Source organism: Kitasatospora sp. NPDC004614 (assembly GCF_042873675.1).
Classification (GTDB): Bacteria; Actinomycetota; Actinomycetes; order Streptomycetales; family Streptomycetaceae; genus Kitasatospora.
On sequence record NZ_JBIALR010000005.1, the window covers coordinates 111,958 to 167,361 of the forward strand.

General features: G+C 71.3%; 55 protein-coding genes and 1 pseudogene (2 of these 56 cut by a window edge). 32 read left to right on the forward strand and 24 right to left on the reverse strand.

What is annotated here, in order from left to right; translation table 11 throughout:
• On the reverse strand, nt 1-491 hold the start of the coding sequence (locus tag ACFYST_RS14360) for an enoyl-[acyl-carrier-protein] reductase FabV (RefSeq protein WP_387862154.1). 856 nt of this gene lie to the left of the window's left edge; the window shows 491 of its 1,347 coding nt (coding positions 1-491); the start codon lies at nt 489-491; its stop codon lies off the left edge, out of view.
• 143 nt (nt 492-634) lie between these two features.
• On the reverse strand, nt 635-1,075 hold the full coding sequence (locus ACFYST_RS14365; protein WP_387862156.1) for a DUF2000 family protein: 441 nt from the start codon (nt 1,073-1,075) through the stop codon (nt 635-637).
• A 49-nt stretch (nt 1,076-1,124) separates the two neighbouring features.
• Here ACFYST_RS14365 and ACFYST_RS14370 point away from each other — a divergent pair, with 49 nt between their 5' ends.
• From ACFYST_RS14370 to ACFYST_RS14380, 3 genes are all read left to right on the forward strand, one after another.
• A complete protein-coding gene (locus ACFYST_RS14370; protein ID WP_387862159.1) occupies nt 1,125-1,928 on the forward strand; it encodes an AraC family transcriptional regulator in 804 nt (267 codons plus the stop codon).
• A 189-nt stretch (nt 1,929-2,117) separates the two neighbouring features.
• Nucleotides 2,118-2,768: an HAD-IA family hydrolase gene (locus ACFYST_RS14375; RefSeq protein WP_387862161.1), complete on the forward strand. Its 651-nt coding sequence runs from the start codon at nt 2,118-2,120 to the stop codon at nt 2,766-2,768.
• Nucleotides 2,769-3,780: 1,012 nt separating this feature from the next.
• Nucleotides 3,781-4,167 carry a hypothetical protein gene (locus tag ACFYST_RS14380; protein WP_387862163.1) on the forward strand — a complete coding sequence of 129 codons (387 nt, stop codon included), beginning with the start codon at nt 3,781-3,783 and terminating at the stop codon, nt 4,165-4,167.
• A 52-nt stretch (nt 4,168-4,219) separates the two neighbouring features.
• Here the strand turns inward: ACFYST_RS14380 and ACFYST_RS14385 are convergent, their stop codons facing one another.
• Complete coding sequence (locus ACFYST_RS14385; RefSeq protein WP_387647873.1) at nt 4,220-4,669, reverse strand: MarR family winged helix-turn-helix transcriptional regulator; 450 nt, start codon at nt 4,667-4,669, stop codon at nt 4,220-4,222.
• A 113-nt stretch (nt 4,670-4,782) separates the two neighbouring features.
• On the opposite strand from ACFYST_RS14385, the gene ACFYST_RS14390 reads away from it, so the two are divergent.
• The gene (locus ACFYST_RS14390) at nt 4,783-5,631 is read left to right on the forward strand and encodes an alpha/beta fold hydrolase (RefSeq protein ID WP_387862166.1); all 849 of its coding nucleotides are present in this window, start codon (nt 4,783-4,785) and stop codon (nt 5,629-5,631) included.
• A 3-nt stretch (nt 5,632-5,634) separates the two neighbouring features.
• Here the strand turns inward: ACFYST_RS14390 and ACFYST_RS14395 are convergent, their stop codons facing one another.
• Nucleotides 5,635-5,994 (reverse strand): 5-carboxymethyl-2-hydroxymuconate Delta-isomerase, encoded by a 360-nt coding sequence (locus tag ACFYST_RS14395; RefSeq protein WP_387647868.1) that lies wholly within the window; start codon nt 5,992-5,994, stop codon nt 5,635-5,637.
• A 119-nt stretch (nt 5,995-6,113) separates the two neighbouring features.
• Nucleotides 6,114-6,482 carry an ArsR/SmtB family transcription factor gene (locus tag ACFYST_RS14400; RefSeq protein ID WP_380483123.1) on the reverse strand — a complete coding sequence of 123 codons (369 nt, stop codon included), beginning with the start codon at nt 6,480-6,482 and terminating at the stop codon, nt 6,114-6,116.
• A 91-nt stretch (nt 6,483-6,573) separates the two neighbouring features.
• Here ACFYST_RS14400 and ACFYST_RS14405 point away from each other — a divergent pair, with 91 nt between their 5' ends.
• The 3 genes from ACFYST_RS14405 (at nt 6,574) to ACFYST_RS14415 (ending at nt 11,227) form a co-directional block, all read left to right on the forward strand.
• Nucleotides 6,574-8,538, forward strand: coding sequence for a heavy metal translocating P-type ATPase (locus ACFYST_RS14405; RefSeq protein WP_387862169.1), 1,965 nt, complete (start codon nt 6,574-6,576; stop codon nt 8,536-8,538).
• Nucleotides 8,535-8,927 (forward strand): (2Fe-2S) ferredoxin domain-containing protein, encoded by a 393-nt coding sequence (locus tag ACFYST_RS14410; RefSeq protein WP_387647861.1) that lies wholly within the window; start codon nt 8,535-8,537, stop codon nt 8,925-8,927. Before ACFYST_RS14405 ends, ACFYST_RS14410 begins: the two co-directional genes overlap by 4 nt.
• Before the next feature lie 230 nt (nt 8,928-9,157).
• The gene (locus ACFYST_RS14415; RefSeq protein WP_387647859.1) at nt 9,158-11,227 is read left to right on the forward strand and encodes a SpoIIE family protein phosphatase; all 2,070 of its coding nucleotides are present in this window, start codon (nt 9,158-9,160) and stop codon (nt 11,225-11,227) included.
• Here ACFYST_RS14415 and ACFYST_RS14420 read toward each other — a convergent pair.
• The 5 genes from ACFYST_RS14420 to ACFYST_RS14440 form a co-directional block, all read right to left on the reverse strand.
• Entirely contained in the window at nt 11,205-11,630 is a 426-nt protein-coding gene (locus ACFYST_RS14420; RefSeq protein WP_387647857.1) for an SRPBCC family protein, read from the reverse strand. The two genes, ACFYST_RS14415 and ACFYST_RS14420, sit on opposite strands and share 23 nt — an antisense overlap.
• A gap of 122 nt (nt 11,631-11,752) precedes the next feature.
• Nucleotides 11,753-12,139, reverse strand: a complete 387-nt coding sequence (locus tag ACFYST_RS14425; RefSeq protein WP_387862172.1) for a tetratricopeptide repeat protein — start codon at nt 12,137-12,139, stop codon at nt 11,753-11,755.
• 95 nt (nt 12,140-12,234) lie between these two features.
• A complete protein-coding gene (locus ACFYST_RS14430) occupies nt 12,235-13,662 on the reverse strand; it encodes a hypothetical protein (protein ID WP_387862175.1) in 1,428 nt (475 codons plus the stop codon).
• Between the two features lie 206 nt (nt 13,663-13,868).
• Nucleotides 13,869-14,324: a Zn-ribbon domain-containing OB-fold protein gene (locus tag ACFYST_RS14435; protein WP_387647849.1), complete on the reverse strand. Its 456-nt coding sequence runs from the start codon at nt 14,322-14,324 to the stop codon at nt 13,869-13,871.
• Between the two features lie 196 nt (nt 14,325-14,520).
• Nucleotides 14,521-15,237 carry a TetR family transcriptional regulator gene (locus ACFYST_RS14440; RefSeq protein WP_387862177.1) on the reverse strand — a complete coding sequence of 239 codons (717 nt, stop codon included), beginning with the start codon at nt 15,235-15,237 and terminating at the stop codon, nt 14,521-14,523.
• A 99-nt stretch (nt 15,238-15,336) separates the two neighbouring features.
• On the opposite strand from ACFYST_RS14440, the gene ACFYST_RS14445 reads away from it, so the two are divergent.
• Together ACFYST_RS14445 and ACFYST_RS14450 are read left to right on the forward strand one after the other, a co-directional pair.
• The gene (locus tag ACFYST_RS14445) at nt 15,337-16,488 is read left to right on the forward strand and encodes an acyl-CoA dehydrogenase family protein (RefSeq protein WP_387862180.1); all 1,152 of its coding nucleotides are present in this window, start codon (nt 15,337-15,339) and stop codon (nt 16,486-16,488) included.
• A gap of 554 nt (nt 16,489-17,042) precedes the next feature.
• A complete protein-coding gene (locus ACFYST_RS14450) occupies nt 17,043-23,303 on the forward strand; it encodes an LPXTG cell wall anchor domain-containing protein (RefSeq protein WP_387862182.1) in 6,261 nt (2,086 codons plus the stop codon).
• A gap of 281 nt (nt 23,304-23,584) precedes the next feature.
• Here ACFYST_RS14450 and ACFYST_RS14455 read toward each other — a convergent pair whose 3' ends face one another.
• Nucleotides 23,585-24,766, reverse strand: a complete 1,182-nt coding sequence (locus tag ACFYST_RS14455; protein ID WP_387862185.1) for an MFS transporter — start codon at nt 24,764-24,766, stop codon at nt 23,585-23,587.
• 190 nt (nt 24,767-24,956) lie between these two features.
• Between ACFYST_RS14455 and ACFYST_RS14460 the strand changes: the two genes are divergently transcribed.
• The 4 genes from ACFYST_RS14460 to efeU all read left to right on the forward strand — a co-directional run bounded on the left by ACFYST_RS14460 (nt 24,957) and on the right by efeU (nt 29,016).
• Nucleotides 24,957-25,280, forward strand: coding sequence for an ArsR/SmtB family transcription factor (locus ACFYST_RS14460; protein ID WP_387862187.1), 324 nt, complete (start codon nt 24,957-24,959; stop codon nt 25,278-25,280).
• A gap of 268 nt (nt 25,281-25,548) precedes the next feature.
• Nucleotides 25,549-26,700 (forward strand): iron uptake system protein EfeO, encoded by a 1,152-nt coding sequence (gene efeO / locus ACFYST_RS14465; protein WP_387862596.1) that lies wholly within the window; start codon nt 25,549-25,551, stop codon nt 26,698-26,700.
• Nucleotides 26,701-26,830: 130 nt separating this feature from the next.
• Nucleotides 26,831-28,123, forward strand: a complete 1,293-nt coding sequence (gene efeB / locus ACFYST_RS14470; RefSeq protein ID WP_387862190.1) for an iron uptake transporter deferrochelatase/peroxidase subunit — start codon at nt 26,831-26,833, stop codon at nt 28,121-28,123.
• A gap of 44 nt (nt 28,124-28,167) precedes the next feature.
• Nucleotides 28,168-29,016 (forward strand): iron uptake transporter permease EfeU, encoded by an 849-nt coding sequence (efeU, locus tag ACFYST_RS14475; RefSeq protein ID WP_387862193.1) that lies wholly within the window; start codon nt 28,168-28,170, stop codon nt 29,014-29,016.
• A 327-nt stretch (nt 29,017-29,343) separates the two neighbouring features.
• On the opposite strand, the gene ACFYST_RS14480 is transcribed toward efeU, so the two are convergent.
• Together ACFYST_RS14480 and ACFYST_RS14485 are read right to left on the reverse strand one after the other, a co-directional pair.
• Nucleotides 29,344-29,604, reverse strand: a complete 261-nt coding sequence (locus ACFYST_RS14480) for a hypothetical protein (RefSeq protein WP_387862196.1) — start codon at nt 29,602-29,604, stop codon at nt 29,344-29,346.
• Nucleotides 29,605-29,617: 13 nt separating this feature from the next.
• The gene (locus ACFYST_RS14485; protein ID WP_387647822.1) at nt 29,618-30,202 is read right to left on the reverse strand and encodes a TetR/AcrR family transcriptional regulator; all 585 of its coding nucleotides are present in this window, start codon (nt 30,200-30,202) and stop codon (nt 29,618-29,620) included.
• Nucleotides 30,203-30,308: 106 nt separating this feature from the next.
• On the opposite strand from ACFYST_RS14485, the gene ACFYST_RS14490 reads away from it, so the two are divergent.
• Nucleotides 30,309-32,486: an MMPL family transporter gene (locus ACFYST_RS14490; protein WP_387862198.1), complete on the forward strand. Its 2,178-nt coding sequence runs from the start codon at nt 30,309-30,311 to the stop codon at nt 32,484-32,486.
• A 69-nt stretch (nt 32,487-32,555) separates the two neighbouring features.
• Here ACFYST_RS14490 and ACFYST_RS14495 read toward each other — a convergent pair whose 3' ends face one another.
• The 3 genes from ACFYST_RS14495 to ACFYST_RS14505 all read right to left on the reverse strand — a co-directional run bounded on the left by ACFYST_RS14495 (nt 32,556) and on the right by ACFYST_RS14505 (nt 34,462).
• Entirely contained in the window at nt 32,556-33,020 is a 465-nt protein-coding gene (locus ACFYST_RS14495; protein WP_387862201.1) for a hypothetical protein, read from the reverse strand.
• 283 nt (nt 33,021-33,303) lie between these two features.
• A complete protein-coding gene (locus tag ACFYST_RS14500) occupies nt 33,304-33,858 on the reverse strand; it encodes a dihydrofolate reductase family protein (protein WP_387862204.1) in 555 nt (184 codons plus the stop codon).
• Nucleotides 33,859-33,892: 34 nt separating this feature from the next.
• Nucleotides 33,893-34,462, reverse strand: a complete 570-nt coding sequence (locus tag ACFYST_RS14505) for a dihydrofolate reductase family protein (RefSeq protein WP_387862206.1) — start codon at nt 34,460-34,462, stop codon at nt 33,893-33,895.
• A gap of 168 nt (nt 34,463-34,630) precedes the next feature.
• Here ACFYST_RS14505 and ACFYST_RS14510 point away from each other — a divergent pair, with 168 nt between their 5' ends.
• The gene (locus ACFYST_RS14510; protein WP_387862209.1) at nt 34,631-34,918 is read left to right on the forward strand and encodes a hypothetical protein; all 288 of its coding nucleotides are present in this window, start codon (nt 34,631-34,633) and stop codon (nt 34,916-34,918) included.
• A 7-nt stretch (nt 34,919-34,925) separates the two neighbouring features.
• Here ACFYST_RS14510 and ACFYST_RS14515 read toward each other — a convergent pair whose 3' ends face one another.
• Nucleotides 34,926-35,906: a sigma-70 family RNA polymerase sigma factor gene (locus ACFYST_RS14515; protein ID WP_387648233.1), complete on the reverse strand. Its 981-nt coding sequence runs from the start codon at nt 35,904-35,906 to the stop codon at nt 34,926-34,928.
• Nucleotides 35,907-35,976: 70 nt separating this feature from the next.
• Here ACFYST_RS14515 and ACFYST_RS14520 point away from each other — a divergent pair, with 70 nt between their 5' ends.
• From ACFYST_RS14520 to ACFYST_RS14540, 5 genes are all read left to right on the forward strand, one after another.
• On the forward strand, nt 35,977-36,117 hold the full coding sequence (locus tag ACFYST_RS14520; protein ID WP_387862211.1) for a hypothetical protein: 141 nt from the start codon (nt 35,977-35,979) through the stop codon (nt 36,115-36,117).
• A gap of 131 nt (nt 36,118-36,248) precedes the next feature.
• The gene (locus ACFYST_RS14525; RefSeq protein ID WP_387862214.1) at nt 36,249-37,481 is read left to right on the forward strand and encodes a cytochrome P450; all 1,233 of its coding nucleotides are present in this window, start codon (nt 36,249-36,251) and stop codon (nt 37,479-37,481) included.
• A gap of 134 nt (nt 37,482-37,615) precedes the next feature.
• The gene (locus ACFYST_RS14530; RefSeq protein WP_387647800.1) at nt 37,616-37,774 is read left to right on the forward strand and encodes a hypothetical protein; all 159 of its coding nucleotides are present in this window, start codon (nt 37,616-37,618) and stop codon (nt 37,772-37,774) included.
• A 142-nt stretch (nt 37,775-37,916) separates the two neighbouring features.
• On the forward strand, nt 37,917-39,692 hold the full coding sequence (locus ACFYST_RS14535; RefSeq protein ID WP_387862216.1) for an MFS transporter: 1,776 nt from the start codon (nt 37,917-37,919) through the stop codon (nt 39,690-39,692).
• Nucleotides 39,689-40,174, forward strand: a complete 486-nt coding sequence (locus ACFYST_RS14540; RefSeq protein WP_387647796.1) for a MarR family winged helix-turn-helix transcriptional regulator — start codon at nt 39,689-39,691, stop codon at nt 40,172-40,174. Before ACFYST_RS14535 ends, ACFYST_RS14540 begins: the two co-directional genes overlap by 4 nt.
• A gap of 72 nt (nt 40,175-40,246) precedes the next feature.
• Here the strand turns inward: ACFYST_RS14540 and ACFYST_RS14545 are convergent, their stop codons facing one another.
• Nucleotides 40,247-40,792, reverse strand: coding sequence for a hypothetical protein (locus tag ACFYST_RS14545; protein ID WP_387862219.1), 546 nt, complete (start codon nt 40,790-40,792; stop codon nt 40,247-40,249).
• Between the two features lie 127 nt (nt 40,793-40,919).
• Between ACFYST_RS14545 and ACFYST_RS14550 the strand changes: the two genes are divergently transcribed.
• Nucleotides 40,920-41,903 (forward strand): phosphotransferase family protein, encoded by a 984-nt coding sequence (locus tag ACFYST_RS14550; protein ID WP_387862221.1) that lies wholly within the window; start codon nt 40,920-40,922, stop codon nt 41,901-41,903.
• Nucleotides 41,904-42,202: 299 nt separating this feature from the next.
• On the opposite strand, the gene ACFYST_RS14555 is transcribed toward ACFYST_RS14550, so the two are convergent.
• Nucleotides 42,203-42,646, reverse strand: coding sequence for a hypothetical protein (locus ACFYST_RS14555; protein WP_387862222.1), 444 nt, complete (start codon nt 42,644-42,646; stop codon nt 42,203-42,205).
• 203 nt (nt 42,647-42,849) lie between these two features.
• On the opposite strand from ACFYST_RS14555, the gene ACFYST_RS14560 reads away from it, so the two are divergent.
• Both ACFYST_RS14560 and ACFYST_RS14565 read left to right on the forward strand, forming a co-directional pair.
• Nucleotides 42,850-43,332 carry a hypothetical protein gene (locus tag ACFYST_RS14560; protein WP_387648248.1) on the forward strand — a complete coding sequence of 161 codons (483 nt, stop codon included), beginning with the start codon at nt 42,850-42,852 and terminating at the stop codon, nt 43,330-43,332.
• A 285-nt stretch (nt 43,333-43,617) separates the two neighbouring features.
• Nucleotides 43,618-43,776, forward strand: coding sequence for a hypothetical protein (locus ACFYST_RS14565; RefSeq protein ID WP_387862225.1), 159 nt, complete (start codon nt 43,618-43,620; stop codon nt 43,774-43,776).
• A 39-nt stretch (nt 43,777-43,815) separates the two neighbouring features.
• On the opposite strand, the gene ACFYST_RS14570 is transcribed toward ACFYST_RS14565, so the two are convergent.
• The gene (locus tag ACFYST_RS14570) at nt 43,816-44,310 is read right to left on the reverse strand and encodes a ricin-type beta-trefoil lectin domain protein (protein WP_387647782.1); all 495 of its coding nucleotides are present in this window, start codon (nt 44,308-44,310) and stop codon (nt 43,816-43,818) included.
• Between the two features lie 162 nt (nt 44,311-44,472).
• Between ACFYST_RS14570 and ACFYST_RS14575 the strand changes: the two genes are divergently transcribed.
• Entirely contained in the window at nt 44,473-44,667 is a 195-nt protein-coding gene (locus ACFYST_RS14575) for a DUF1737 domain-containing protein (RefSeq protein WP_387647780.1), read from the forward strand.
• 10 nt (nt 44,668-44,677) lie between these two features.
• Here ACFYST_RS14575 and ACFYST_RS14580 read toward each other — a convergent pair whose 3' ends face one another.
• The 3 genes from ACFYST_RS14580 to ACFYST_RS14590 all read right to left on the reverse strand — a co-directional run bounded on the left by ACFYST_RS14580 (nt 44,678) and on the right by ACFYST_RS14590 (nt 48,360).
• Nucleotides 44,678-46,024, reverse strand: coding sequence for a serine hydrolase domain-containing protein (locus ACFYST_RS14580; protein ID WP_387862228.1), 1,347 nt, complete (start codon nt 46,022-46,024; stop codon nt 44,678-44,680).
• 114 nt (nt 46,025-46,138) lie between these two features.
• Nucleotides 46,139-47,284, reverse strand: a complete 1,146-nt coding sequence (locus ACFYST_RS14585; RefSeq protein WP_387862230.1) for a helix-turn-helix domain-containing protein — start codon at nt 47,282-47,284, stop codon at nt 46,139-46,141.
• Between the two features lie 446 nt (nt 47,285-47,730).
• Nucleotides 47,731-48,360, reverse strand: coding sequence for a hypothetical protein (locus ACFYST_RS14590; RefSeq protein ID WP_387862232.1), 630 nt, complete (start codon nt 48,358-48,360; stop codon nt 47,731-47,733).
• Here ACFYST_RS14590 and ACFYST_RS14595 point away from each other — a divergent pair.
• Both ACFYST_RS14595 and ACFYST_RS14600 read left to right on the forward strand, forming a co-directional pair.
• Nucleotides 48,290-48,529: pseudogene (locus ACFYST_RS14595) on the forward strand (ArsR/SmtB family transcription factor); the annotation flags it as partial. The gene ACFYST_RS14590 and the pseudogene ACFYST_RS14595 sit on opposite strands and share 71 nt — an antisense overlap.
• Before the next feature lie 325 nt (nt 48,530-48,854).
• Complete coding sequence (locus ACFYST_RS14600) at nt 48,855-50,261, forward strand: family 2B encapsulin nanocompartment shell protein (RefSeq protein ID WP_387647772.1); 1,407 nt, start codon at nt 48,855-48,857, stop codon at nt 50,259-50,261.
• Nucleotides 50,262-50,554: 293 nt separating this feature from the next.
• Here the strand turns inward: ACFYST_RS14600 and ACFYST_RS14605 are convergent, their stop codons facing one another.
• On the reverse strand, nt 50,555-50,965 hold the full coding sequence (locus ACFYST_RS14605) for a hypothetical protein (RefSeq protein WP_387862234.1): 411 nt from the start codon (nt 50,963-50,965) through the stop codon (nt 50,555-50,557).
• A 108-nt stretch (nt 50,966-51,073) separates the two neighbouring features.
• On the opposite strand from ACFYST_RS14605, the gene ACFYST_RS14610 reads away from it, so the two are divergent.
• The 6 genes from ACFYST_RS14610 to ACFYST_RS14635 form a co-directional block, all read left to right on the forward strand.
• Entirely contained in the window at nt 51,074-51,367 is a 294-nt protein-coding gene (locus ACFYST_RS14610) for a hypothetical protein (protein ID WP_387862236.1), read from the forward strand.
• A gap of 64 nt (nt 51,368-51,431) precedes the next feature.
• On the forward strand, nt 51,432-52,196 hold the full coding sequence (locus ACFYST_RS14615) for a hypothetical protein (protein WP_387862238.1): 765 nt from the start codon (nt 51,432-51,434) through the stop codon (nt 52,194-52,196).
• 365 nt (nt 52,197-52,561) lie between these two features.
• Complete coding sequence (locus ACFYST_RS14620; RefSeq protein WP_387647761.1) at nt 52,562-53,107, forward strand: hypothetical protein; 546 nt, start codon at nt 52,562-52,564, stop codon at nt 53,105-53,107.
• Nucleotides 53,108-53,221: 114 nt separating this feature from the next.
• Nucleotides 53,222-54,673, forward strand: coding sequence for an amidase (locus ACFYST_RS14625; protein WP_387862240.1), 1,452 nt, complete (start codon nt 53,222-53,224; stop codon nt 54,671-54,673).
• An 82-nt stretch (nt 54,674-54,755) separates the two neighbouring features.
• Complete coding sequence (locus ACFYST_RS14630; protein ID WP_387647756.1) at nt 54,756-55,226, forward strand: MarR family winged helix-turn-helix transcriptional regulator; 471 nt, start codon at nt 54,756-54,758, stop codon at nt 55,224-55,226.
• Between the two features lie 74 nt (nt 55,227-55,300).
• Nucleotides 55,301-55,404, forward strand: partial view of a DJ-1/PfpI family protein gene (locus ACFYST_RS14635; RefSeq protein WP_387862242.1) — the beginning only. Its footprint extends 505 nt past the window's final position; only the first 104 of its 609 coding nucleotides appear in the window; its start codon is at nt 55,301-55,303; its stop codon lies off the right edge, out of view.

Here is a 55,404-nt window from a genome sequence, read left to right on the forward strand (position 1 = left end):
GCCGCGGAGAAGGCGTCGGCGTTGACGAAGACGAAATCCGCGTCGGCGCCCAACTCCGCGGTGGCCGCCGTGCGGTACCAACCGGCCGTCGCCGTACGGCGCTCGGTCGGCGCGCCCTCGAAGGCGACGCCGACGCCGCGGATGCCGTGACGCCGCAGGCCCGCCAGCAGAATCGACATGCCGTACCCGGCGCTCGAGCCGAGCAGCAGCACCACCGGGGCGCGGCCCTCGGGAGTGCGCGCCGGGATCGACTCCCAGGTGCGCTTCACGACCTCGGCGCAACCCGCCGGGTGGGAGTTGACGATCAGATAGCCGCGCTGCTTCGGGGTGATCTGCTGGAGGGTCACTCGGGGGTCCGTTCCGGTGGGGTGGCCGACCTCCTGGTCCGGGACGGCCACGGTCAGCTGCTGCGCCAGGTGCACGACGGGCCCGTGCAGCGCGAGACTGCCGAGGTCGTACGCCTCCGTTTTCGGGGAGCGTATCCGGGCCACTGCCCGCCGCCCGTGCGAGCCGCGCCACGGAGGATCGGCGCGGCGCTTGTGGGTGCCGCTATTGCGAGAACGCTCCTTCGTGAGCTATCGGACGCAGACCAGGGTCGGGCGGCGCAGCGGGGGTTCGCCCCGACCGCCGCTGCTCACGGGTGCATGCGCGCGCCCTTGAGCACCTTGTCCACGGCGTTGCGCGGCCCGTGCAGCGCCAGCCCCACCAGATCGAGCGCCCCCGTCGGCACCGCTCGCACCGCCGCCCGGTTGTCCCGGTCGTTGCCGGTGCCGAACAGCTCCGCCGTGAACACCGCCACCGGCAACAAGCGCGACAGCGCCCGCGCGTGCGCCGACGTCAGCAACTCGCCGCCACCCTCGAACACCAGCACCGGCTGACGGAACATCGGCAGATACGCCGTCCCGTCCGCGTCCGCGTACGGCTCACCGATCAACTCCGGTACGGCGGTGCCCAGTCCGCTCACCAGAAAGGCCGTCACGTTCAGGCGCTGCCAGGGCTCGAGGTCCTCGCGCAGCAAGACGGCGATCTTGCTGTCGAAGCGCGGGGCGGTGTCGGTAGGGGTGTGAGTGTCCATGGAGTGAGCGTGCCGTCCGGGGCGGGGCCCGGTCTTGTACGTTCTTTGCATGACAGCGGCGCCCTCGCAGGAGATCACAGCCTGGCGGCCGCGCGTCCCCGGCGTCGTCGAGGTGCTGCACGCACGCCTCACCGAACACCGCTACCCCATGCACGTCCACGACTCCTGGACCCTGCTGATCGTCGACGACGGCGCCGTCCACTACGACCTCGACCGCCACCGCCGCGGCACCCCGCACGACACCGTCAGCCTGCTGCCGCCGCACGTCCCGCACAACGGTTCGCCGGCCACTGAGGCAGGCTTCCGCAAACGAGTCATCTACCTCGAACTCGGGCAACTCGGAACGGAGTTGATCGGACCCGCGGTGGACGGCCCCGATCTCGCGGACCCACTGCTGCGCCGACGGGTCGGGCAACTGCACGCGACGCTCGGCACACCGGGGGAGGAGTGGGAGGCAGAGAGCCGGCTGGCGCTGATCAGCACACGCCTCCGGGAGCTGCTCCACCTGCGAACAGCGGTGCCCGCCAAGCCCGTTGACCGCGGCCTGGCCCACCAACTGCGCGACCTGCTGGACGCCCGCCTCACCGAACGCACCACCCTCGACGACGCCGCGAGGCGTCTCCACGCCCACCCCGCCCATCTGGTCCGCGCCTTCACCACCGCATTCGGCCTCCCCCCACACCAGTACCTCACCGCCCGCCGCATCGACCGCGCCCGCCACCTCCTCCTCGACGGCCACCCCCCAACCACCGTCGCCACCACCCTCGGCTTCCACGACCAACCCCACCTCACCCGCCACTTCCGCCGCATCCTCGGGACCACTCCTGGTCGGTTTGTGCGTCGGGGGCGGTAGGGGGAGGTGGTTGCGCTGCGCGCGGCTGTGGGGCGTGGAGTTGAGTGTTGCCGGCCTGAGGCTCAGCGACCGCTGGGGCGGCTGGACGCGCACACCGTTCACCGAGGACAGTGCGCAGCACGCCGATCGGCTGAGGTCGCACGCGTCTCTGTGGAGAGCGACTTCGAGGCGTCTGGAATGCTGGGCGGCATGCGGATACGAGCGGTGTTGTTCGACGTCGACGGTGTGCTGCTGGACTCGGCAGCGGCGCACCGTCAGGTCTGGGGCACGTGGTCGAGGCTGCACGGGCTGGACGAGGACCAGGTTTGGGAGCTGACATTCGGCCGCAGGCCCCAGGACACGGTTCGCGATGCCGCGCCGCATCTGGACCCGCTCCAGGAACAGGCAGTCCTCGACTCCCTGCTGCACGAGTTGGGCCTCAGCTGTCCGCCGATCGTCGGCGCGGACGGCCTCCTGCGCCGAATCCCCGCCGACGGATGGGCCCTTGTGACATCCGGTGACCGGTCCTCCGTGCACCGCCGCTTCGCCTCGGCCGGCCTCCCGCTTCCCACCGTCCAGGTGTACGCGGACGACGTGGCGGCAGGTAAGCCGGCAGCCGACTGCTACCTGCTGGCGTCCCGGCTCATCTCGGCCGACCCCCGGGAGTGCATGGTCGTCGAGGACTCTCCGGCCGGAGTCGCGGCGGGCAGCGCAGCCGGCTGCACGGTCATCGGAGTCACCACGACGCACAAGGCGGCGCAGCTCGCCCATGCCGACGTCTGCGTGGCGAATCTCCACGTCGCAGCGGAGGAACTGGCGAGGCTGGGGTTCGTTCTCCTGGGTTCCGACGGGCGGAACTGAACAGTCACGTGTGCCTTCCCGGGGCAGCGGCCGCGTGCCGCGACGCTCGGTCGGGATTGGTGATCAGCAGGCGCAGAAGGCTGAAGCCAGGGGCCATCTTCGTCCCGGTCTAGACCCACCCCTTGTCGAGGTAGACCGTCCAGGTGTCTCCCACCGCCCGGCGCAGTTCAACCAGGGCCGCAACATCCGCGAGGCTGCCGGAGCGGCGGACAGCCGCAAGGGGGAGTCCGGGACACTGTTGCGGGTGTAGACCGGCAACTCGCCGTTGCAGTCGAAGACATGGAGCGGTGGGGGAGCTCTGTCGAGCTACGCAGGGCGGTTCTCCTCCGCCCACGCAGCCGCGGCGTCGACGCGATCCACATGCGCCAGGAGATGCTCGGGAGCAGGCCCGTTGCTGAACTGCACCAGGAACCCCTGAGTGTCCACTGCCCACCAATCCCACGTGAATCCAGGTCGTGGGTGCCGCAGAACTGTCGTCATGCCGTCACCGTATCCAGGCCGGGCAGGGGCCACTGAAGAGGGTCGTTGGGGCGCTGCGGCGGCCCTACTACCTTCGCGGTGCGCCGTAGTTGGCGGTCAGTTCGGCGGCGAAGGCGGCCGGGACGGACCGGCCGGCGAAGGCCAGTCGCAGCCAGGAGGCCAGTGCGCCGGCTACGTCGTGGCGAGGGCCGGCCAGGCGTCCGGGGCCGAGGTCATGACGGGACGCTCCGGTCCGAGCTCTGGTGGTGGGCGACGAGGCTGCGCATGGAGGTCAGGCGGCGTTCGAGGGTGATGTGTTCGGCGGGGGTGCGTTCAGCGGGGACGGAACCGGACGGTCCCTGGGAGTGGTGACACTGGTGAGGGTGGGCCCGGCGGGCGAGGGAGGGGTGGAATGGGCTGGCCGAATTGCGCCCCCACCGGCGGCTTTACTGCTCGTTTTGCTTCCGTTGACGAAGGTTTGTGGGAACGTGGCGATGGTTCGTTCAGAGCCGAACCGCAAGGTCAAATCCTTCGCACAGGGGGGTACTTGAACATGCGTATCGGAAAGCGTCTAGCCACCTTCGCGGCCGGCGGCCTGCTGCTCGCCGCCGCGATCGGTTTCGGAACCGCGGCTCCCGCGCAGGCGGTGGAAGTCTGCGACGTGCCGCCGGTGGGCAGCATGTGCCTGCACATCCACAACACGTCCGACAACTCGTGGTACTGGCTCGGCCCGTGGTACGCCTGCACGGTCCACAACCTCGGCAGCACCGAGATGCCCACCTGGATCAACAACAATCAGACCGGTGGGGTGCGGACCACGTTCTACTGGGATCGTGACGGCGTCAATCCCATCGGCAGCGTCTCCCAGGACTACTCCGGCCGCCCGCCTGGCTACGAGCACGCCAACTACTCCGCTGCCCTCTCCGTGCGCGTCTGTTGACACGCATTCCGGCAGACCGGCCGGGCGCTGCTCCAGGGCGATCGGCCGGCCGTCAGTGGGCGTGGCGGGCGACGAGTGACCGCATGGAGGTCAGGAAGCCTTCTACAGCGGCGAGTTCGGCGGGGGAGAGGCCGTCGACCAGGGCGACGGTGTCGGCGATCAACGGGCCGAAGAAGGTCTCGCCGAGGGCGATGGCCTGCTCGGTGACTTCGAGCAGGACGCGGCGGCGGTCGTGGGGGTCGCGGGTGCGCCGGAGGTGGCCGTGGCGTTCGAGGCGGTCGAGGACGGCGGTGGTGCCGGCCGAGTTGAGGCGGAGTTCGCGGCCGAGCAGGCCGGGCGTCGCGGGGGTGCCGGCGCGGGCGGCGTCGAGGAGGGCGATCAGGGCGCGCAGGTCGGTGGGGTGGAGGTTGTTGCGCTGGGCGAAGGTGGCGGCGAGCAGGTCCAGTTCGACGGTGAGGGCGCGGAGTTGATGCACCGTCTGGAGTCCGTGCTGGTCGGTCATGGGGTGCGGCCTTTCGGCGGGGGTGGGTTCCTGGGTGGAGATGCGGGTGCATAGTATCTCGCCGAGCGAGACACTTGCTCAGCGAGACAACTCTGCCCGTGGAGGCTGCCGCCATGGCGTTCGACCGTTCCGCCTTCCTGTCCGCGTACGACACCCTGCTGGGCCGCTGGCCCGTCCCGGTCGAGACGATCGACGTCGAGACGCCGTACGGAATCACCCGGGTCAACGCCGCCGGACCGGCCGGCGGTCCGCCGCTGGTGCTGCTCCACGGGGGTGGTGCCACGGCGGCGAGCTGGTGGGCCAACGTCGGCGAACTCGCCCGCACAGCACGGGTGTTCGCGGTGGACCGGATCGGCGACGCGGGCCGCTCCGCGAGCAGCGGGCGGCAGCCGGTGCGCCGCGTCGAGGACCTGCACGGCTGGCTGGACGCGGTGCTGGACGGGCTCGGGCTGGACCACGTCGACCTGTGCGGGCACTCCTACGGCGGGTGGATCGCGCTGAGCCACGCGCTGCGCCGCCCCGAACGGGTCGACCGCCTCGCGCTGCTCGACCCCACCGGCTGCTTCACCGGCTACTCGCTCCGCTATCTCCTGCACGCGGCGCCCATGCTGGCCCGGCCCGGCGAAGCCCGCGCCCGGGCGCTTCTGGCTTGGGAGACCGGCGGCGTCCCGCTCGACCCGGACTGGGCCCGCCTCTACGGCCTCGCCGCGACCTTCCCCGCCGCCCGCCCCGTCACCGGCCGCCGCCCCACCCCGGAAACGCTCAAGAGCCTCCGCGCCCGCTGCCTGCTGCTGGTCGCCGCGAACAGCCGCTGCCACGACCCGCGCACCCTCACCGCCCGGGCCGGACGGCTGCTCCCGCAGGCCGAGATCCGCACCCTCGACGGTGTCTCCCACCACGCCCTGCCGTACACCCGGGCGGAGCAGGTGAACGCCGAGCTGACGCGTTTTCTGCGGCGGTGAGAGTCACCAGCCGGTGCGCAGGCGGTAGGACGGGGTGAGGTCGCGGACCTCGGCGGAGCGGACCACCTCGCGGCCGAGGACGGGCCGCAGGTGCTTGTCGAGCAGGCGCAGCACCTCCTCGGACAGCCGCGCCTTCAGCCCCTCCGGCCGTCCCGGCAGCAGGCCGATGGCGATGTGCACGAAGGCGGTCAACTGGCCGTCCGCGTCGCCCACCCAGGTCTCGGCGGCCTGACGGAAGAAGGTCTTGCACACGCCCCGGGAGGACACCCGGTCGCGGACCAGGGGGTGCAGCTCGCGGACGAATCCGGGGCGGTCGAAGGAGTCGGCCAGCTGTGGTGAGTAGTCGACGGTGATGTGGGGCATGGCGGACCTTCTTCGCGCAGATGCTGATGCTTGGCTTCTACATCTGCCATCTAAGCCCCGCCCCGCTCGGGTCCTGCGTCCGGGGTCCCACATGCTGGACAGGGCGGCGTCGAAAAAGATCAGTCGGCGGCGGGAGGCGTGTCGCGGATGCCGAGGCGCAGGTGTTCCACGTGGTAGAGCGCCTGGTCGAGCAGTTCGGCGACGTGGTTGTCGTACAGCGCGTAGACGATCGAGCGGCCGTGGCGCTCGCCGGTGACCAGGCCGAGGTTGCGCAGCAGTCGCAGTTGGTGCGAGCAGGCGGAGGCCTCCAGGCCGACGGCTTCGGCGAGGTCGCCCACCGAGCAGGGGCCTTCCTGGAGGCGGGCCAGGATGTGCAGGCGGGAGGGGGTGGCCAGGGCCTGGAGGGTGGCCGCGACATCGGCCGTTCCGACGGCGTCCAGGCGTTCGCGGGTGGTGGCGCTGCTGGCGGTGTCGATTCCGTGGCCCATGACGTCATCATACCGGTGACACCTGAAGACCTGTTCAGATGTTCCGGTATGGTGGAGGAGTCCTCCCCGCCCCGCGAAGGGTTGCCCCGCCATGTCTTCCGTCCTGGACCGGCGGCCCGCGCCGCCCGCCGCCGAACCCCGCCCGGCCCCGCCGAAACGGCGCACCCGCGTCCTCGCGCTGCCCGAGGCCCGGTGGGCGCTCGCCGCACTGCTGCTGTTCCTGGTCGCTCTCCCGCTGGACCTGGCCGGCGCCCCCGCCTGGACGTGGGGCCCGCTGTACGCCCTCGCGTACGCCACCGGCGGCTGGGAGCCCGGCTGGGCAGGGCTTCAGGCGCTGAAGGAGAGGACACTCGACGTCGACCTGCTGATGATCGTCGCGGCGCTCGGCGCGGCAGCGGTCGGACAGGTGCTGGACGGCGCGCTGCTGATCGTCATCTTCGCCACCTCCGGCGCGCTCGAGGCGATCGCCACCGCCCGCACCGCCGACTCGGTGCGCGGCCTGCTCGACCTGGCCCCCGCCACCGCCACCCGCCTCACCGGCGCCGGAGAGGAGACCGTCCGGGTCGAGCAACTGGCCGTCGGCGACACCGTGTTGATCCGGCCCGGCGAGCGGATCGGCGCGGACGGCCGGGTCCTGGACGGCACCAGCGAGGTCGACCAGGCCACCATCACCGGCGAGCCACTGCCGGTCGCCAAGCGCAGCGGCGACGAGGTGTTCGCCGGCACCCTGAACGGCACCGGCGCACTGCGGGTACGCGTCGAACGCGACGCCGCCGACACCGTGATCGCCCGGATCGTCGCCATGGTCGAGGAAGCCTCCGAGACCAAGGCCCCCACCCAACTGTTCATCGAGAAGGTCGAACAGCGGTACTCGCTCGGCATGGTGGCCGCCACCCTGGCCGTGTTCGCCGTCCCGCTCGCCCTCGGCTCCGCGTTCACCGACGCACTGCTGCGCGCCATGACCTTCATGATCGTCGCCTCGCCGTGCGCGGTGGTCCTCGCCACCATGCCGCCCCTGCTGTCCGCGATCGCCAACTCCGGCCGCCACGGCGTCCTGGTCAAGTCCGCCGTCGTGATGGAACGCCTCGGCCAGATCGACACCGTCGCCCTCGACAAGACCGGCACCCTCACCGAAGGCACCCCCCGCGTCACCGACATCCGCCCGCAGGCCGACTCCGGCCTGACCGAGAACCAACTGCTCGCCCTCGCCGCCGCCGCCGAACACCCCAGCGAACACCCGCTCGCCCGCGCCGTCGTCGACGCCGCCCGCAGCCGCCGGCTCACCCTGGCCACCGCCGCGGACTTCAGCTCCACGCCCGGCGTCGGCGTCACCGCCACCGTCGACGGACACACCGTCACCGTCCACGCCCCCGACCACGACTGCCCGGCCACCGGCGCAGCCGTCGCCGAACTCGAGGACGCCGGGCGCACCGCCGTCGTGGTCGCCACCGACGGCACCTCCGTCGGCGTCCTCGGCATCGCGGACCGGCTGCGCCCCGACGCCGCCGCGACCGTCCGCGCCCTGACGGTGCTGACCGGCACCACCCCCGCGCTGCTCACCGGCGACAACCCGCGCGCCGCCCGGCAGTTGGCCGCGGAGGCCGGCGTCGGCGAAGTCCGGGCCCGCCTGCTGCCGCAGGACAAGGCCGCCGCCGTCAAGGAGTGGGAGACGGCCGGGCGGAAGGTGCTCGTGGTCGGCGACGGCGTGAACGACGCGCCCGCGCTGGCCGCCGCGCACACCGGCATCGCGATGGGCCGGGCCGGATCCGACCTCGCCCTGGAGACCGCCGACGCGGTGATCGTCCGCGACGAACTCGCCACCGTCCCGGCCGTGGTGGCGCTCTCCCGCCGGGCCCGCGCGCTGGTGGTGCAGAACCTCGCCATCGCGGCGACGTTCATCACCGTCCTGGTGGTGTGGGACCTGGTCGCCGCCCTCCCGCTGCCGCTCGGCGTCCTCGGCCACGAAGGCTCCACCGTCCTGGTCGGCCTCAACGGCCTGCGCCTGCTGCGCGAATCCGCCTGGACCAAGGCCCGACGGGCGGGGAGCACCGCATGAGCCGCCGCACCGAGACCGAGTCCCGCTGCACCGTCACGGTCTGCCGCGGCTGCTGCTGCGGCACCACCGCGAAAGTCCCCCGCCTGGACCACGAGGCCCAGCTCGTCGACCTGCGCACCTCGCTGGCCGGCATCGCCATGATCCGGCGCACCGACTGCCTCGACGCCTGCGAGCGGGCCAACGTCATCGTCGTCCAGCCCTCCGCCGAGGGCCGCCGGGCGGGCGGACGCCCGGTCTGGCTCGGCCAGGTCAACGACCGCGACGCCGCCGCCGACATCACCGCCTGGGTCGCCGCCGGAGGCCCCGGCCTGGCCGAACCGCCGGACATCCTCGACCTGTACGCCTTCCAGCCCTCCCGCCGAGTGCGTGCCGAACTGGAAGGCAAGTAGTCCTACGGCCGCGACAAGGGCCAGTCAAAGGCGGCACATCAGCGCGCGAAATCCGGGTGCTGCCATTGGCCCGGTCGGAGCGGGGAGTGTAGGAATGGGCGTATGACCCGGTTTCGGGCAGCACCCGGCGGACAGCGCGCGGCGGGCCGGACCTCCGCGCGCCGGACGTCCACGAGCCCCCGCTCCGGCCCGCCGGCCCCGGTGACCATCGCGCAGACCGGACGGCACGGATGACCGACGACACGCCCCGGCACGCGGACCCCGAACCGGCCGTCGTCCGCGAAGGCCTGCTGCTGATCGACGCCGACCGGCACCTGCTGTACGCCAACGACGAGGCCCGACGGCTGCTCGACCTGCCCACCGACTGCGAGAGCCGCCCCCTGCGCACCCTCGGCCTACAGGACGAACTGATCGCCCTGCTGGACGGCGGAGCCGACCTCACCGACACGCCGATCACCGCGCACGGCCGCACCCTCGCCCTCGACCTGCGCCACACCGACCGGGCCGGCGGCCCGGCCTGCCTGCTCGCCACCCTGCGCGACACCACCGTCGCCAACCCCGACACCGCCCGCCGCCGCCTCGAACTGCTCTACCGGGCCGGCGGCTCCATCGGCACCACACTCGACATCACCCGCACCTGCCAGGAACTCGCCGCCGCACTCGTCCCCGCCTTCGCCGACTACGCCTGCGTCGACCTCTGCGAAGGCGTCCTCGACGGCGGCGAACCCCGCCCCGGCCGGCGCGGGGCGATGCACCGGGTCGCACTCACCGGAATCACCGCCCGGCCCCCGCTGCTCCCCCCGGGCTCGTCCGTGCCCGTCGTCCCCGACACCCCGCGCGCCCGCGCCGTCGCCACCGCCCGCTCGGTGGTCGAACCCGACCTGTCCGCGGCGCTCGACGTCTGGGACGAAGTCCGCCCCGGCGCCGTCGACGCCATGCGCGACGAGCAGGTGCACACCCTGATCGCGGCGCCGCTCAACGTCGGCGACACCATGCTCGGCGTCGCCACCTTCTGGCGCGCCCGCCCCCGCCCCGCCTTCGACGAGGAGGACGGCACCCTCGCCGAGGAACTCACCGCCCGCGCCGCCGTCCTGGTCGACAACGCCCGCCGCTACACCCGCGAACACACCATGGCCGTCGCGCTCCAGCACAGCCTGCTCCCCGCCGAACTGCCCGAACAACAGGCCCTGGAAGTCGCCTCCCGCTACCTGCCCGCACAGGCCGGCGTCGGCGGCGACTGGTTCGACGTGATCCCGCTGTCCGGCGCCCGGGTCGCCCTGGTGGTCGGCGACGTGGTCGGCCACGGCGTGCACGCCGCCGCGACCATGGGACGGCTGCGCACCGCCGTGCACACCTTCTCCTCGCTCGACCTGGCCCCCGAGGAACTGCTCGGCCACCTCGACGCCCTGGTCAACCGCCTCGACCAGGAGAACCCCCGCCCCGACGGCGGCGAACGCCCGATCACCGGCGCGACCTGCCTGTACGCCGTCTACGACCCCGTCACCCGACGCTGCACCTTCGCCCGCGCCGGACACCTGCCGCCCGCCGTGGTGCTCCCCGACGGACACGTGGACATCCCCGACCTGCCCGGCGGGCCCCCGCTCGGCATCGGCGGACTGCCCTACGAGACCGCCGAGTTGGAACTCCCCGAAGGCAGCCGGCTGGTGCTGTACACCGACGGCCTGGTGGAATCCCGCGCGCACGACCTCGACCACGGCATGAAACTGCTCCGCGCCGCGCTCGCCCACCCCGGCCGCAGCCCCCGGGAGACCTGCGACGACCTGCTCGACGCGCTGCTGCCCGCCAACCCGGCCGACGACATCGCCCTGCTGGTGGCCCGCACCCGGGCGCTCCCCGCCGACCACGTCGCCGACTGGGACGTCCCCGCCGACCCGGCCGCCGTCGCCCGGGTCCGGGCCGCCGTCACCCGACGGCTCGACGACTGGGGCCTGACCGAGCAGGCGTTCGCCGCCGAACTCGTGCTCAGCGAACTGATCACCAACGCGATCCGGCACGCCAGCGGGCCGATCCGGGTCCGGCTGCTGCGCGACCGCGCCCTGATCTGCGAGGTCTGGGACGGCTCCGCGACCTCCCCGCACCTGCGGCACGCCACCGACACCGACGAGGGCGGGCGCGGCCTGTTCCTGGTCGCCCAGCTCGCCGAGCGCTGGGGCACCCGCTACCCCGCCAGCGGCAAGGTCATCTGGGCCGAACTGCCGATCGGCACGCCGCCCGGCGGGGCACCGGACGGCACGTTCGGCGGAGTGGAGCCGTCGTTCACTCCTCGCACAGCTGCTTGAACAGCTCCAGATCCGTCCGCACCGCCTCCTCCACCGCCTTGCTCTGCGCGAACCCGCGCGGACCGCCGACGGCGTCCTTCAGCTCCTCCGGGTCGTACTCAAGGCGCACCTGCACCTGGGTGTGCGCGGCGTCCAGCGGGCGCAGCGCGAAGGTGCCGCGCAGCGGCGGGCCGTCCACGGTCTCCCAGCTCATCACCCGGCCCCGGCCGTGATCGGTCAGCTCCGCGTCCACATGGTGCCGCTCGCCGCCGATCTCCACCTCCAGATCCGCGTGCCGCCGCCCCCGCGCGCTGGCGTGCACCACCCCGCCGACGAACTCCGGATACTCCGCCACCCGGTGCAACTGCGACCACGCCGTCCCCACCGGGGCGGTCACCTCGATCTGCTCCTCCAACGTCCGCATCGCGCGCACCTCCGCATTCTCGACGCCCCCCTCCAGACTGACAGGGGACAGGGACGCCTGCCGAGTGCGGACAGCACACCGCCCCCGGCGGGCGGGAACCCGTCGGGGGCGGTGCGCTGTCGTCAGTCCTGCGGGAAGGTGCCCTCGAACGCGGCGGCCAGGCGCAGGTACGGCACCGCTTCGGCGTGGCGGCCCTGGCGCTCCAGGACGCGGCCGAGGACGAGGTGCGCGTAGTGCTCCACCGGGTCCAGCTCGATCACCTTGCGCAGCTGCTCCTCCGCGCGGCGCAGCTGGGCCGAGTGGTAGTACGACCGGGCCAGCAGCAGGCGCGGGCCGACCTGCTCCGGGGCCTCCTCGACCAGCTCGGCGAGGATCCGCGCGGCGTCCGCGTACGCCTTGGAGTCGAAGAACAGCTGGGCGCGCACCCAGCGCTCGGCGACCGTCCCCTCGTGGAGCGCCGCCTGCGCGGTGGACAGGCCCGTGGTCTGCTGGCGGAAGTCGGTGGTCATTGCCGTGCTCCTTGCCGTTCCGGTTCCTCTGCCGGGCCTCCGTGGCCCGACGGGTGGTTGAACGTTCACCTATCGGCCCCTATTCCAGGAGCGATTCAGGCGTTTTCCGCCAGGTCCAGCAGCCGCAGCATGAACGACACCGGCAGCGCCCGATTCGCCGCAGCCGCAGCCGGGTGCGCATCCGCCTCCAGCAGCGCCAGCAGCGCGTCCAGCGGCAGCCGTGGATCGCCCGCCGCCGCCCGCGCCACCGTCCGGTCCGGATCCTCCGCCAGCCGCGCCAGCACCTCCGGTGCCAGCTCCGGATCGCGCAGCGCCGCCAGCCGCAGGGCCGGCTCCGGCCGCTCCGCCCACCGCGCGAGCCCCGGCGCCGCGAACCGCTCCAGGGCCGGCAGCGAGGACGGGCCCAGCAGCTCCGCGTACACCGACCGCAGCAACTCGCCCGGCGCGTCCGCGCAGTGCTCCGCCAGCGCGAGCCGCACCGCCGGCTCCGGGTCCTGTGCCAGCAGCGCCACCACCTCGCCCGGCAGACGCTCCAGCGCCGCCACCGCGCGCCGCACCAGCGGATGCCCCGAGCGGGCCAGCCGCAGCAACTCCGCCGGATCGTCGGCCCTTTCGGCCACCCAGGGCAGCTCGGGCGGCGCCGCGTCCGGCACCTGGTAGTCCACCGCGGAGCGCTGCTGCTCCGTCAGGTCCGAACGCAGCGACACCGTGAGGCGCACCGCCGTGTCCGGGTCGGCCGCCAGGGCCAGCGCCAGGTCCGTCGGCAGCTGCGGATTGCCCGCCGCCGCCCGGCGGATCCGCGGGTTGTCGTCCAGCACCAGCCACTCGCCGAGCGCGCGTTCCAGGGCGGCCCCCGCCGCCGTCCGCTCCCGGCGCACCGGGTCGCTCTCCGCGATGTACCCCGCCAGCGTCACCGGCAGCGGCCGGTCCACCCGCAGCGCGCGCTGCACCGCCGCCCGCACCGCCGGATCGCGGTCCGCGCGCAGCGACGTCCGTACCCGGGCCGGCAGTTGGGCCCAGCTGTCCGCCGCCACCGCCGCGGCCCGCACCAGCGGCGAACCGTCCTGCGCGAGGCGCACCAGCAGCTCCTCCGGCAGGCCCGCGCAGCCCGGCACCAGGCGGCGGGTGTCCGGATCGCGGTCGGCCGCCAGCGCCAGCAGCGTCCGCTCCGGCAGTGGCACCGAGTGCGCCGCCGACGTCGCGGCCCGGCGCACCCGGCGCTCGCCGTCCCCGGCCAGCGCCGCCAGCACCACCGGCGACAGCCCCGGCCGCTCGGCCAGCGCCGCCCGGACCCGCCAGTGCGGGTGCCGCAGCGCCGCCTCCACCACGCGGTCGGGCAACTCCGGCCGGCGGGCCGGCCAGGTCGAGTCGCCGCCGTCGGCGATGTCGTCCAGCAGCCGGACCAGCACCTCGGCCGGGGCCGCCGGATTGGCCGCCAGACCGGCGCGCCACTTCCTTCCCGGCGGTGGGCCGGACAACGGTCGCCAGACGGCGGCCGGCTGATGGGCGCTCAGATCGAGCACGTGTAGTACCTCCCCCGGAACGGCAAACGTCACCGACCCTACCCGCGTGGTGGCGCTCCGTGCACGGGATCGGGCCACGCCCACACCCTCGGATCGCGGGGTGTGGGAAGTGTGTGCGCCCTGCGGGCCGTTGGGGTGGGGGGGGTGGCCCTGTGCGGCCGGGTTTGGTGGCACTCGGTGCCAGGAGGGGTGGAGCTGGCGGTTCGTCAGGTACGGGGGACCAGGCGGAAGGTGAGCACCCGGCCGCCCTCCTCGCTGGTCACCAGCTGCACCCGGGCCCCGATCGGCACCGCGCCCGGCAGCCCGCCGAGCACCGAGGCCTGCACGGTGAAGCCCTCGTCCAGCACGATCAGGTACGGGCGCCCCAGGTGCGGGCCGCGGCGGATCGGACGCAGCAGGCGCTGCACCGTCCCCTGCCCGGACGCCACCGCCGGCTCCAGGTCCGCCGACCCGCACACCGGGCACAGCAGGCAGGTCACCGCACTGGCCGAGTGGCACCAGCGGCAGCGGCGGTAGCGCAACTCGGTCTCGGCGACCGGGAGTTCGGGCTGTGGCCGGAAGGCGGACGGGGCGAAGTCCGGGTCGAACAGGTCGGTGGTGGGGGTGGTCGTCGCGGTCGGGGCCGTCGTCGGCGCGGCCGGGGCGAGAGTGAGGGTCATCATGGCCGTCTCCTTGCTGAGCCGGTGTGCGCCGCCGTACCGCCACCCGGGCGGGCGTGCGGTCGGGGCGGCCTGCCAGAAGGAAGGTATGGCACTCAGTGCCCCGTGTAAAGGTACCGAGTGCCAGGCGGGTAATCGGATCATCCGCGTGGCGAATGGGGCCTGTGAGGACGGCCGGGGGAGTGGCCGCCGGGCCCGGTCACGGCTCCAGGGCCGCCTCGACGCCCTGCACCACCCGCCACATCGGGGTACCCCGGCGGGCCACCATGACGACCACCTCCTCGTCCTGCGACTCCGCCCGCCCCTCGGCCGCGCCGTCGCCCCAGGTGTCGATCACCAACTGCAGCGCCTCGTCCACCGCCGCGCCCACATCGCCCTCGCCGCCCGAACGCAGCCAGGCCCGCAGCGCGTAGTTGTGCGCCGCCACCACCGCCGCCGCGATCACGTCCGCGCGCAGCGCGCCGTCCGCGCGGGCCGCGTACCGGGTGCGCAGATGGCCCGCCAGGGTGCGCTCGTAGCGCCACACCACGGAGAGCTCGTGGGTGCGCAAGTTCGGGACCTTCTTGGTCAGTTGGTAGCGCCCCACGGAGAACGCCGGGTTCCCCGCGTACATCCGCAGCACCAGCCGGGCCGCGTCGCAGACCTGCTCCACCGGGTCGCCCGAAGGATCCGCCTGATCGAGGAGCGCCGTCATGTCCGCCAGGCAGCCGTCGTGATCCGGGAAGACCACCGCCTCCTTCGACGGGAAGTACCGGAAGAACGACCGCCGGCCGACCCCCGCGAGCGAGACGATGTCGTCGACCGTGGTCTGCTCGAAGCCCCGCTCCGAGAACAGCTCGAACGCCGCCTCCACCAGGGCGTCCCGCATCGTCGGCCGGGTCGCCGTGGTTCCGCCCTGCTCATGCACCTCGCTCATACCCCGGACGGTAGCACCGACCCGGAGGAGAAGGCTGGGCGAGGCGATACTCAGTGTGCATAATCGGGGGTACTGAGTGCCATCACCGAGGAGACTGCCATGACCCAGGACTTCGACCTCTACCGGCTGAGCGAGGAGCACGACATGCTCCGCGAGGCGGTGCGTTCGCTGGCGGAGGCGAAGATCGCCCCGTTCGCGGCGGCGGTGGACGAGGAGGGGCGGTTCCCTTCGGAGGCCCTCGAGGCGCTGCAGGCGAACGACCTGCACGCGGTGCACGTGCCGGAGGAGTACGGCGGCGCGGGTGCGGACGCGCTGGCGACGGTGATCGTGATCGAGGAGGTGGCGCGGGTGTGCGCCTCCTCGTCGCTGATTCCGGCGGTGAACAAGCTGGGTTCGCTGCCGGTGCAGCTGTCCGGTTCGGAGGAGCTGAAGGCCAAGTACCTGGGGGCGCTGGCCCGCGGTGAGGGCATGTTCTCGTACTGCCTGTCGGAGCCGGAGGCGGGTTCGGACGCGGCTGGTATGAAGACCCGGGCGGTGCGGGACGGTGACTTCTGGGTGCTCAACGGTGTGAAGCGGTGGATCACCAACGCGGGTGTGTCGGAGTTCTACACGGTGATGGCCGTGACCGACCCCTCGCTGCGGTCGAAGGGCATTTCGGCGTTCGTGGTGGAGAAGGGCGACGAGGGCGTGTCGTTCGGCGCGCCGGAGAAGAAGCTCGGCATCAAGGGTTCGCCGACGCGTGAGGTGTACTTCGACAACGTGCGGATCCCGGCGGACCGGATGATCGGCGCGGAGGGCACGGGTTTCGCGACGGCGATGCGGACGCTGGACCACACCCGGGTGACGATCGCGGCGCAGGCGCTGGGCATCGCGCAGGGCGCGCTGGACTACGCGAAGGGCTATGTGAAGGAGCGCAAGCAGTTCGGGAAGGCGATCGCGGAGTTCCAGGGCGTCCAGTTCATGCTGGCGGACATGGCGATGAAGCTGGAGGCGGCGCGGCAGTTGACGTACGCGGCGGCGGCGAAGTCGCAGCGCGGTGACGGCGATCTGACGTTCTTCGGGGCGTCGGCGAAGTGCTTCGCGTCGGACGTGGCGATGGAGGTCACCACGGACGCGGTGCAGCTGCTGGGCGGGTACGGGTACACGCGGGACTACCCGGTGGAGCGGATGATGCGCGACGCGAAGATCACCCAGATCTACGAGGGCACCAACCAGGTCCAGCGCATCGTCATGGCCCGCAACCTGCCGTAACGGCAGCCCCGGCCCCCTCAGGCGCCCGTCCACCGGGTCGCTCCCACGTGCAGCTCACTGCCCGTGGCGCGACCCGGTCGGCGGGCGCCTTCCGTTTTGCGCTCCAGGCCGGGGTGGTTCGTCGGCGTTGACGGGCTCGGGTCTGACGCCGGGTCATGGGGTGTGGTGGGGGCGGGCGGGGCTCTCTCGGGTGGGGGTTTCGCGGCCGGCAGGGTGAACGCGTCCGGCTAGTGGGTCAGTAAAGGTATTTGACAGATTTTCAGACGAGATGCCCGATTGTATGGTCGCGGTGAGTAGCCACTCGTGTGTGTTGCGTGCGTGAATCGCGGGCTTGCCGCCCAGGTCGCCACCCTCACCGTCACCCCGTGTGACACCGGACCGCCCGATCGGAAGGATTCGTCATGAGACGCCGTCGACCTCCCTGCGAACGCCCGCCCGGACGCTATGGGCCGGCGGCGATCCGCGGCCGCGCCGTGAAGGCCTTGCTGCCCCTCGTCGTCGCGCTCGCCACGGCGTCGGCATCTTTCGCCTGGCCCGCCGCAGCGCATTCGCCGGTGGCCGTGCACACCGTCGCCGGTGACGACCGGGCGGTCGAGGCCCCGGTGCCGGTGACGCTGAGCAAGACCGGAACCGACGTCGCCACCGGGAGCACGACCCAGACCGAGCACGGCGGCACCGTCCGCTGGGTGGTCTCCAAGACCAATCCGGCCGGCGTCCCGGTCGACGCCACGATCACCGATGTGATCCAGGGCGGACCGGGCACCGTCCCGCAGCGTCAGACCTACGTACCCGGCTCGCTCCAGGTGCCGCCCGGCTACAGCAGGCAGTGGTCCACCGACGGCGGCGCGAGCTTCGCCGACACCGACCAGGGCACCGCGACCAACGTCGTCCAGGCCCACAACCCCGATCTCGCGTCGCCCGCGACCGGCGTGGTGGTGCAGATCCCGCCGCCGTTCACCCCGGTCAACACGGCCACCGGCGGCGACGGCTTCACGCCCATCCTGTACACCGCCACGATCAACGGTGTCTCCACACCCGAGGTCTGGAACATCTACCACCACGGCTTCTCCAGCCCGGAAAGCGTGGTCTGTACCGACCTGCTCACCAACGGCCCCTGTCCGGCCCCGGACGGATCCCCCGCCAGCTGGCCCCAGGCGCTGAATTCCTCCGTTCCCGGAACGACCACCGGTGACCTCGGCAGCACCCGCACCCCGACCTACGTGCAAATCGGCTCCAAGCTGTACTACGCAGCGATCAGCCGGGACACGTCCGCACTGATCGGCGTCGGCTGCATCGACCTCCAGGCGCAGGCCAGCTGCGGCTTCACCCCGCTGCAGACCGGCGAAGGGCTGGTGGTCGGCGGTGTCGTCCAGGCACCGAACCAGCACCTCTACGCGGTCTCCGGCACCGGCGAGATCCTCTGCTACGACGCCGCCGCCAACGTCCCCTGCGGAACCTTCGACATCGGCCTGCCTCCCAACGAGGGCCAGGTCTCCTTCAGCGGCGACTACGCCGGCATCATGCGGACCATCGAAGGAAAGATCTACGTCACCGACAACCAACTGGCCCCGCTGCCAACGGTGATGTCCTGCTTCGACCCGTCCACGAACGCCGCGTGCGCCGGCTGGCCCACCCCCAAGATCGTGGCCACCCCGACCACCGACGAACCCGCCCGGGCCGACAACGTCTTCGAGATGTACGACGCGGCGGGCACCGTCACCGGCGTCTGCACGATCGTCGGCGGCTTCTACCAGGCAGTCAACCCGGCCGTCGGCACCGTCGAGTGCTTCGACCTGACCGGCAACCCCATCGCCGCGCCCCCCGGCCTCAGCGCCCTGGTCAGTACCAACCTCGCACTGGGCGAGGCCAACTTCCAAGTGCCGCTCACCATCACCGCCCCCAACGGGCACCTGGAGACCGAGTTCCCGTTCTGGATCTACCGGGGCATCACGCCGACCCTCAACAGCACCTCGTACTGCTACGACTGGAACATCCAGGGCCCCTGCGCCCAGTACGGTGCCGACGGCGTCCTCGACGGCCCGCCCAACGTCAACGGCGGCAACACCAGCCCGTACGGCTACGCCTACGACGGCCAGTGCAAGTACGGACTCGGTGACACCGGCTACCTGTTCTCGATCGACCCCGTCACCGGCGCCTCGCCCTGCCAGAAGACCAGGGCGCAGAGCACCATCAACCCCGCCGACTTCTACTGCGACGGGGCCTCCGGGCATGTCCAGTCCTACGGGACGGTCAAGCTCTTCGGCATCGATCCGAGCGTCATCGACTTCACCCAGTCCTCGGTGACCGTACTGGCGGCGGACGGCAGCACCGTCGGCACCTTCCCGTTCAACCCCGCGACCGAAACAGCGGACATTTCCTCCGTCCCGGTCGCCGACTCACCGATCCAGGTCATCGCCAACCTCACCCTGAACGGCGGCGAGACCTTCCCCGCCAACGTGCGGATGGAGGTCACCTTCGTCGGCGACGCGCCCCAGATCTGCTTCGAGACCACCGTGGCGAACGACTGCACCGTCACCTCCGTCTCCAACCAGGCCAGCGCCGTCACCAACGGCCAGCCGCCCAACTTCTCCAACACCGTCACCCTCCAGGTGCCCGCCGGTCCCGAGTGCACCGCGGACCTGACCGTCCTCAAGGAGGTCTGCGCTTCCCCCAACGCCGGTGACTGTGGTCCGGGCGGCCCAGGCCCGTGGGCCAGTACCACCACCCTTCCCCCCGGAGGCACCGCCTACTGGCGCATCACCGCCACCAACGTGGGCCCCACCGACATCACCGGCATCACCCTCGATGACCCCGTGACCCCCTCCTGTGTCACGAGCGCCGGCACCTTCGACCTACCCGTCGGCACCAGCCATCAGATCTTCTGCAACCTCCCCGGCATCACCCAACCCACCACCAACACCGTCACCGCCAGCTTCACCGGCCCCGACGGCAGTACGTTCATCACACCGCCCTCGGAGGCGACCGCCGATGTGGCGGGTGTCGGGGCGCTGGAGATCCAGAAGACGCCCGACGCTTCGGGCCCGTTCCGCCTGGACGACAAGATCCCCTACACGTACACCGTGACGAACACGGGTACGGCGCTCGTCCACGACATCACGGTGACGGACAACCTGATCGCGCCGGTGATCTGTGACCTGACGACACTGAACCCGGGCCAGAGCACGCTCTGCCACGGTTCGTACGTCGTCACGGCGGCGGACGTGCAGGCCGGGCACGTGACGAACACCGCTCAGGCGAACGGCACGGATGCGAATGGCGTGGACGTGCACAGCCCGCCGGTCGATGTGACCGTTCCGGTGGTGGGCACCGCGGAACTGGCCATCCAGAAGACGGCGGACTCCGCCGGTCCGTTCCACGTGGGCGACACCGTCACCTACACGTACACCATCACCAACCTGGGCACTGCGACGGTGCACAACCTGGCTGTCACGGACGACCACGTCGCCTCGGTGACCTGTAACACGACGGTGCTGAGTCCCGGTGAGAGCACGCTCTGCCACGGTTCGTATGTCGTGACGGCGGCGGATGTGTCGGCCGGGCATGTGACGAACACGGCTCACGCCGAGGGTAGGGATCCTGAGGGTCAGCCGGTGGTGAGTCCTCCTGGTGAGGCGACTGTTCCGGTGGTGGGTATCGCGGAGCTGGCCATTGAGAAGGTGGCGGACTCTGCTGGTCCGTTCCATGTGGGTGAGACGGTCTCCTACACGTACACGGTGACCAACACCGGTACGGCGACGGTGCACAACCTGACGGTGTCGGACGATCACGTCGCTGTGGTGACCTGTGGCACGACGACGCTGAACCCCGGTCAGAGCACGCTCTGCCACGGTTCGTATGTTGTGACGGCGGCGGATGTGTCGGCCGGGCATGTGACGAACACGGCTCACGCCGAGGGTACGGACCCCGAGGGCGGGACGGTGCTGAGCCCGCCCGCCGAGGTGACTGTCCCCGTGCTGGGTGAGGCGCTGCTGACGATTCAGAAGGCTGCGGACAGTGCCGGCCCGTTCCACGTGGGCGACACCGTCGAGTACACGTACACGGTGACCAACACCGGTACGGCGACGGTGCACAACCTGACTGTGACGGACGACCACATCGCGGACGTGGACTGTGACACGGCGACGCTGAACCCCGGTGAGAGCACGCTCTGCCACGGTTCGTACGTGATCACGGCGGCTGATGTTCTGGCCGGGCATGTGACCAACACGGCTGTCGCGCACGGCACGGACCCCGAGGGCCAGCCGGTGCAGAGTCCTCCCGGCGAGGCCACGATCAACATCGCGGGTGACGCGGTGCTGACGATCCAGAAGGTGGCGGACAGCGCCGGCCCGTTCCACGTCGGTGACACCGTCAACTACACGTACACCGTCACCAACGCGGGCACCGCTCCCGTGCACGACCTGGACGTGAGTGACGATCGCATCTCGCCGGTGACGTGCGACAGGAACACGCTGCCCGCCGGTGACAGCACCCTCTGCCACGGTAGTTACGTCGTCACGGCGGCGGACGTGCAGGCCGGGCACGTGACCAACACGGCGGTCGCGAGCGGCCTCGACCCGGAGAACGAGCCGGTGGTGAGCCCGCCTGCCGAGGCGACTGTCCCGGTGGTGGGCGAGGCCGAGTTGGCCATTGAGAAGGTGGCTGACTCTGCTGGCCCGTTCCATGTCGGTGACACGGTCAACTACACGTACACGGTGACCAACACCGGTACGGCGGCGGTGCACAACCTGACTGTCGCGGACAACCACGTCGCTGTGGTGACGTGTGACGCGACGACGCTGAACCCGGGTGCGAGCACGCTCTGCCACGGTTCGTACGTCGTTACGGCGGCGGATGTCGCGGCGGGTCATGTGACGAACACCGCTCACGCGGAAGGCACCGACCCCGAGGGTCAGACGGTGCTGAGCCCGCCTGCCGAGGCGACTGTTCCGGTGGTGGGCGAGGCCGAGTTGGCCATTGAGAAGGTGGCTGACTCTGCTGGTCCGTTCCATGTGGGTGAGACCGTCAACTACACGTACACGGTGACCAACACCGGTACGGCGGCGGTGCACAATCTGACCGTCGCGGACGACCACGTTGCCTCGGTGACGTGTGGCACGACCACGCTGAACCCGGGCGCGAGCACGCTGTGTCACGGCAGTTACGTGATCACTGCTGCGGATGTTGCGGCTGGTCATGTGACGAACACGGCTCACGCGCACGGTACCGATCCTGAGGGTGAGCCGGTGGTGAGTCCCCCTGGTGAGGCAACGGTGACGGTGGTGGGCGAGGCCCGGCTGTCGATCGAGAAGACGGCGGACAGCGCCGGCCCGTTCCATGTGGGTGACACGGTGCAGTACACGTACACCGTGACCAACACCGGCACGGCGGTCGTGCACAACGTGACGGTCGCGGATGACCACGTTGCTTCGGTGACGTGTGATGCGACGACGTTGAACCCGGGCGCGAGCACGCTGTGCCACGGCAGTTACGTGATCACCGCCGCGGATGCTGCGGCGGGCCACGTGACCAACACGGCTCACGCGAACGGCACCGACCCCGAGGGCCGGCCGGTGGTGAGCCCGCCCGGGGAGGCTACGGTCACGGTGGTGGGCGAGGCACAGATGTCGATCGTGAAGAAGTCCGACAGTGCTGGCCCGTTCCATGTGGGTGACACGGTGCACTACACCTACACCGTCACCAACACGGGCACGGTCGTCCTGCACAACGTGACCGTCTCGGACGACCATGTCGCGTCGGTGGCGTGTGACGCGACGACGCTGAACCCTGGTGCGAGCACGCTGTGCCACGGCAGTTACGTGATCACCGCGGCGGATGCGGCGGCGGGTCATGTGATGAATGTGGCGCATGCGAGTGGCATCGACCCCAGTGGTGACTCGGTGGAGTCTCCGCCGGGTGAGGTGGATGTTCCGGTGGTGGGCGAGGCCCGGTTGTCCATCGTGAAGAAGGCCGATGGTGCTGGTCCGTTCCGTGCCGGCGACGTGGTGCAGTACACGTACACGGTGACGAACACGGGTGCCGTGGCTGTGCATGATGTCGCGGTGTCGGACGACCATGTCGCGTCGGTGACCTGCGATGCGACCACGCTGAACCCGGGTCAGAGCACGGTGTGCCATGGCTCGTACACGATTACTGAGGAGGACGTCGAGGCGGGGCATGTGACGAACAAGGCGACCGCGAACGGTACGGATCCGGAGGGTCACCCGGTGGTGAGCCCGCCGGGTGAGGCGACGGTGGAGACCGTCTCCGGCGCGTCGTCGCTGTCGATCGTGAAGGAGTCCGACGTGTCGGGTTCGGCGAAGGTGGGTGACACGATCACCTACACGTACACGGTGACGAACACCGGGTCGACGGTGCTGACGGACGTCTCGGTCAGTGACGACCGGGTGTCCCCGGTGGTGTGCGAGTCGGCCACGCTGGAGCCGGGTCAGAGCACGACCTGCCGCGGCACCTACGTGGTGACCGGGGAGGACGCGAAGGTCGGTCATGTCACGAACATCGCGACGGCTTCGGCGCGGGATCCGCAGGGGCAGCTGGTGGAGAGCCGGCCGGTGTCGCTGTGTGTCACGGTGTCGGAGTGCCCGGAGAAGGAGAAGGGCGAGGGCTGTGTGAAGGTGCCGCGTCCGGGTGGTCCTTCGAAGCCGCCGCACGTCGGCGGGGGTCATCTGCCGGACACGGGTTCGCCCGCGGGTCTCGCGGCTGCGGGTCTGGCCGGTGGCGGGCTGCTGACGCTGGGCGGTGTGCTGCTGTATCGGGCACGGCGTCGGGCTGGTGCGGACCGGTTCGTGGGGTAGTACCCGCTCATTCGCCGCTTGTTCGGTGAAAGGGACCGCCTCCGGGGCCTGCGGGCTTCGGGGGCGGTCCCCTGCTGTTACGGGCGGACCGTAAGGGGGCGGTGGCTTCCCCGGGGCCGGGTTCAGGCCCAACCGGCCGGGAGCGCCGGCGGGTTGACCGGATTGCGGCGGTCAGTGGGCGAACGGCCCGCGTCGCGTCGTGGACGGTTCGCCGCCGGCACCCGCTGAACAACTGGGTTCCCGGCCTGGGCGGTTGTCGGCCGGACCGGGAGTGCGGGTGCTCAGGCGGGGACGGGCTCCGGCGTCCGGTCGTGGGTCCGGGGTGTCCGTTCGTCGCGGGTGGTTGCTGCGGCCACCGCGCAGGCCACCAGGGCGAGCGCTGCCGCCGCGAGCGGGAACCAGCGTCCGCCGAGCAGGCCGATGGCTGCCGAGCCGGCCACGCCGCCGGCTGCCGTGCCCAGGTACAGGGCGCTGCTGTTGAGCGAGATCAGCAGCGGCGCGCTGTTCGGGTCGATCGAGGCCAGACGGTGCGGCAGAGCCACCGAGACCGCCCATCCCGCGAGCGGCACCACCAGGGCGTACCCGAGCGCCCCCGGCATCGAGCGCCCCAGCCACGGGAGCGCGGCGAACGCTGCCGCCGCTGCCGCCGAGCCGGTCAGCAGCACCCGGCGCACTCCGACGCGGTCCACCAGGCGGCCGCCCAGCCAGCTGCCGGCCACCGACATGACGCCGCAGGTCAGCAGGATCGCGCTCAGCCGGGCGCCGTCGCCGCCGGTGGCGCCCGAGACGGCGGTGGCGAGGTAGATGTAGACGCTCTGGAAGGCGAGGAAGAACACCAGCGTGGTGGCCGCCGCGCCGAGCACCCGGGGTCGGCCCAGCGGCGCGAGGCGTGCCCGCAGGGTGGGGGCGGCGAGGGGGGCGGGCAGGTCGCGCAGCAGGAGGGCCAGGCCCGCGAGCGCGGCCAGGCCCAGGGCGGTGACCAGCCACATCGTCAGCCGCCAGTCGGCGCGTCCGACCCAGGTGCCGAGCGGCACGCCCAGCGCGGTGGCCACTGTCATTCCGCCGAGCACGGTGGCCAGCGCCCGTCCGCGCCGCTCGGGGGCGACCAGGGTGGTGGCCACCGCGTTGGCGGTCGGCGTGTAGAGGGCGGCGCCGGCCGCCGCCAGCACCCGGGTGGCCAGCAGCAGCCCGTACGTGGGTGCGAGTGCGCTGAGTGCGTTGGCCGCGCTGAAGATCGCGAGCGCAGTCAGCAGCAGGCACCGGCGCGGCCAGCGGGCGGTGAGGGTGGCCAGCACAGGGGCCAGCAGCGCGTAGCCGAGCGCGAAGACGGTGACCAGTTGGCCGGCGGCCGGCACCGAGACCTTCAGGTCGGCGGAGACCGGGCCGAGGATGCCGGCCACCACCATCGAGTCGGTACCCACGGCGAAGGTGCCGAGGGCGAGCAGGAGCAGACGTATGGGCACGGGAAAGCCCCCCGGGGCGCAGGAAACGGTTCGTCGTAAAACGGTTCGTCGTACGGGCGGCAGGGCTGTCGCAGCTCTGTTGGATGAGGATGCAACAGTTTGACGCTCGCCAAACATTCGAGGATTGGTGGATGATTGTCAAACTGTCCTGATCCCGCCCCGGCCTCGGCCCCGAGGAGCACGTGCCACCATGAGCGACACCGAGCGGCTTCCCCAGCCCGCCCTCGCCGACATCGACCTCGTCACCGTGCTGCACGCCCTCGGTGACCCCGTCCGCATGACCCTGCTGCTCAGCTACGCGGACGGCGCCGAACACTCCTGCGACCCGCGCGGTCTCGGCCTGGAGCACCTGCACAAGTCGACCGTCTCCCATCACATGCGCGTCCTGCGCGAAGCTGGCGTCACCACCACCCGGGTGGCCGGCCGCAACCGGTTCGTCAGCCTGCGCCGCGCCGACCTCGACTTCCGTTTCCCTGGCCTGCTCGACGCGCTCCTCGTGGCTGCGGCTGCCTAGGGTCTGTCCGTTTTGCCGGAGTTGACGGAGGGTCTGAGCGTGGCCCCAGTCACATCCGAGGGGGGTGGGGCAGGCTTGCTGGGGGTGAACTGGCTTGGTGGGTGGGGAGGTTGGCCGAAAGGTGCAGGGTGGTGGGGTGGGGTGGGGTGAGGGGGATCTCGACCCCGGGTGATGGGCGACATAAGGTATGCCTTAGCTTACTGAGCGGCGCCGGGGTTCAGGCCTCGAGAGCCGCAGAGTCCGCCGTACCCTCGTCCTTGGAGTGAGCATGCCCGCCCGCCGTACGACTGCCGCGACTTTCCTCGTTCTCGCTGTGGCGGGTGCCGCGTTGGTGGGGTGTTCGAAGAAGGACGACGGGAAGGTTTCGGCGGACGGCAGCGGGCCGGTGCAGGTGACGGCGACGGACAGCAAGTGCGAGCTGTCGAAGACGACGTTTCCGGCGGGGCACGTCGAGCTGGCGGTGGCGAACAAGGGGAGCAAGACCACCGAGGTGTACGTGTACGCCGAGGGGGACAAGATCGTCACCGAGCGGGAGAACATCGGCCCGGGCACCAAGGTGAACATCAACGCCGAGATCAAGGCCGGTACCTACGAGGTGGCGTGCAAGCCGGGTATGGCCGGTGACGGTATTCGGCAGAAGATCACCGTGACGGCGGCCGGCGGGGCTCCGGTGAAGACGGACGACCGGCTGACGCAGGCGGTCGCGGACTACCGGAAGTACGCGCAGGAGCAGGCGGACGCGACCATCCCGGTGGTGGAGCAGTTCGCGGCGGCGATCACCGCGGGCGATGTGGAGAAGGCGAAGTCGCTGTACGCGCCGTCGCGGGTGGGCTGGGAACGGACTGAGCCGGTGGCGGAGAGCTTCGGTGACATCGACCCGAAGACCGACGTCCGGGAGGACGCGCTGGAGGGCGGCGCGCAGTGGACCGGTTGGCACCGCCTGGAGAAGGCGCTGTGGGTGGACGGCAAGATCGGCGACGAGGAGAAGACCCTCGCCACCCAGCTGGTCACCGACCTGAAGGACTGGCAGAAGCGCGTCCCCAGCGCGGAGATCACCCCGACCGGCATGGCGAACGGCGCCAAGGAGCTGCTGGACGAGGTGTCCAAGAACAAGATCACCGGCGAGGAGGAGCGCTACAGCCACACCGACCTGTCGGACTTCGTCGCCAACGTCGAGGGCGCCCGCCAGGCCTACGAGCTGCTGAAGCCGGTCGCCGCCGAGAACGACCCGAGCCTGTCGAAGACCCTGGACGCCGAGTTCGAGAAGATCGCCGACCTGCTGGCCAAGTACCGCCAGGCCGACGGCACTTACACCTCGTACGACAAGGTGACGGAGGGCGAGCGCAAGACCTTCACCGACGCGGTGAACGCGCTGAGCGAGCCGCTGTCGAAGCTGGCCGCCGCCGTCGTGGTCAAGTAGCCGACGCGGCCGGCGTCGGCGAAGTAAGGGCAGCGTAAGCTAAGTCCCTGTCTGGGGATCGGCGGGTCGGTGGACCAGCAGGTCGGCAGGGCTTTCGAGCAGGTCACACGTGCGAGAGGGAACGTCAGAGATGGACGCCGAGAACGAGCAGCAGGCGGCTCCCGCCGAGGCCGGTGGGGCACAGCAGGGTGCCGGGCTCAGCCGACGGGCCGTCATCGGCTGGGCCGGTGCGGGTGTCGCGATCGGCGCGGCGGGGGTGGGCACGGTGGCCGCCGCCACGCGGAGTGCCGACAGCCCGGCCGCCGCGCCGCAGAACCAGGACGTGCCGTTCTGGGGCGAGCACCAGTCGGGGATCTCGACCCCCGTTCAGGACCGGCTGCACTTCGCCGCGTTCGACGTGATCACCGAGGACCGTGACGCGCTGGTCAAGATGCTCAAGGAGTGGACGAAGGCGGCCGCCTCGATCACCGGTGGCCGCGAGGTCGGCGGCGGTGCGGTCGGCGTGGTGCCGCAGTCACCGCCGGACGACACCGGTGAGGCGCTCGGCCTGCCGGCGTCCCGGCTGACGCTGACCATCGGTTTCGGGTCGACGCTGTTCGAGAAGGACGGCCAGGACCGGTTCGGCCTGAAGGCGAAGCGGCCCGAGGCGCTGGTGGACCTGCCGAAGTTCAAGGGCGACCGGCTGGAGGCGAACCGCAGCGGCGGTGACATCTGCATCCAGGCGTGCGCGGACGACCCGCAGGTCGCGGTGCACGCGATCCGCAACCTGGCCCGGATAGGCATGGGCGTGGTGAACGTCCGGTGGTCGCAGCTCGGCTTCGGCAAGACCTCGTCGACCACGCCCGACAGCCAGACCCCGCGCAACCTGATGGGCTTCAAGGACGGCACCCACAACGTCGCCGGGACGGACGCGGACTCGCTCGCCAAGCACGTGTGGGTGGCGCCCGGCGACGGCCAGGACTGGATGACCGGCGGCTCGTACCTGGTGGCCCGGCGGATCCGGATGACCATCGAGACCTGGGACCGCGCCTCGTTGCAGGACCAGGAGGACACCTTCGGCCGCACCAAGATCGAAGGCGCCCCGTACGGCAAGCAGAAGGAACGCGACGCGCCCGACCTGTCCGCGATGCCCGCCACCTCGCACGTGCGGCTCGCCCACCCGGACAGCAACGACGGGCTGATGATCCTGCGCCGGGGCTACTCGTTCACGGACGGCACCGACGGTCTCGGCCGCCTCGACGCCGGCCTGTTCTTCCTGGCGTACCAGCGCGACACCCGCAAGGCGTTCGTGCCGCTGCAGACCAAGCTGGCGGCCAGCGACAAGCTGAACGAGTACATCACGCACGTCGGATCCGCCCACTTCGCCTGCCCGCCCGGGGTCCGCAAGCCCGGCGAGTGGTGGGGCCAGACCCTGTTCGGCTGACCCCCGCCCCCCTCACCCTCACTCCCCACCCGAGGAGAACCGCCGTGTTCGCCAACTACCTGATCGGCCTTCGAGAAGGCCTCGAAGCCAGCCTGGTGGTCTGCATTCTGATCGCCTACCTGGTCAAGACCGGCCGCAAGGACCGGCTCGGCCCGGTCTGGATGGGCGTCGGCAGTGCCGTCGCGCTGTCCATGGCCTTCGGTGCGGTGCTGCAGTTCGGCTCCAACCAGCTGTCCTTCAAGGCGCAGGAGGCGCTCGGCGGCAGCCTGTCGATCCTCGCCGTCGGTCTGGTCACCTGGATGGTGTTCTGGATGAAGCGCACCGCCCGGCACCTGAAGAGCGAACTGCACGGCAAGCTGGACGCCGCGCTCGCGATGGGCACCGTCGCCCTGGTCGTCACCTCCTTCCTGGCCGTCGGCCGGGAGGGCCTGGAGACCGCGCTGTTCATCTGGACCGCCGTCCAGTCCACCGGCGACGGCTGGAGCCCGCTGGCCGGCGCGATCCTCGGCCTGCTCACCTCGGCCTTGCTGGGCTGGTTCTTCTACCGCGGCGCGCTCAAGATCAACCTGGCGAAGTTCTTCACCTGGACCGGCGGCATGCTGGTCGTGGTCGCGGCGGGCGTCCTCGCCTACGGCGTGCACGACCTGCAGGAGGCCGGCTGGATCCCCGGCTTGCACGAGCTGGCGTTCGACATCTCTTCGACGATTCCGGCCGACAGCTGGTACGGCACCCTGCTGAAGGGTGTGTTCAACTTCCAGCCGAACCCGACGGTGATCCAGGTCGTGATCTGGCTGATGTACCTGGTGCCGACGCTGTACTTCTTCTTCCGCAAGCCGAAGGCGAGCGCTTCCGCGCCGAAGCCCGCCGCGCCGGTGGGGGCGAAGACCGCCTGACGGAGGAGCTCAGCAACGAACCGCCCGGGTGCCGCAGTTGATGCGGCAGCCGGGCGGTTCGGCGTTGCAGGGGGGTGTTAGTGGTGCCGTCGCCGTTGGAGACGAACTTCCAGCGCTGCGAGGCCATGCTGTTGTTCGGTGCGGCGAACACGGCCACCGTCGGGAGGACGTTGGTGCAGGTGCCGTTGCGCTGGAGGGCGACGCCGCCGCCGTTGGTGAGCTGGTGGTAGCCGTTGTCACCGACGTGTCCGTGACACGCTGCCCACCAGGGGAGCGCGGGGCGCAGTGTGGTTGTCGCATGCGCCCTCTGCTTGGGTTGACGCGCCGTCAGGCCGAGGGCCAGGTGCTCAGCGCGAATTCGACGATGCGGTCCAGCTGTTCGGCCGGGGTGCCGTCGGCGGCGCGCACCGCGAGGCCGTGGGTGAGGGTGGTCAGGTAGTCGGCGAGCACGGCCGGATCGGTTCCGGGTGCGAACTCGTCGGCCTCGGCGGCCAGTTCGAGGCGTGCGCAGAGCGCGGCGCGCGCCCCCGCGCGGCGGGCGACGGTATCGGCGCGGAGGGCGGCGGAGCCCTCGCCCGTTGGCGTCAACGAGGTTGGAGGGTCAGGGGAGTTGGCCCGGGGGGAGGGTGTTGATGCCGGCGGTCAGGAAGGACATGGCGGCGTCGAGGTGGGCCTCGGTGGGGCGGAGGTAGAGCTCGCAGACGACGGCGGCGGCGGTGGCGGCGACCATGCGGGGGGCGAAGTCGTCGGGGGCGTCGCCGCGTTCGGCGGCGAAGATCCGGGCGCCCTCCTGGATGGCCTCGGTCAGGCGGCTGTTGGCGACGGCGCGCAGTTGGGGGTTGCGGTCGAGCATCGCTTCCCAGAGTGCGTCGAGTTCGTTGTCGGCGGGGTTCTCGGCGAGGTCGGTGCGCAGCCAGTGCTCGAGTGCTTCCAGCGTGGTGGTGCCGGGTTCGCGGTGGTTGAGGGTGTGGCTGAGGCGGTCGGTGAACTCGGCGATGTGGGAGGTCGCCAGGTCGAGCTTGGTCGGGAAGTAGAGGGTGACGGTCCGTGCGGACACCTCGGCCCGGTCGGCGATGTCGGCGATGGTGGTCGCCTCGAAGCCGCGTTCCGCGAACAGTTGGTAGGCCGCTCGCAGGATCGCCTCCCGGCGGCGGGCCTTGCCGCGTTCCCTCGCACCCTCGGTCATGCGGGCCATGCTAGCCCAGTCTTTACCAGTGGCGGTAATTTTGCAGTCGGATGCAAAGTTACCTTAGGGTGCAAAAATCCACTGGTTCTGAGCACGAGGGGGCGCGATGGCGTCGGTCCTGTACACCTGGGGACGATGGGCGGTACGCCGCCGAGGCCGGGTGATCGGCCTGTGGCTGCTGCTTCTCGCGACCATCGGCGCCCTCGGCACCACCTTCGCCGGGCCCGTCAGTAACGAGTTCACCGTCCCCGGTATCGAGTCCCAGCAGGCCCAGGACCTGCTGGAACGTCAACTGCCGGAGTCCGCCGGCGGCACCGCCCGCCTGGTCGTCGCCGCGCCCGCCGGGCAGAGCCTGGACACGCCCGCCGCCAGGGCCGCACTTCAGGACGGTCTGCACCGGGCGGCCGGGATACCCGGCGTGGTGCACGTCGCCGACCCGTTCGAGAGCCGCACCGTCTCGCCGGACCTGCGGATCGCGTTCGCCGACGTGCAGTTCGCGCAGTCCGCGAGCAGCGTTCCGCAGAGCGCCAAGGACGCGCTGAACGACGTCGCCGTGCCGCTGCGCGAGGCCGGGCTCCAGGCCGAGTTCGGCGGCACCGTGATGGCGCCGGACATCGAGGTCGGCGGCCCGGCCGAGGCGATCGGCGTGCTGGTCGCGTTCGTGGTGCTCGCCGTCGCGCTCGGCTCGCTGGTCGCCGCCGGACTCCCGCTGCTGACAGCCCTGGTCGGCGTCGGTATCGGTGTGTTGGGGGCTCAAATCCTGGCCAACGTGGTCGAGATGACCAACACCGCGACCGTGCTCGCGCTGATGATCGGCCTCGCCGTCGGCATCGACTACGCGCTGTTCATCATCGCCCGGCACCGCGAGCAACTCGCCGATCCCGACAGCGAGATCGAGGAGTCGGCGGCCCGCGCCACCGCCACCGCCGGCAGCGCCGTGGTGTTCGCCGGCGCCACCGTGATCATCGCGCTGGCCGCGCTCGCCGTCACCGGCATCCCGTTCCTGACCGTGATGGGCCTGGCCGCCGCCGCGACCGTGCTGCTCGCCGTGCTGGTCGCCGTCACCCTGGTGCCCGCGCTGCTCGGCCTGCTCGGCGAGCGTCTGCGGCCCCGGGGGAAGGTGAAGGCCGCTCCGCAGGGAGGTACCTGGTCGGCGGCGTGGGCGCGCATCGTCACCCGCAAGCCGCTGCTGGTGCTGCTGGCCGGCGTGGTGGGGCTGCTCGCCCTCGCGCTGCCCGCCCGCGACCTGCGGCTCGGCCTGCCCGGCAACGCCTCGCAGCCCGCCGCCAGCACCCAGCACAAGAGCTACGACCTGCTCAGCGAGGGCTTCGGCCCCGGCTTCAACGCCACCCTGGCCGCCGTGGTCGACGCCACCGGCATCCCCGCCGAGCGCCGCGAGGCCGCGCTTGGCGAGCTGCACGCCACGCTCTCCGCGGACCCGGGCGTCGCCGCCGTCGGCATGCCCGTGACGAGCGCGGACGGCAGCACCGTCGCCGTGCCCGTCGTCCCCCGCACCGGGCCGGACGACCAGGCCACCAGCGACCTGGTCGACCGGCTGCGCGCCCACAAGGCCGAGGTCGCCGCGACCGGCGGCACGCTGTACATCGCCGGCGCGACCGCCGCCGCGATCGACGTGTCCGGCAAACTCGCCGACGCGCTGCCGCTGTTCGTCGGCCTGATCGTGATCCTCGCGCTGGCTCTGCTGACCGTCGCGTTCCGCTCGGTGCTGGTGCCGCTCAAGGCGGTGCTCGGGTTCCTGCTGTCGGTGGGCGCCGCGCTCGGCATCACCGTGTGGGTGTTCCAGGACGGCCACCTGAACGGCCTGCTCGACATCCCGTCCGCCGCGCCCGTCACGAGCTTCCTGCCGGTGCTGCTGATCGGCGTGCTGTTCGGGCTCGCGATGGATTACGAGGTGTTCCTGGTCAGCCGGATGCGCGAGCACCACCAGCACACCGGCGATGCCGCCGGGGCCGTCACGCAGGGCGTCGCCAGCAGCGGGCGGGTGGTCACCGCCGCCGCGCTGATCATGGTCGCGGTGTTCGGCGGGTTCGTGTTTAACCACGACCCGATCATCAAGTCGATCGGATTCGCGCTCGCCGTCGGTGTGTTCATCGACGCGTTCGTGGTCCGGATGACCCTGGTGCCAGCCGTGATGGCCCTGCTCGGCCGTCGAGCCTGGCAGTTGCCGCGCTGGCTCGACCGGATCACCCCGGACGTGGACCTGGAGGGGGCGAGCCTGCCTGCCGCCCCGGAGCGGTCGGAGCGCGTCGCCGAGCGGGTCTGACGGGACAGAACGCGGGCCGGGCCCGGGAGTTGCTCGCGACTCCCGGGCCCGGTTCATGTCTGCTCGGGGTCAGCAGGGGACCACGGCGTTGACGGTGACCGGGGACGGGCCCCAGCCGAACTTGCTGACGCCGAAGGTGCCGCTGACGGTGGAACCGCACGCGACGGTGGCGGTCGGGCCGTTGACGGTGACCGTGCTCGCGAGGAAGTTCACGTTCTGCGCGATCGAGCCGAGCGAGGCGCCGCCGACGACCTGGCCGGAGAGCGTGGTGGAGAGCGTCTGGGGCTGCGGCGGGAAGTCGGGGGTGGGCGGGCCGGCCAGGGCGACACGGCCGAGGAACTGGACGCTGTCACCGGTGATCGCGGCGCAGACCTGGGTCATCAGCCCGGACTGGAGCGACCACGGGCTGCAGGTCTCCGTGGTCGTGGTCGCGGCGGCGGTGGTGGCGGCCTGGGCGGGAGCGGTCATCAGGGCGCCGGCGGTGGCCACGCCTGCGGCGAGCAGGGTCAGCCCCTTCATCGAAGGTCGGTTCATCGCGAGTTCTCCTCCATGTGGTGGTGCCCAGCTGGGGGCACGTGTTAATGACCTGTCACATGTGAAATGTCACAGGCGCGGGACTTAAGTTGCCACAGGTTCGAATGCCCGACGAGCCTTTTGGGGAGGAAATGAGGTGCTCGGCCGGAAAATGACCATGGATGGCTAGATTGCATGGTGATTGCCGACGATTGGTGAAGTCTTGGTGCAGCCTCCTCCCGGGAACCTTGCCGACCGTTCGGACAAGGTTCCCGGGGGCAGTGGCGGAGCCGGCCGCTCTCCGCTACGCCGGGCCGTACACGACGTGCACGGTGCCGCGGGCGAACGCCGTGCTGGAGAGCAGCTTCAGCTCGATCGGCTCGGCGATCCCGTCGAACAGGCGCATGCCGGTGCCGCGGGCCACCGGGTGGATGAACAGGTGCAGTTCGTCGATCAGGCCGGCCGCCAGCAGCCGGCGGACCACGGAGACCGAGCCGGACATGCCGATCGTCCCGCCCTCCTCCTGCTTCAGCGCGCGGACGCCCTCCACCAGGTCGCCCTTCAGGACCTCGGAGTTGCGCCAGGCGAGGTCGAGGTCCTGGTGCGAGACCACGACCTTGCGCATGTCGCCCAGCGACTTCGCGAAGCCCGCGTCCTCACCGCCCGCCGCCTCCCGCTCCGGCCAGGCGCCCGCGAAGATGTCGTAGGTGGTGCGGCCCAGCAGCAGGGTCTCGGACACCCCGACCTGTGCGCCGACCGCCGCGCCCACCTCGTCGTCGAAGTACGGCAGGTGCCACTGCTCCGGGCTGCCCACCACGCCGTCGGCGGAGATGAACAGGCCTGCGGTGATCTTCCTCATGGTTCGGTGCTCCTTGCTCGGTAGGGAGGGTGGGTTATTCGGCGGTGGCGGACGCCGGGCCGTACACGACGTGCATGGTGCCGCCGGCGAACGCCGTGCTGGAGAGCAGCTTCAGCTCGATCGGGTCGGCGCTTTCGTCGAACAGACGCATGCCGTTGCCGCGGGCCACCGGGTGGATGAACAGGTGGAGTTCGTCGATCAGGCCGGCCGCCAGCAGCCGGCGGACCACGGAGACCGAGCCGGACATGCCGATCGGGCCGCCCTCCTCCTGCTTCAGCGCCCGGACGCCCTCGATCAGTTCGCCCTTCAGCTGCTCGGAGTTGCGCCAGGTGAAGGAGAGGTCCTGGTGCGAGACCACGATCTTGCGGGTGTCGCCGATCGCCTTCGCCATCTCGGCCTCCTCGCCGCCCGCCTCCTCGACGGCCGGCCACGTGCCCGCGAACACGTCGTAGGTGGTGCGGCCCATCAGCACGGTGTCCGACGCGCCCAGCAGCGCGCCGACCGCCGCGCCCAACTCGGCGTCGAAGTACTTGAAGTGCCACTGCTCGGGGCTCTCCACGACGCCGTCGGCGGAGATGAACAGACCGGCGGTGATCTTCCTCATGGGGTGGTGCTCCTTGCTCGTTCCCGGTGTGCGTTGCTCGCTCACAACCGGTCAGACGGAGCCCGCGCACCGGACTCATCGGTCCCGGCGAGGAAATCTGAAGAACTTTTTTGATCCGAGGGCTCGCCCCACCGATGAGTCCGCGGCCGCCGACCGGTCAGCACCGGCATGAGCCTTGATGACACCGTCGAGTTCGACGTACCACCCCACCACGCCGCCCACCCCGCACTGGAGGAGCAGTACACCGCGCTGCTGGACGCCCACCAACCACCCGTACTGGTCGCCCTGCTGGTCGGAAACGTACTGCGGCCCGCCCCCGGCGACCTCCAACGCCTCTGCAGGCTCGGAGTACTCGCACGGCGGGCGGGCCACCAGGTGGTACTGCGCGGGGTCGGCCCCCGGTTGAGAATCGTGCTCGACCTCACCGGGCTGGCCGACACCCTCCACGAGGGCTGACGGGATGTCAGCCGCGCGGATCCTCCGTCAACCGCATCGGCAGACCCCACAGCGGGAACAGCCGATCCACATCCATGTAATTGGTCATCATGGCGATCCGGCCGTCCACGATCTCCAACACCATGATGCCCCACGGCGTCCAGCCGTTGCCGTCCTCCGCCACCCGGTACTGCGCGAAGGCCGGCGAACCGTTCGCCTCCACCGGCAGCATCCGCGAATTCACGCAACCGCGGCCCGGGCCCTGCCACCACACCTCGAGCTCCGCGAGGCCCTGCAGCCACATCCGGAACGGCGGCATGTTCAGCACCGCGTCCTCGTGCAGCAGCCGCTTCAACCCCTCGATATCGAAGGACTCGAACGCCTGCACATAGCGGGCCAGCAGCGCACGCTGCGCCTCGTCCAGCGGCTTGAACGTGTCACCCGCCGACCCCGCGCCGTCCGCCAGCGTCGCCCGGGCCCGCTGCAGCGCGCTGTTCACCGACGCCACCGACGTCTCCAGCAACTCCGCCGTCTCCGCCGCCGACCAGGCCAGCACCTCGCGCAGGATCAGCACCGCCCGCTGCCGGGCCGGCAGCTTCTGCAAGGCCGAGACGAACGCCAACCGGATCGACTCCCTGCCCAGCGCCACCTCCGCCGGATCACCCGCCAGCACCCGGCCGTCCGGCACCGGACCCACCCAGATGTTCTCCTCCAACTGCGTCAGATCCGGCGCCCCCGCCGAACACGGCGACGTCAGATCCATCGGACGCGCCCGCCGCTGCGCGGCTGGACCCATGTCCAGGCACACATTGGTGGCGATCCGGTACAGCCACGTCCGCAGCGCCGCCCGGCCCTCGAACCCGGCGAACTTCGACCAGGCGCGGACCATCGTCTCCTGCACCGCGTCCTCGGCCTCGAAGGCCGACCCCAGCATGCGGTAGCAGTACGCCGTCAACTCGCGGCGGAACGGCTCCAGCTGCTCCGCAACCCCATCACGATCCATGATCATTGACACGCCGGACACCCTAGTACGAGGCTCCGACAATCGAGCCGCCGCGGGGCCATGGACCATGCCCAGGGTGGAACTCGAGGCGCACAGAGGCGAACTGACGGCCAGTTGCTACCGGATGACCGGCTCCTTCCAGGGCGCCGAGGACCTCGTCCAGGACACCCTCGAGCAGGTCGGGTCGATGCTCCACGCCCGCTACCGGCGCGGCTGACGAGCGATGGGGGAGTGGGCCGGGTGTGGTGCGAAACCGCACCCGGCCCGGCGGGACGGCAGGTACAGTCCGAGGCGCTCACGCGCGTTCGATCAAGCACAGTACAACTGACCTGCCGGAGGCCGATCCTGATGGACACTCAGCGCTGCCCGTACCGCCTCGACACCGTCGGAACCGACCTGCCCGCCGAAGCCGTCGCCCTGCGCGCCCTCGGGCCCGCCACCCCCGTCGAACTCCCCGGCGGCATCCCCGCCTGGTCCGTCACCGACCCCGCCCTGATCAAGCGCCTGCTCACCGACCCGCGGGTCTCCAAGGACGCCCAACAGCACTGGCCCGCCTACATCGACGGCGAGATAGCCGAGGACTGGCCGCTGCGGATGTGGATCGACGTCCGCAACGCGCTCACCGCATACGGACCCGAACACGGCCGGCTGCGCCGCCTGATCAGCCCCGCGTTCACCGCGCGGCGGATCCGCGTCCTCACCCCCGAGATCGAACGCATCACCGCCGAACTCCTCGACCGCCTCGCCGACCGGCCGCAGGACCAGATCGTCGACCTGCGGGGCGAATTCACCTGGGTGCTGCCGTTGATGGTGGTCAACACCCTGCTCGGCGTCCCCGAAGACCTGCACGATGCCTTCCGCGCCTGCATCGGCCGCATCTTCGACACCGACGCCACCCCCGAGGAAGCCGTCCGCAACGGCGAGGCCGTCTACCTCCAACTCGCCAACCTGGTCGAGGCCAAGCGACGCACCCCCGGCGAGGACGTCACCAGCGCGCTCATCCAGGCCCACGACGAGGAGACCGGCACCGGCCTCACCGAACGCGAACTCCTCGACAGCCTGCTGCTGTTGATCGGCGCAGGCCACGAGACCACCGTCAACCTGCTCGGCAGCGCGATCATCGCGCTCGCCGCTGATGCCGAACAGCTCGACGCCGTCCGAAAGGACCCGGCCCGCTGGGCCGACGTGGTGGAGGAGACGCTGCGCCTGCGGCCGCCGGTCTCCAGCATCCTGCCGCGGTTCGCCGTCGAGGAACTGCACGACGAGGCGACGGGCATCACCTTCGCGCGCGGCGACATGCTGGTCGTCAACTTCACCGCCGGCGGCCGCGACGCTGCTCTGCACGGCCCTGACGCCGACAGCTTCGACCACACCCGGGAATCGCGCCGCGAACACCTCTCCTTCGGACACGGCACCCACTACTGCCTCGGCGCCGAACTCGCCCGCCTGGAGGCCCGGATCGCGCTCGCCGCGCTCTTCGACCGGTTCCCGCAGTTGGCTCTCGCCACGGCGGAGGTCAAGCCGCTGGAGTCGTTCATCTCCGACGGGCCGCGCGAGCTGCCGGTCCGGCTGCACGGCTGACCCCGCTGACCCCGCTGACCCCCGTCCTGTCGACCTGCGGGGGTGAGGGGTCTGCCGAACTGCGGGGGTGGGGAGTCCGTGGCAGCCTGGCAACTGCCCGAATCCCCTACTGATCGCAGGGAGTAACCATGGGTATGAGCGACAAGTTCAAGGACAAGGCCCAGCAGGCTGCGGAGCAGGCCAAGCAGCGGATGAGTCAGAAGCCCCAGCAGGGCGACGACCAGCAGAAGGCCGCCGACCAGCCGCAGGACCAGCAGAACATGGACGACCGGCAGGACGACCAGCAGCAGTGACGGCTCGTGCATCAACTCCCGGCGTGGCTTCCGTGCCGGGAGTTGTGCCGTCGCCGGCCGGGGTCTGGCCGGTGGCATCGGTCCGGAGTAATTTAGTTCACATCAGCTAATTATCATCTGGCTTCCAGGGGTGGGGCAGGAGATGGCCGACGTGACCGAGGGAACGGGCAGGCTGGGCCGGATCGGCGTGGAGCACCCGCGGTACAAGTGGATCGCGCTGTCGAACACCACGCTCGGGATGCTGATCGCCACCATCAACTCCTCGATCGTGCTGATCTCGCTGCCCGCGATCTTCAACGGCATCCACCTGGACCCGCTGCAGCCCGGAAACGTCAGCTACCTGCTGTGGATGCTGATGGGCTACATGCTGGTCACCGCCGTGCTGGTGGTGACGCTCGGGCGGCTCGGGGACATCTGGGGGAGGGTGCGGATCTACAACGCGGGATTCCTGATCTTCACCTTGACCTCCGTGGTGCTCTCGCTCGACCCGATGAACGGCGGCGGCGGTGCGCTCTGGCTGATCGGCTGGCGGGTGGTCCAGGCCGTCGGCGGCGCGATGCTGATGGCCAACTCGGCGGCGATCATCACGGACGCGTTCCCCGCTCGGCAGCGCGGCATGGCGCTGGGCGTCAACATGGTGGCCGCGATCGCCGGTTCGTTCGTCGGACTGGTGCTGGGCGGCCTGCTCGCCGAGTGGAACTGGCGGTCGATCTTCTGGGTCAACGTCCCGATCGGCATCATCGGCACCGTCTGGGCCTACCGCTCCCTGCACGAGACCGGAATCCGCCGACCCGGCCGGATCGACTGGTGGGGAAACATCACCTTCGCCGTCGGCCTGACCGCGCTGCTCGCCGCGATCACCTACGGCATCCAACCGTACGGCGGCCACACCATGGGCTGGACCAACCCGTGGGTGCTCGCCGGGCTTATCGGCGGAACGGCCACGCTGGTCGCGTTCTGCGTGATCGAGACCAAGGCCGCCGAACCGATGTTCCCGCTGCGCCTGTTCCGCGACCCGGTGTTCGCCGGCGGCAACCTGGCCACCCTGCTCGGCTCCATCGCCCGCGGCGGCCTCCAATTCATGCTGATCGTCTGGCTCCAGGGCATCTGGCTGCCGCTGCACGGCTACGACTACGCCGACACCCCGCTCTGGGCCGGCATCTACCTCGTCCCGCTGACCATCGGATTTCTCGCCGCCGGCCCGATCGCCGGCCACCTCTCCGACCGTTTCGGCGCCCGCCTGTTCGCCGCCGGGGGGTTGGTGGTGATGGCCGCCTCGTTCGCCGGACTGCTGCTCCTGCCCACCGACTTCGGGTACCTCTGGTTCGCGCTCCTGGTGTTCCTGAACGGGCTCGGCGGCGGCCTCTTCGCTGCTCCCAACACCGCGCTGGTGATGTCCAGCGTCCCCGCCGCCGACCGGGGCGCCGCCTCCGGCATGCGGGCCACCTTCCAGAACGCCGGCATGGTGCTGTCCATCGGCGTGTTCTTCTCGCTGATGGTGGCCGGCCTGGCCGGCTCCCTGCCCGGAACCCTGACCGACGGTCTCACCGCCCAGGGCGTCTCCCCGGCGGACGCCCACGCGGTGGCCGGACTGCCGCCCGTCGGCACGCTGTTCGCGGCGTTCCTCGGCTACAACCCGATCCGCGAACTGCTCGGCCCGCACGTGCTGTCCACGCTTCCGGCCTCCAACGCGCAGACCCTGACCGGACGCGAGTTCTTCCCGCACCTGATCTCCGGGCCGTTCCACGACGGGTTGATGGTGGTGTTCTCGCTGGCCATCGCGATGTCGCTGGTCGCCGCCGTCGCCTCGCTGCTGCGGGAGCGGGTCGCGGTCGTCGACCCGGAGGTCGACCCGGAGGTCGATTCGGCGGTCGATCCGGCGGCCGATTCGGCCGTGGCGCCGGATGTTTCGCCGTGAACTCCGGGGTAGAGTACGGGAGTTCGGCGGAGGGTGGGAGTTCGACAGTGGAGAGCGGGCTCGACCCGGCGGACCTGGTGCGGCTGCGGCTTGTCGTCGCCCGGCTGCACCGGCAGCTCGCGCAGGCGTCCGGACGGCAGGACTTCACGTTCGCGCAACTCTCCGCGCTGGCCCGGATCGAGGCGCACGGCCCGATCCGGCTCGGCGAACTCGCCACCCGCGAACGCGTCGCCGCCCCCTCGATGACCCGCACCGTCGCCCCCCTGGTCGCCTCCGGCCTGGTCACCCGCCACCCCGACCCGGACGACCGCCGCTCCGCGCTGGTCGAACTCTCCACCGAGGGCGTCGAGTTGCTCGCCGAGATCCGCCAACGCCGCTCCGAGCTACTGGCCCGCCGCACCGCCGAACTCGACGCGCGGGAGCGCGCCATGCTGCTGGAGGCGCTGCCGGTGCTGGAGCGGCTGGTGGCGTTCGAGGACTGACTCCGCTAGGGGGCTCCGGGCTTTCGGGGCTCCGGGCTTTCGGGCTCGGGGCGTCCGGGGATTGGCGATCCGTCAGTATCGCCGGACCGGTTGGGGCGCGAAGCGGCGCAGCTGCACCGTCGGGCCGAATCGCCAGTGGCGCACCATCAGGCCCAGGATCGCGGTCATCACCATCACGCCCAGCCAGGCCAGGAAGGCGTGGATCCGCCAGATGCGGTCGTCGTTCGGCCGGTACACCGTCCTGCGGAGGTCCTCGCCGGCCGTCCGGTCGCCGAGGCGATGCACCCCCAGACCGTCGTCCGCGACCTGGGGGTAGGCCAGTTCCTTCCCGGTGTCGTCCGGGACGAAAGAGCCGACGACGTCGCACGGGTTGCCCCGGGCGCCGCAGTTGTCGGGCGCCTCCTTCGTCACCGTGAAGAACCCCGGTCGGCCGGCCCCGGTCGCCACCTGCCAACCCGTTCGGCCCTGGACGGTCTCCACCACCGTGAAGGCGGCCGTGACCAGCAGCGCGCACAGCAGGACCCCCGAAACCCGACGCACCCACCACGCCTTCACGCCCGCTCCGAAGGTCTCGCCGACCATGCTGCGCCCCCCAACTCCCAGTTGTCGGAGGGTCATGGTGGCACGGCGTACGGGCGGTCGGAGAGGGGGGTTGGGTGCGGTTCGGTCGACTTGAGCTGCATGTCCGGGGCGGGATTCTCTGATGACCGGTCTTGGAGGCTGCGTTGCCGATAGCCTCGCTGCCGTGGTCAAGAGCGAAGGCACAGAGCTGGTCGGCGGCGATCTCGAGGAGCAGGGCTGGGCCTTCACCAGGTCCTGGGTGGAGCGGAGACTCGCCGCCGGGGAACGGATCGAAGCTGTCGCGCGCCTGCGTGGCGGCTGGACCTCGGAGATGCGCCGACTGAGCATCAGCGGACCGGAAGGCCGGCGTGCTCTGGTGCTGCGGTCGTTCGTCAAGCCGTTCTTTCTCCAGCACGCGGACGGCCTGTTGTCGCGTGAGGCCGCGATCCTCCGCCTACTCGACGGCACGGACGTCCCAGCGGCAGTGCTCGTGGACGCGGACCCGACGGCGACCTCCTGCGACCACCCGTCACTGCTGATGTCGCTGCTGCCGGGAACCGTCAGCGTGGACGACCAGGGCGCCGAGCATCGTGCCGACCTGTTGGCCGCGCAGTTGCTGCGCATCCACCAGGTCGAGGTCCCGTTGGAGACGAGGCCGCGCGCCTGGCAGGCATGGACCTCCACGGATCGGGTGCGGTTGCCCGAATCGACGGCACGACCGGACCTCTGGCAGCAGGCCGTCGACGTCATCCGGCAGGAACCGCCGGCCCACCGGCCGTGCTTCCTGCACCGGGACTTCCACCCGGGCAACGTCCTGTTCGAGGGGGCCGGCGACGATGCCCGGATCAGCGGTGTCGTCGACTGGGTGGAGACCTCGTGGGGCCCGGCCGACCTGGACGTCGCCCACTGCTCGACAGCCCTGGCCCTGCTCCACGGCGTCCCGCTGGGCATGAGCTTCGCGGACCGGTACGTCGCCGCGGGCGGACAGCTCGACGAGGACCCGGCGGCGCATCTCTACTGGCGCCTGATCGACGCCCTGGCCTTTGCCCCGGACGCCGAGAAGGTCGCCGTCCCCTGGCGAGAACTCGGTCGCGCGGACCTGACTCCCGCGGTGCTGGCCGGCAGGTTGGAGGAGTACATCCTGGCTCTCGTCGAGCGTTACTCGTAGTTCCTGGCTCCCGGGCGACTTGGGCGCCTTGAGGCGAGAAGGCTCGGACGTCCGGGGCGAAGTGCGGCAGCCCCTCGGTGAGTTGTGGCCGCACGCCGTACCCGCCCGTCCGGTGAGACCGGCGGGCGGGACGGCGGGGCAGCGCTCACCAGCGTTGCGGCGTTGCTGCGCCCCGGCAAGCCCGTTGGTGGTGAATGGCCGGGCGAGCGCCGGCCTGGCCGGGGATGTTCGGCCGCCTGCCCGAAAGAGCCCCCGGGGTAGGGCACTTGTGCGGTGATGCTGTGCGGGCTTGACGCCGCTCACCGGAGCACGGAGGCCGCATCGTCGCTCTCCGCCCGGTAGACGGTCACGATCGAGGCGACAGCGTCGACTTCGAGCGGTCCGGTGATCCGCAACCAGACCAGCTCGGGCAGGTCCCCGGAGCGGTCGAGCCGGCCGACCGCGTCGGCGGGCCAGGGCGACGGCAGCTTCGGCAGATGGACGAGGGAGATCCCGTCGATGAAGGAAGGGGTCGCTTCGGGTTCCCACGGGCGGACCGAGTGGAGACCGGACAGTGAGATCACCACATCGGGCTGCTGGGGTCCCTCGCGCAGCCACACGTCCAGTGTGTTGTCCTTGCGGTTGGCGTTGGACTCGTCCAACGAGATGCGGTCGAGGAAGTAGTTGGCGCAGGACTCCAGTGCCAGCGCCGCATTGGTGCAACGGTTATTGAAGGCGTCGGTTGCCCGGTGTTCGTCGGTCACGGCATGAGACTAGGCTCCGCCGGATCGCGCCGCTGAGCACCCGTCCGGAGCGCGATCCCGGCCGGGTCCGGACGGGCCGGGGGCGGCTCCGCGTCGCCTTCACCGGTGTCGACGGCCTGCTTGCCGTGGTGAACCAGCTGTGGGACCGCCTCCAGGTCTGGTTCTGACGGCCCCTTCGTCTCCCGGCGTGGAATGCTGGGCCGATGAGGCTGATCGACAACGACGGGCATGGTGTCGAACTGGGCCTTGTGGGCTACCAGTTCCCCGATGCGGTCGACCCGCGGCAGCGGCAGAGCTGGCTGGTCGTAGAAGGGGCGGCCCACTGTCCGCAGGGGACGTGGTCGTTCCGCTGGCAGGCGCTGACCGCCGACGACGCCGTCGAGTTGGCGCGATGGCTCGGCCGGGCAGGCGTCCGGCCCTCCGGCCCTGGGCAGGCGGGTGGAAGCCAGTTGGGCTTCACCGAGCCGAACTTGACCTTTGCCGTCAGCTGGACCGATGAGGGTTTGGTCGAGCTGCGCGTCGGCCTGGATCTCGAGTTCTCGCCTCCCTGGCAGCGCCGGGCCCGTCCGGGCGAGCCGTTCGTGGTCGCGTGCCGGCTGACGGCCGAGTCGGTGTTGCAGGCGGCGGCAGAGTGGGCGGCCGAGATCGAGCCCTGGCCGCCTGCGGTTGACGCCAGCGTGTGGTGAGGTCAGGTGGCCGGGGGTGGGGGAGGGCGGGACGATCTCGGCGTAGACCGCGTCCGCGAGGAGGCCGAGCAGCTCGTCCTTGGTGTCCACGTACCCGTACAGCCGCATCGGGCCGACCTCCAGCGCCGCTGCCACCCGGCGGATCGAGACGCCCTCCAGGCCGTCCGCGTCCGCGAGTTCCAGTGCCGCGCCGACGATCAGTTCGCGGCTGAGGGGGTGCGGGGTTCGTCGGGCCGGGGGTTCGGGGCGCTTCCAGATGCTCACCCCGGCGATCCGGGGAGGGCGTTGCGCGTCTACGAGTCCGAGATGTTCGCCCGCACCGCCGAGGTCGCCGCCGAGTCCGACCGGGTGATGGCGCTGGTCCACTCGCCGGCCGGGGCCCGGAGTCTGGCCGCGTTCTTCAACGGTGAGGGAACGAGCGGCGAGGGCGTGGCGGGCGAGTAGGGCGCTTCTTCGCAGGGGCTGTCGGGTGGGTTGGGTGGGTCAGCGGACGAGGAACCAGCTCTGGTACGGGTTGTTGCGGTTGCAGCCCTCCTCGTGGAAGAGGTAGGGGCTGTTGTTGCCGTTGTCCAGGCAGGAGCGGACGGCGAAGTTGAAGAACTGGGTGCCGATCGCGCCCTGGGTCATCGCCCAGATCTGGAAAGGGTCCTGGCTGTTGCAGGACTTCATCTGGACGACGGAGGAGCTCATCGCCCGGATGCAGCGCCCACTGCTGTCGTTGCGGATCTGGACGTTGGGGTATCCGGTGTCGGGCGCGGCGGAAGCGATCTTCCAGCGGAGGTTGGCCGCGCTGGTGCTGTAGGTGGTCGAGCTCAACTCGTAGCTGCCGTACACGCTTCCGAGGTGGTGATCGATGAACTCGCTGCTGCCGATGACGATGTTGTCGACGTTCACATAGGCGTGGGCCGTGCCGGAGCCGGCGACCAGGGAGACCAGCACAGCCGCCGTACCGAGCGCGGCCGCAACACGCAGCTTCATGCTCCGACCCTCCGTGGGGGATGGGGTCTTGACCTGCCTCCAAGCTAGCGGCGGGCCCCTGGCCTGCGGCAGCGGCGGGTGGTGCGCGGACGGAGTGTTCGGTGAGGGCGGAGCGCCCCCTCCGGCGCGGAGTGAGGGGGCGCGGTCTGGAATCCTGTGGGTATGAGCACACTTTCGAGCACGCCGCCGGACGGACTGCCCCGCTACCGCGTCCTGACCGGGCCGGACGACGCCGCTTTCTGCCACCGGGTCAGCGAAGCGCTCGCGCTGGGCTACGAGTTGCACGAGGGGCCCGCCGTCACGTTCGACGGCGAGCGGGTCATCGTGGCTCAGGCGGTGGTGTGGCCGAAGAGGTAGCGGGAGGACTTCAGCCGGCGGGGCGCAGTCGGCAGGAGTGGATCAGGTAGGGGCCGAGCAGGCCTTCGCGGTCGCCGTTCTTGAGGGCGATGGCGCGGCCGGTCAGTTCGGCGCCGTTCGTGCGGAGTTCCAGTCCGAACGACGGGCTGTTCACCCGGGCGTCCGTGGTGGGGAGTTGGAGGTCGGCGATGAGGCGCACGTCCCAGAGGTTGGAGGCGATCGCCGGGACGGTGGCCGGGGGAAGGTCGGCGAGGCGGACGCGGATCCGGCGGTCGGCCAGGGCGTCCAGGTGCAGCGGGACTTCGCCGTCGGGGGTGTCGATGTGGCCGGTCCAGCTGCCCGGGGGCAGGGTCAGCTCGGTGTCCTGTTCGGTGACGGGGGCCAGGTGGGCCGGGTCGAACTCGGGGGCCAGGGCGTCCATCAGGTGGCGGACCACGGCGTCGCGGGCGGCCTTGTTTGTGCTGTTGGTCAGGACGGCGAGCGAGAGTTCGCGATCGGGCAGGTCGATCATCATGGCGGCGACGCCGCCCATGCCGCCGCCGTGGCTGCTGATCAGCGAGCCGTTCTCGCGCTGGACGATCCGGCCGAGACCGTAGCCGAGGCGGTCGGTGATGGGCAGCGCGTCGAGCACGGCGGCCGCGGTGGCCGGCCGGAGCAGCCGCGCGGAGCGGCGGGCGAACAGTGCGATGTCACCGGCCGTGGCCCAGCCCGCCCCGGCGGCCGGGACGCTGGTGCGGCAGCCGGGGTAGCTGCGGCCGTCGGGGGTGTAGCGCTGCGCGACGGGCGCGGCGGCGGGCGGGAGGTCGGCCAGCTCGAAGGAGGACAGGCCGAGCGGTTCGGCGATCTGCTCGCGCAGGAAGGTGCGCAGGGGCTGGCCGGTGGCCTGCTCCAGGAGGCGGCCGAGTGCCTGGTAGCCGTGGTTGGAGTACTCGAAGTCGCCGCCCGGCTCGCGGACTTGGCGCCGGTAGAAGGCGGGGTCGATCGGTGACGGCTCCTCGTCGTAGTAGAAGTCGTAGTACGCCGGGAACCCGCCCCGGTGCTGCAACAGCTGACGCGGCGTCGGCACCGTCGCCCACGGGTACTCGCCGGGCAGCGGTGCGTCGAGGTCGATCAGCCCGCGATCGGCGGCCAGGCACACGGCGACCGCCGTGAACGACTTGGTGACCGACGCCAGCCCGTAGACGGTCTCCGGGGTGGCGGCGACGTCCGCCGCGACGTCCGCCAGCCCGTAAGCCCGCGCGAACACGATCTCGTCGCCCTGCGCCACAGCCACGCTCGTCGACGGGCAGCCGTGCGCCGCAAGCGTCTTCTCGCAGAACTCGTCCAGTCCGTCCAGCACGTCAAGCTTGTCCAGCACGTTCATGCCTCCCCTTGATCGCTCCTGTTCGGATCGTAGCCGTCCGACTTCGAACGGCCTTGACCGGACCGCCCGTTCGGCACCGGACGGGCTCCGCCGCAGGGGCCGCCGGGCCTATCGGATGGGCGTGGCGCGGAGGGCGACCTCGAGTTCGAAGCGGGCGTCGGGGGAGGCGAGGGACGGGCCGAAGAGACGGTGGACGCGGTGGAGGCGCTGGCGGGCGGTCTGGGGGTGGATGCCGAGGCGGGCGGCGACCTGAGGGGCGGTGCCGCGGCCGGTCTGGAGCCAGGCCAGGAGGGTGGCGGCGAGGCGTTCGCGTTGCTTGGGGGTGAGGGGCGCGAGGGGGGCCAGGCGGCGTTCGGCGATCAGGCGGACCAGGGCCGGGTCGGTGAGCAGCAGCAGGTCGGAGAAGCGCTCGCGGCAGTCCACCGGCTGATCCGGGGCCTGCGGGAGGGAGGCGCGGACCAGCCGGGCCCAGCGCAGCGACTGCGCCGCCAGGGCGGGCGGCACCGGCGGGCCGATCACCGCGCCGCGTCCGTGCAGCGCCGCCGCAACTCGCGGGTCGGCGAGGGCCGTTGCCGGGTCGGGCAGCAGCAGGTGCGGCTGCGGGCCGTCCAGGTTGACCAGGACGTGCTCGGGCAGCCGTCCGCCGCCGGCGGGCCGGGCGCCGAACGCGGCGACGCGGGCGAGGGGTTGACGGGCGGTGGGGAGCGGAGCGGGGGAGCGCGGGTCGAGCGACACCCCGGCGAGCAACGCGGGCAGCGGCCAGTCCGCGGACTGCGCGGCGGCGGCGAGTTCGGCGGGCTCGGCGCCCGACAGCAGGAGGTCGAGCAGCCGGTGCCGGGCCCGGCCGAGCGCGCCGGCGCGGTCGGTGCGGGCGTCCATGTAGCCCTGGACGCTGGCCGCCGCGACCTCGTCGATGTGCGCGAACACCGCCTCGGCCAGCGTGACCAGCTGCTCCGGGCCGAGACCGCGGCGGCGGGCCACCCGGGCGTACCGGCGCCAGGCGATCCGGGCGCCGAGCCGGAACGCCGCCTGCAGGGCGTCCAGGCTGCGGCCCTCGGCGAGTTCGCCCCGGCCGAGCGAGCGGTACACCCGCACCTGCCGCAGGCCGGGGGCGGGCAGCCCGGCCACCCGGTCGACGAACTCGGCGAGCGCCGTCTCCACGCCCTGCTGGATTCCGGCGCCGAATTGGCCGGAGAGCGGGCGGGCGAATTCCGGGACGGCGGACCTGATCTCCCGGATGATCTCGGAAGCCAAGGATTGCTGCTCCGCCCTGAGTTCGGCCGACAAATCGCGCGGAAGTCCCTCCCACGGCCCAGCCAATTCCGATCCTCCAGGTAGCGATAATCCGTTCCACCGGAGTCCCCGCGAATCCGACGGTGGTCGGGGACAGGGGGAGTATGCGGCGGCGCAACCCGGGGGTCAATAGGTTCGGCGCAGGCATGCGGGCCCCGCCCGGGAGGCCCGACGGGCGGAAACGCTCACCGGGGTGACAGCTCCGCTGGAGGGGGAAGCCAATTCCTGGCACCCGCCGATGGCCTTTTCCGGCTCCGTGGGCGACGAGTTGACGGAGCGTCAGGTTCGAAGTCGCTCGAGGTCGATCGTGGGCGGTGGAATTCCGGGCCGGGAGGAAAGCGGGGGCGTGGCGGAAAACGAGGGAAAGTGCGGTGTTTACGGGCCGGCCGGCCGCCCGTTGAAGGGCGTCAGGCCGCAGCTGCCGTTCCGGCGCGGAGCTCGGGCGTCAGCAGCAGGGTGACGGTCAGGGAGGCTGCCGCCAGCACGGCGATCGCCGTCGCGGGCGAGGTGCGTTCGGCCACCGCGCCGGCCAGGGCGGCGCCGACGCCCCGCATGGCGAGCAGGCCCGAGCCGTGCAACCCGAAGGCGTGGCCGCCGAGTTCGTCCGGGGTCAGCTGCGTCAGGCCGTCCTGGAAGATCAGGCCGGTCGCGTAGCCGAGCGCGGCGACTGTGACGGCGGCGAGCAGTACGGACAGCGGCGGCGAGCAGCACGGGCAGTGGCGGGTGCAGGGCGAACAGCAGGAACGGCGCGGCGAGCAGCAGGCACAGCGGGACGCCGAGCCGGTCCTGCCACTGCCGGGAGACGAAGCGGCCGACGGCGATGCCCCCGGCCGGCGTGTCGACCGCGCCGCCCGCGAGCAGCAGGCCGCGGCCTCCTTCGGCGCGTAGCGGACGTAGCAGGACTCGCAGCCGACGACCAGCCCGTTCGGCACCCAGAGCGCCAGGAAGACCGTCCGCCGCGGCCGCGAGGCGCTGGGCCGGCTGCTCGGCCCGGCCCGGGCGGACGTCCTGGTGCTGCTCGGCGCCCGGAAGGCCACCACCCAGCTGGTCGCTCTGACCGGGCAGGGCCTGGGTTCGGTGGGCCGGCACCTGAAGGTGCTGCTCGACGCCCGGCTGGTGCAGCGCCGGCGTGCCGGGCGGTCGGTGCTCTACCTCCGCACCGGCACCGGTGAGGTCCTGGTTCGGGTGCAGCCGGAGACCCGCTGACGGAGCGCCGGGCGGCGCTGTGGCCTCCGGGGCGGGTGGTTCGCGGTCAACCTGAGTTGCCGCGCGTCCCCCGAATGGCAAACCGGACGGAGGCAGTCCCAATCCTCGCGGGGGCAAGATTCACCTGATCGGGTGCACCATCGGCCTCGGGGGCAGTGCTGGGAGTGGCAAAGATCTACTGTTCGGGAGGCAGTGGGCGGCCCGGTGACCCGAAGGCCCTCCGACACCCTCAGCCATCCCCTCGTTACCTTGCCAAGACCCCAACACACCCACGGATCTGACGCAGCGTCAGCTCACGTGGCGAGACGAAGGAGAGCCCGGCCCGATGTCCGTGGACAGCAGCCCGGAGACTCAGCAGGCGCAGCGCCAGCAGACCAGCCTCACCACCGCCGCCGCACGCAACCTGGCGACGACCACCAAGTCCGCACCGCAGATGCAGGAGATCACCTCCCGCTGGCTGCTGCGGATGCTGCCCTGGGTGCAGACCTCCGGCGGTACCTACCGGGTCAACCGCCGTCTGACCTACACGGTCGGCGACGGCCGGATCGAGTTCATCCAGACCGGCGGCGATGTCCGGGTCATCCCCCGGGAGCTCGGTGAACTCGCCCTGCTGCGCGGCTTCGAGGACGACGACGTGCTGTCCGCGATCGCCGACCGCTGCGTGCAGCGCGACTTCCGGGCCGGGGAGACCCTCGTCGAGCGCGGCACCCCGTCCGACAAGATCCACCTGATCGCGCACGGCAAGATCAACCAGATCTCCACCGGCAAGTACGGCGACGACGCGGTCATCGGCGTCCTCGGCGACGGCGACCGGTTCGGCGAGAACGCCCTGCTGGACGCCGACGCCAGCTGGGACTACACCGCCACCGCCAAGACCTCCGGCACCCTGCTCACCCTCACCCGGTCCGACTTCGAGTCGGTGCTCGCGCAGTCCGAGAGCCTGCAGGCCCACATCCGGGACTTCGCCAGCCTCCCGCTGCAGCGGCAGAACGAGCTCGGCGAGGCCGAGATCGCGATGTCCGCAGGCCACGAGGGCGAGCACCTGCTGCCCACCGCGTTCGTGGACTACGAGCTCAAGCCGCGCGAGTACGAGCTGTCCATCGCGCAGACCGTGCTCCGGGTCCACTCCCGCGTCGCGGACCTCTACAACCAGCCGATGAACCAGATCGAGCAGCAGCTCAAGCTCACCGTCGAGGCGCTCCGCGAGCGCCAGGAGCACGAGCTGATCAACAACCGCGAGTTCGGTCTGCTCTCCAACTGCGCCTTCGACCAGCGCATCCAGACCCACTCCGGCCCCGCCACCCCCGACGACCTGGACGAACTGCTCAGCCGCCGCCGCGACTCCGAGTTCTTCCTGGCCCACCCCAAGACCATTGCCGCGCTCGGCCGCGAGTTCAACTCGCGCGGCCTGTACCCCGACACGGTCGACATGCAGGGCCACAAGGTGCCGGCCTGGCGCGGCGTCCCGATCCTGCCCTGCAACAAGATCCCGATCACCCCGGAGAACACCAGCTCCATCCTGGTGCTGCGCACCGGCGAGGACAACCAGGGCGTCATCGGCCTGCACCAGACCGGCATCCCCGACGAGTTCCAGCCCAGCCTGTCGGTCCGCTTCATGGGCATCGACGAGAAGGCTGTCATCAACTACCTGGTCACCGCGTACTACTCCGCGGCCATCCTGGTGCCCGACGCGCTCGGCGTGCTCGAGAACGTGGAGATCGCCGTCCGCTGAGGCAAGGCCGAGAGCTGTCACGAGGAAGACCAAGGGTGAACCGTCGGAGGCCGTAACCAAACGGCGGTCCGCCCAGTTGAGGGTGCGTCGGATTGATCATGCTGTTCCGTTTCTGCGCGGAACGGCACCGGTCCTCCGGTGCACCCTCGACTGCGCTCCGGCCCCGGCCGCGGCCAGTTCGACGGTCCACAGCCACCCGTCCCCAGCCACAGGAAGGTTGGACCACGCCCATGCACACGCCCAGGCAGCGGAACGACCGGCCGCCCGCGAGCGGCGGGAACGCGGCGGAGACCTTACCCACCCGGACCAGACGCCGGGCGGCCCGGGCGGCGGGAGTCCGGACGGCCGGGGCGCTCGCCGGGGTCGTCGTGGTGTGCGCGGTGCTCACCGGTGCCACCCAGGCCCGCACGCAGGCCGGTACGCAGGCCGCCACGACGGTGAGCGAACGGGGGGACGGGGGCGAGGGGCGGTGGCTGGAGATCTGCGTCCACGTGCACACCTCCGTCGACGCCGCAGGGGCGCACGTCGAGGTGGATGCCGAGGGCGGGGCCGACGTCCAGCTCCCGACGGCCGGATTGCAGGGGGGCCAGGGGGGCCAGGGGGGCCACGGGGGCCACGGGGGCGGTGACGGGCACGGCCACGGCGGGGGAGACGATCAGGACGGCGACGGCGACGGCGACGGGGACGGGCACGGGCACGGGCACCACTGCCACCCGCGGCCGACGCCCACGCCGACGCCCAAGCCTTCGCCAACTCCCAAGCCCAGCCCGACAGTCGAACCAAGCCCGTCGCCGAAGCCAACGCCGACGCCGGTGCCGACACCGCCGAAGCCCGCGCCGCCGGCACCCCTGCCGCCGCGGCCCGCGCCCACCCGCAGTGCCGCGCCGATCGCGCCCGCGCCGCCCACCCCCGAACCGGCGACGCCCGCCCCGGCCCCCGCGCCGACGTCGTCCGTCCATCTGCCGCCGCCGGTGGTGCACGCCGAACCGCCCAAGCGCCACGGCGCCCCCACCACCACCCGCATGCTGGTGGTCACCATCCCCGCCGTCCTCGCCGCGGCGGCGCTGCGCCCGAGCGGGAAGTCCCGGGCCCGAGGCCGTTCCTGACGAGCCGTCAAATTCCTTTCATTTCAGCCGAGTTGTTGATCCAAGCAACAGGAGAGGACCTGTCATGTCCGAATGGGTGGCGCTCGCCATCGCGATGGCCGGGGCCTGCCTGGTCGTCGTCGCGGTCATGCTGGTGAGGCACCGCAAGACCGACCTGCACGCCGACACCTCGGAGACGCCCGACGTCATCGAGTACATCACCATGATGATCGGCGTCGTGTACGCCATCGTGCTGGGCCTGGCGATCGCCGGCGTCTGGGAGACCCGGTCGTCCGCGCAGGACGACGTGCAGCGCGAGGCGCAGTCGCTGCACGAAGTCAGCGCCCGGGCCGAGGTGTTCCCCGCCGACTACCGGGCGACGGTCGTCAAGGACGTCGACGCCTACGTGGCGTTCGTGGTGAACACCGAGTGGCACCACATGCGCACCGACGGGGAACTCTCCCCGGAGGGAACCGAGTTGCTCGCCAAGCTGCGCACCGACGTGGCCTCCCGGGCCCCGCAGAACGACATCGAGGCGCAGGCGTACCAGGCGATGATGGACAAGATCGCCATCGCCGACGAGACCCGCAACTCCCGTGGTGGCAACACCGGTCCGACCATGCCCGGCGTGGTCTGGTTCGGCCTGATCGTCGGCGCCCTGGTCACCGTCGGCATGCTGTTCGCGCTCCAGATCCGGCGCTCCGGGCGGGAGTTGGTGCTGGCCGGCACGTTCAGCGCGCTGATCGGCTTCCTGCTGTTCCTGATCTGGGACTTCGACGACCCGTTCGGGCGCGGCATGTCGGTCACCACGCAACCGTTCCTGGACCTGTTCCCGTCCCTCAACCAGTAGCCGGAGCGGCGGAGATGACGGACATCCGCGCGCCCCGGTCCGGTTCGCGCATTACGCTGGGCACGGCCGCCCCCGAGGGGACGGGCGGCCCGAACGGGGAGGTCGCGCGGCGGGCCGCCATGGGCGGTGCGGGCGCGGCGGTACAACGTGCAACGGGGAGACACGGCATGGGGGCGCAGGACGCGGAGGGGCGGCGCTGCGGCGATTCGCCCGCGGCGGGGACGGGAACGGACCCGGTGAAGACGGGCTCGGAGGGGTCAGTTCCGGAGGCTTCAGTTTCGGAGGCGGTTTCGGGAACGACGGTTTCGGAGGCGACGGTTTCGGAGGCGACGGTTTCGGGAGCGGCGGTTTCGGGGCACGGCCCGGTGCAGGCCGCGGCCGGGAGCAAGTACGCGCGGGTGGAGCGGGAGCGGCGCTTCCTGCTCGCCCGGGTCCCGGCGCCGGGCGCGGTCACCTGCGCCCGGCTGATCACCGACCGGTACGTGGACGGCACCCGTCTGCGGCTGCGTCACGTCGAGCGGATCGACACCGGGGAGTGCGCGCACAAGCTCACCCAGAAGATCCCGGCGCCGCCGGGTACGACCGGCCCGGTGCAGGGCCTGATCACCAACCTGTACCTGTCGGGGGAGGAGTACTCCGTGCTGCTGGACAGCCTGCCCGGCCGGGAGTTGACCAAGACCCGGCTGAGCGTCCCGCCGCTGGGCATCGACGTCTTCGACGGCCGGCTGCTCGGACTGGTGCTGGCGGAGGCCGAGTTCGAGACCACCGAGGACGCAGAAACGTTCGTGCCCCCGGCGAACTGTCTTGCGGAAGTCACCGACGACCCGCGCTTCACCGGCGGCTCGCTGGCCCGCGCCGAACGGGCCCAGCTGCGGGGCTGGCTGGCGGACTACGGGCTGGTACTGGCTTGACGGGTCGGGCCGATTTGCCGCTGGTCGAAGTGAATTGACGGGTATTCGGACAGCGGACCCGTTGTGCGAAATTCAATTTCGTGCCCGGTCCCGGGGGCGCGTACGGTCCGATTCATGGACTGGAACTTCAAGTCGGCCGAAGCACTCGCCGCTGCCCTGCGCGCCGGTGAGGTGACCTCGGTGGAGCTGACCGACGAGGCGATCGCCCGCATCGAGCGGGACGACAAGACGATCAACGCGATCTGCGTGCCGGACTTCGACCGCGCCCGGGCCGCCGCGCGCGACGCCGACCAGGCACGCGCCCGCGGCGAGGACCGGCCGCTGCTCGGCATCCCGGTGACGGTCAAGGAGTGCTACGACATCGCCGGGCTGCCCACCACCTGGGGCCTGCCGCCGCACCGGGACTTCGTGCCGGCCGAGGACGCCCTCCAGGTGTCGCGGCTCAAGGCCGCGGGCGCGGTGGTGCTCGGCAAGACCAACGTGCCCCCCGGGCTGCAGGACATCCAGAGCTTCAACGAGATCTACGGCACCACCAACAACCCCTGGAACCACGGCCGTACTTCGGGCGGATCCTCCGGCGGATCGGCGGCAGCCCTGGCGTCCGGCTTCGGCGCGCTGTCCATCGGCTCAGACCTCGGCGGCTCGTTGCGCACCCCCGCGCATTTCTGCGGTGTCTACGCGCACAAACCGACACTCGGGCTTTTGCCGAGCCGCGGCATGGTTCCGCCGCCCGGGCCGGCCCTGCCGTCCGAGCACGACCTCGCCGTCGTCGGCCCGATGGCACGCACCGCCCGTGACCTCACGCTGCTGCTCGACGTCATGGCCGGGCCGGACCCGCTGACGCACGGTGTGGCGTACCAGCTGGCGCTGCCGCCCGCGCGCCACGACCGGATCGGCGACTTCCGGGTCCTGGTCGTCGAGGAGCACCCGTACATTCCGACCGGCTCCGCCGTGCGGGCGGGCCTGAACCGGGTGGCAGACGCGCTCGTCGCAGGCGGCGCCCGCGTCGACCGGCACAGTCCGCTGCTGCCCGACCTCGCCGACGCCGCCCGGATCTACCGGCAGCTCCTGTTCGCAGGCACCATCGCACGCTTCCCCGTCGAAGCGCGTGAGCACATCCAGGCCCGCGCCGCCGGGCTGGCGGCGGACGACCAGAGCCTCGACGCGGCGGGGCTGCGCGGCATGGTGCTCAGCCACAGCGACTGGATGGGAGTGAACTTCCGCCGCGAGCTCCACCGCCACGGCTGGCGGCAGCTCTTCGCCGAGTACGACGCCGTGGTGTGCCCGATCACGCCCACGCCCGCGTTCCCGCACGACCACAACCCCGACCCGCTCCAGCGCCGGCTCGACATCGACGGCGCCGAGTACCCGTACTTCGATCAGCTCGTCTGGGCCGGCGTGGCCACCATGCCCGGCCTGCCCGCCACCGCCGTCCCGACGGGACCGTCACCCGAGGGCCTGCCGGTCGGCGTGCAGATCATCGGACCGATGTTCGAGGACCGCACCCCGCTGCGGCTGGCCGAACTGCTGGAACGGGAGATCGGCGGCTTCCGGGCACCGAGGTGAGCCGTCGGTCCCGGAGCTATTGAGCGGCCCGAATACACAGTTCGCCGCTACATCCGGCCGCCGGGAACCTAGGGTGACCCCCATGAGTGAAGACCCGGAGGTGAGTGAAGACCCGGAGGCCGCACCGTCCGCCGTGCAGGCCTCGCAGCAGGTGCGGTCGGTGATCGGCCGCCTGCGCCGGCGGATCCGGGCCGCCGCCGGAACGGGCGACCTGACGCTCACCCAGGCCTCCGCCATGGGACGGCTGCTCGACAACGACGGCCAGGGCCTGACCACCAGCGACCTGGCCGTCGCCGAGGGCATGCGCCACCAGTCGATGGCCACCACCATCGCCGCCCTCACCGCCCAGGGCCTGGTGGAACGCCGCCGTGACCCCGACGACGGCCGCCGGATGCTCATCGTGCTCACCCCCGAGGGCCGCCGCCGCGCCGAGGACGGCCGACGGGCCCGCAGCGAATGGCTCGCCGCCGAACTCCAGACCAAGTGCACCGAAGCGGAACGGCAGACGGTGATCGCGGCCATGGCCGTCCTGGAACGGCTCGGTCACGACTGACAGCTCGTTCGCCTCACTTGACGGGACGATGCGTCGGGGGAGACTTGGGGCACCGTACCCTTGAAGGAGTTGTGATGCAGGTAGCCGTGGTCACCTTCGACGGATTCAACGAACTCGACAGCTTCATTGCCTCCGCCATCATCAACCGCTGCCGCAAGGACGGCCTGGAGGCCTTCAT

Excerpts from the sequence above, each read along its gene's own strand:
- ACFYST_RS14365 (WP_387862156.1), bottom strand. The coding sequence starts at position 1,075 with ATGGACACTCACACCCCTACCGACACCGCCCCGCGCTTCGACAGCAAG.
- ACFYST_RS14370 (WP_387862159.1), top strand. The coding sequence starts at position 1,125 with ATGACAGCGGCGCCCTCGCAGGAGATCACAGCCTGGCGGCCGCGCGTC.
- ACFYST_RS14375 (WP_387862161.1), top strand. The coding sequence starts at position 2,118 with ATGCGGATACGAGCGGTGTTGTTCGACGTCGACGGTGTGCTGCTGGAC.
- ACFYST_RS14380 (WP_387862163.1), top strand. The coding sequence starts at position 3,781 with ATGCGTATCGGAAAGCGTCTAGCCACCTTCGCGGCCGGCGGCCTGCTG.
- ACFYST_RS14385 (WP_387647873.1), bottom strand. The coding sequence starts at position 4,669 with ATGACCGACCAGCACGGACTCCAGACGGTGCATCAACTCCGCGCCCTC.
- ACFYST_RS14390 (WP_387862166.1), top strand. The coding sequence starts at position 4,783 with ATGGCGTTCGACCGTTCCGCCTTCCTGTCCGCGTACGACACCCTGCTG.
- ACFYST_RS14395 (WP_387647868.1), bottom strand. The coding sequence starts at position 5,994 with ATGCCCCACATCACCGTCGACTACTCACCACAGCTGGCCGACTCCTTC.
- ACFYST_RS14400 (WP_380483123.1), bottom strand. The coding sequence starts at position 6,482 with ATGGGCCACGGAATCGACACCGCCAGCAGCGCCACCACCCGCGAACGC.
- ACFYST_RS14405 (WP_387862169.1), top strand. The coding sequence starts at position 6,574 with ATGTCTTCCGTCCTGGACCGGCGGCCCGCGCCGCCCGCCGCCGAACCC.
- ACFYST_RS14410 (WP_387647861.1), top strand. The coding sequence starts at position 8,535 with ATGAGCCGCCGCACCGAGACCGAGTCCCGCTGCACCGTCACGGTCTGC.
- ACFYST_RS14415 (WP_387647859.1), top strand. The coding sequence starts at position 9,158 with ATGACCGACGACACGCCCCGGCACGCGGACCCCGAACCGGCCGTCGTC.
- ACFYST_RS14420 (WP_387647857.1), bottom strand. The coding sequence starts at position 11,630 with ATGCGGACGTTGGAGGAGCAGATCGAGGTGACCGCCCCGGTGGGGACG.
- ACFYST_RS14425 (WP_387862172.1), bottom strand. The coding sequence starts at position 12,139 with ATGACCACCGACTTCCGCCAGCAGACCACGGGCCTGTCCACCGCGCAG.
- ACFYST_RS14435 (WP_387647849.1), bottom strand. The coding sequence starts at position 14,324 with ATGATGACCCTCACTCTCGCCCCGGCCGCGCCGACGACGGCCCCGACC.
- ACFYST_RS14440 (WP_387862177.1), bottom strand. The coding sequence starts at position 15,237 with ATGAGCGAGGTGCATGAGCAGGGCGGAACCACGGCGACCCGGCCGACG.
- ACFYST_RS14445 (WP_387862180.1), top strand. The coding sequence starts at position 15,337 with ATGACCCAGGACTTCGACCTCTACCGGCTGAGCGAGGAGCACGACATG.
- ACFYST_RS14460 (WP_387862187.1), top strand. The coding sequence starts at position 24,957 with ATGAGCGACACCGAGCGGCTTCCCCAGCCCGCCCTCGCCGACATCGAC.
- efeO (WP_387862596.1), top strand. The coding sequence starts at position 25,549 with ATGCCCGCCCGCCGTACGACTGCCGCGACTTTCCTCGTTCTCGCTGTG.
- efeB (WP_387862190.1), top strand. The coding sequence starts at position 26,831 with ATGGACGCCGAGAACGAGCAGCAGGCGGCTCCCGCCGAGGCCGGTGGG.
- ACFYST_RS14485 (WP_387647822.1), bottom strand. The coding sequence starts at position 30,202 with ATGACCGAGGGTGCGAGGGAACGCGGCAAGGCCCGCCGCCGGGAGGCG.
- ACFYST_RS14490 (WP_387862198.1), top strand. The coding sequence starts at position 30,309 with ATGGCGTCGGTCCTGTACACCTGGGGACGATGGGCGGTACGCCGCCGA.
- ACFYST_RS14495 (WP_387862201.1), bottom strand. The coding sequence starts at position 33,020 with ATGAACCGACCTTCGATGAAGGGGCTGACCCTGCTCGCCGCAGGCGTG.
- ACFYST_RS14500 (WP_387862204.1), bottom strand. The coding sequence starts at position 33,858 with ATGAGGAAGATCACCGCAGGCCTGTTCATCTCCGCCGACGGCGTGGTG.
- ACFYST_RS14505 (WP_387862206.1), bottom strand. The coding sequence starts at position 34,462 with ATGAGGAAGATCACCGCCGGTCTGTTCATCTCCGCCGACGGCGTCGTG.
- ACFYST_RS14510 (WP_387862209.1), top strand. The coding sequence starts at position 34,631 with ATGAGCCTTGATGACACCGTCGAGTTCGACGTACCACCCCACCACGCC.
- ACFYST_RS14515 (WP_387648233.1), bottom strand. The coding sequence starts at position 35,906 with ATGATCATGGATCGTGATGGGGTTGCGGAGCAGCTGGAGCCGTTCCGC.
- ACFYST_RS14525 (WP_387862214.1), top strand. The coding sequence starts at position 36,249 with ATGGACACTCAGCGCTGCCCGTACCGCCTCGACACCGTCGGAACCGAC.
- ACFYST_RS14530 (WP_387647800.1), top strand. The coding sequence starts at position 37,616 with ATGAGCGACAAGTTCAAGGACAAGGCCCAGCAGGCTGCGGAGCAGGCC.
- ACFYST_RS14535 (WP_387862216.1), top strand. The coding sequence starts at position 37,917 with ATGGCCGACGTGACCGAGGGAACGGGCAGGCTGGGCCGGATCGGCGTG.
- ACFYST_RS14545 (WP_387862219.1), bottom strand. The coding sequence starts at position 40,792 with ATGACCCTCCGACAACTGGGAGTTGGGGGGCGCAGCATGGTCGGCGAG.
- ACFYST_RS14560 (WP_387648248.1), top strand. The coding sequence starts at position 42,850 with ATGAGGCTGATCGACAACGACGGGCATGGTGTCGAACTGGGCCTTGTG.
- ACFYST_RS14570 (WP_387647782.1), bottom strand. The coding sequence starts at position 44,310 with ATGAAGCTGCGTGTTGCGGCCGCGCTCGGTACGGCGGCTGTGCTGGTC.
- ACFYST_RS14575 (WP_387647780.1), top strand. The coding sequence starts at position 44,473 with ATGAGCACACTTTCGAGCACGCCGCCGGACGGACTGCCCCGCTACCGC.
- ACFYST_RS14600 (WP_387647772.1), top strand. The coding sequence starts at position 48,855 with ATGTCCGTGGACAGCAGCCCGGAGACTCAGCAGGCGCAGCGCCAGCAG.
- ACFYST_RS14615 (WP_387862238.1), top strand. The coding sequence starts at position 51,432 with ATGTCCGAATGGGTGGCGCTCGCCATCGCGATGGCCGGGGCCTGCCTG.
- ACFYST_RS14625 (WP_387862240.1), top strand. The coding sequence starts at position 53,222 with ATGGACTGGAACTTCAAGTCGGCCGAAGCACTCGCCGCTGCCCTGCGC.
- ACFYST_RS14630 (WP_387647756.1), top strand. The coding sequence starts at position 54,756 with ATGAGTGAAGACCCGGAGGTGAGTGAAGACCCGGAGGCCGCACCGTCC.